The organism is Acinetobacter sp. YH12142, from assembly GCF_013418435.1.
Lineage (GTDB): Bacteria > Pseudomonadota > Gammaproteobacteria > Pseudomonadales > Moraxellaceae > Acinetobacter > Acinetobacter amyesii.
This window is the reverse complement of the sequence record NZ_VPCB01000020.1, coordinates 1-53,140: the sequence shown is the minus strand read 5'-3', so window position 1 is coordinate 53,140 and position 53,140 is coordinate 1. Positions and strand designations below refer to the sequence as shown.

The window sequence follows — 53,140 nt, the reverse complement described above, 5'->3', positions numbered from 1 at the left end:
AAACTCTTCAGTTTAAAATCAATAGTACATATAGTGTACCAATCTTGGCTCATCAATTACTGACAAAAATTTGCTCAAATAAACTTCGAGTAATTTCTACCATCAATCAATGAAAATAATTTCGATCAATCAATCAGTAAAAATCCACACAAGTTGTTCTTCATAATCTCTTAATGATCTTTCTAACATTTCGTCAATGCTAGAAGCTGGACTTCGATAAACTCAACAACTCAACAACTCAACAACTCAACGCTTCGCGTTTCGTTCGTTTCCGTCTATCTCGTCGGTATGGTGCTCATTATAGGGCAATTTCTTACACGTGCAAGTGCTTTTCACTCACAAAGAACATGAGTGTTTCATTTTTATGCACCATTATGGTTCAAAAAACACACTTTATTCACATAAATACATGATATTTATTACAAATATCATGTAAAATATTTTTCCTATTTTGTGTGCTTAGTTTTTTACAGGTGCTGCTTTAATCACCACACTCTGTATAACCACTGGGTTTACAGGGACATTTTGGTGCATTCCATAGTTCGCAGTTGGAACTTTTACGATTTTATCGACGATATCCATCCCTTTAGTGACCTTACCAAAAACAGCATATCCCGCATTCATTGCACTTTTATTGAGAAAGTCATTGTCTGCAACATTAATAAAGAACTGACTACTTGCTGAATCAGGATGATTCATCCGTGCCATTGCCAATGTGCCGCGCTTATTGCTCAAGCCATTACTTGATTCATTCTTAATAGCCGCTTTTGTTGGCTTCTCCTGCATTTTGACATCCATGCCCCCACCCTGAACCATAAATCCAGGAATCACGCGATGAAAGATCGTGCCGTTATAAAATTTTTCTTTTGCATAGCTTTCAAAGTTTTTAGCTGAGATAGGTGCCTTGTCATTGAATAGCTCAATTTCAATATTGCCTTGAGAGGTTTTCATTTCGACAATAGTATTGGCAGCAAAACTGCTTAAGCTCACACAGCCAAGTGCTGCGGTAAATAAAATCTGTTTTAACATTTGCTAACTCTTCTGGTTGATCTCGTACTTGTTATTGACTGTATATTAGTCTTTGATGATTAAAAAGTAATTATTCTGCCATTATTAAAACGAGAACAATGATGACGCAAATAATACCGTCGGACACTGCATTGACACATTTACCGCCTTGGCAACTGCGTGGCGATGCTTTTATTTTAAATTATTGGATCTCTCCGAGTTTTATCCAACAAGCGCAGATGTTCCGTTTAGCGACATCACCTTTGGGTCGTGTGGTTCAGGTGTTATTGGTCCGATATCATGATTCGCCTGTGGGTCCTTATGACGAATTGCTGATTTTAGATCACCCTTTATGGAGTAAGAAAAGGTTAAGTTCGATACCTAAGATTTATGTTTCGACAGATATCTCTGTCATTCATGGCCAAAAACTCTGGGGTATTCCTAAAGAGTTGGCAAAGTTTGAATGGCAACAACATGACAATGAAGTGGTCTGTACTATAGAAGTTGAACAACAAAAGATGCAGATCCGTTTAAAAAAATCACGTTTACAGCGTTCTTTCTATATTAATAGTCATCATATCCCTGCAGCGATGTTGCAAATCAGACAAGCGTGGGAAGGTAAGCGCTATCAATTTTCACCGAAGTTTCGCGGACGGCTATCTAAACTGAAACAGGTAGAATGGCACAACACACAGGACATTTTTCCAAATTTTTCTGAAGCACGATTATTGCAAAGCTTTTATGTCCCCCAATTTAGCCTCGTTTTTCCTGCTGCAAAAATCCAAGATAAATAACCCAATAAATAAAAACCCAGTGTTTCACGTGAAACACTGGGTTTACTTTATATAAAGGAATGATTAGCTACGTTTATCCCAAAATTTACGGAACTTCGTACTGATCTCAATCACGTATTTTTTAGCTCGGTGCGAAACCGGGGTTAAGTTAATAAAGCCATGGGTTTGATCGGTATATTCTTGATAAAACACTTTCACCCCTTGCTGACGGAGTTTATGCGAATAAATTTCACCTTCGTCATGTAAAACGTCATGCCCTGCCGTCACGATATACGCAGGTGCGATACCTGCCAATTTTCCATAGGTCGGTGAAATTAATGGATCATCCAAGGCCACAGCATGTTGTTCTGCATATAAAGCCGTTACGACATCAATATCTTTTTCAGTCAGAACTAGACCATCTTTATACGCATAGAAAGATGGGTGGCGACTTTTGAAATCCACTACTGGGTAAATTAATAGCTGAACTTGCGGGGCAAAAACTTTCTGAGCACTGCGCTGCGCAACCGCAGTAGCAATATTGCCGCCTGCACTATCCCCTGCCACCGCAATTCGATTTTTTAGAATTTTAAACTGACGACTATTTTGATAAGTCCAAGCCAAGGCATCTTCACAGCTTTGCATTAATTGAGCTGGGCTGGCTTCTGGTGTTAAAGGATAATCAATACTTAAAACTTGTGCTTTGGCATGCACGGCCAATAAACGACAAACTTCATCATGCGTGTCTAGACCACCCACCACAAAACCACCACCGTGATAGAACACGATCATCGGTAATTTTTTATTTGGAGCAGGATGATAATGACGCGCAAACAGCGTAGCACTTTGTAAAGGTAGACGTATATCTTGCACTTGTTTCACAAAGGTCGGCTTGGTCTTGATCGACTCCATCTGTAAATCAAATAATTTACGAGACTTCACATAGTCTTCAGTCACAAAGCCTGACTTACCTTGCTTGAGTTGAGCCGCCATCATGCATTTCACCAGCGGATCTAATTCTGGAAAAATAAACGGATAATCGAGACGTTTTGCGAGGCTTTCTTTGGCAAAGTTAGGAAGACGATCAAGTAACCGAGCAGCCGTACCTTGGCCTTTATCTTTCATATTTTTAAGTGATTCATTCAATGCAAACATGCTCTATCCTTCGAATTATGCTCTTCATACTTTCTACATGATCTAGGTCAAATGTGACCATATTCACATATAAGTCTCAACATCAACATACATAGTACAGACCTAGTTAAGCTAATCTTCTTTTATAGAGTTGTCATTGACAATTTACCCAAGTTTTATGGGTTGATTATGCTAACCCATTCTCGATAAAGGATACTCACCATGGCTAAAAAGATCATCCTTCTGTCTTTTGCGACTGCTTTTTTGGCTGTAGGCTGCGTAGCATTCCCTGAAGATGGTTACTACGATGGACGTTATGATCAACGTTATGACCGCCGTTATGATAATAATGATCGACGCTATGACAATCGTTATGATCGCCGTTACGACAGTCGTTATGAACAAGACCGCCGTACATGGGAACGTCAACAACAACAACGTAATCGTTTAGAGCTTGAACGTAGAAAGCAGCAACTTGACCAGCGTAACTGGGAACAGAATCGTAAAAATCAACAAGAGTGGGATCGTCGTAAAAACGAACTCGAACGTCAACGTCTAGAACAACAGCGTAAATACTCTGAAGCTGAACGTCGTAAACGTGCTGAACAAGATCGTCAAAAAGTCAGCAAAGAGCGTCAGCGTTTAGAAGAACAGCGCCGTAAAGCTAGTCAAGATCGTAGAAAACAAACTGAGCAAGAGCGCAAAAAGAATATTCAAGATTTAAGAAAGGCATCAGATCAACAACGTAAAGCGGCTGAAGAACGTCGTCGCGCATGGGAAAATCGCCGTTAATTGATGTTTTTTGCAGATCGGTTAAAAGTAAAAAGCTCATCTACATGATGGGCTTTTTTTTCGTTCATTAAAAATAGAAAAGGTAAAAAAAGCAATAGAAAAAAAATAGACAGAAGAGGCATCCTATCTTCTGTCTATTCTTGACTGCCTGTTGTTACAGGTCAGAGAGCATTAAACAATCTTATTGCTGAACTGTAGGTTGCGGTGCAGGCGCAGATTGAACTTCAGCACCTTGAGCTGATGGATCTGCTTGAACCACAGCACCCGATTGCTCTGTCGTTACAGATGCTTCAGTTGCAGACGTTACTTGTGCGGTTTCTGGAGATTCTACAGTTTCTTGAGAAGTACAACCTACCGCAGCTAAACCAAAACCTAAAACTGCGACAGCGAATAAACCAATTTTTTTCATCTTCATTATTTCCTTCATTGAATCATTAAAAGCAAAGCTCAACTTTGCCCGAGTCATAATGGAAAATAATTCTGTGAAGTTCCCACCTTCTGAGTTGTACTTTGTACGAGGCACGGTACAGCTTATGAAATGTTTTATTAATTAGGCGGTTTTCTTTCATTTTAAGGCTTTACATCATTTTTTTAACTCAAGTGCTTTGTTTTTTATTAAAAAAATAAATATAAATGATTTTGAATAAAGCGTGATCACAGCTTTTGAATACAACAAAGTTCAACAAAACTTGCAACTCAGTTACTTAAGTGGCTGTTTTTATAAATTTCATGCAAAAAAAAGCCTGCTTATGAGAGAAGCAGGCCATGAAAAACACATTTGAAATAAATTAAGAAACTACAGCGATAGAATCTGAAACAAAGAATACTGTGCTGATCATTTTTTGTGAAATATTTAATAAAACTGATACTAAGAGTTTTTATGTATAAATATTAACCACTATTTTTTGAGGCAAAAAAAATGCTGATTCTTGGGAAATCAGCATGGAAAAGTGTTTCTAAAATCTAGAGGTAGTCACCATATCCCTCTCTCCAATGGATATGGTCACTTCCGATAGATAAATTATGCAAATTTTCAGGCACAAAGAGAAACCGTTAAAATTTATGATGAAAATCTATAAATCCGATCAAAATATGATTATACATTCAAATCAATAATTTATATTTTCATAGAATTTAATTTTGCAGTCGATATTTGGCTGAAAAACCATTTATTTGAATAAAAAATTGCATTTAATCGCTGACTTCGCTTGAATTTTTATACCCTGCCCCGATTTCTTTTATTAATCATGAATTCAAAACGCATGGCAGTTACGCATCGATGTCGTTTGAACGCACAGCTATAAGGACTGAACATGTTTAAGAACCCATTTAAACGGAGTAAATCAATGGCGACTGAGCAAAACCAAGACGCTCAAGATCTTCAACAAGAGCAAGCAGAACAGCAAACTCAAGCTGAAAACGAGCAAGCTGAAGTTTCAGTTGAAGATTTACAAGCACAAATCACCAATTTAGAAGAAAGCTTAAAACTTGAAAAAGCACGTACTGCAAATGCCGTATATGAAGCGCAAAAAAGTGTAGAGCGCATTCAACGCGAATCTGAAAAGCATAAAGATACTGTGCTGGAAAAATTTGCAAAACAATTGCTTGAGTCAGTTGATAACCTTGAACGCGCGATTGCTGCGGCAGGTGATGAAAAATCAGGTTTATCTGAAGGTGTAGAACTTACACTGAAATCATTGCTCAGCACTTTAGAAAAATTTGGTGTGGTTGCTGTGGATACTGCAAATGGTTTCAATGCAGATCTTCATCAGGCTGTGGGCATCGATCCAAATGCCAAATCGAATGAAATCGGAACAGTATTGCAAAAAGGCTATAGCTTAAACGGTCGTCTATTACGTCCAGCTATGGTTATGGTTGGTGCATAAACCCAAATTTTCTGAGACGAATTAAAAATTTTAACCAATATTACTTGAAAATTTTTGATTGGCTCTCATATCGGATAACAAGCGAAAACATCGTAAAAGAATTTTAGAGGAAACATCCAAATGGCGAAAATCATTGGTATTGACTTAGGTACTACAAACTCTTGCGTAGCAGTACTTGAAGGCGACAAAGTAAAAGTAATCGACAACGCTGAAGGCGCTCGTACAACCCCATCTATTATTGCATATAAAGATGGCGAGATCCTTGTCGGTCAATCTGCTAAGCGTCAAGCAGTGACTAACCCTAAAAACACATTATTTGCAATCAAACGTTTGATCGGTCGTAAGTACCAAGACCAAGCTGTGCAAAAAGATATCGGCCTTGTACCTTACAAAATCATCAAAGCTGACAATGGCGATGCTTGGGTTGATGTAAACGACAAGAAACTTGCACCACAACAAATCTCTGCTGAAATCTTGAAAAAGATGAAAAAAACAGCTGAAGACTACCTTGGTGAAACAGTAACTGAAGCGGTAATTACTGTTCCTGCGTACTTTAACGATGCTCAACGTCAAGCGACTAAAGATGCAGGTAAAATTGCTGGTTTAGATGTTAAACGTATCATCAACGAACCAACAGCTGCTGCACTTGCGTTCGGTATGGACAAAAAAGAAGGCGACCGTAAAGTTGCGGTTTACGACTTAGGTGGTGGTACTTTCGACGTATCAATCATTGAAATCGCTGACCTTGATGGCGACCAACAAATCGAAGTGTTGTCTACAAACGGTGATACATTCCTTGGTGGTGAAGACTTCGATAATGCGTTAATTGAATACTTGGTTGAAGAGTTCAAGAAAGAACAAAGCGTAAACTTGAAACAAGATCCGCTTGCACTTCAACGTTTAAAAGAAGCTGCTGAAAAAGCAAAAATCGAGCTTTCTTCTTCGAATGCAACAGAAATCAACCTTCCATACATCACAGCAGATGCGACTGGTCCTAAACACTTAGTGATCAACGTGACTCGCTCTAAACTTGAAGGTTTAGTTGCTGAATTGGTTGCTCGTACAATTGAACCATGTAAGATTGCACTTAAAGATGCAGGTCTTTCAACCTCTGACATCTCTGACGTAATCTTGGTGGGTGGTCAGTCTCGTATGCCACTTGTACAACAAAAAGTACAAGAGTTCTTCGGCCGTGAGCCACGTAAAGACGTGAACCCAGATGAAGCTGTAGCGATGGGTGCTGCGATTCAAGGTGCAGTACTTTCAGGTGATAAAACTGACGTACTTCTTCTTGACGTAACTCCGCTTACACTTGGTATTGAAACAATGGGTGGCGTGTTAACAGCGATCATTGAGAAAAACACGACGATTCCTGCGAAGAAATCTCAAGTGTTCTCAACTGCTGCAGACAACCAACCAGCTGTAGACATTTCAGTTTACCAAGGTGAACGTAAAATGGCTCAACAAAACAAATTGTTGGGTAACTTCCAATTGGGCGATATTCCACCTGCTCCACGTGGTGTACCACAAATTGAAGTATCATTTGACATCAACGCTGATGGTATCTTGAAAGTATCTGCAAAAGATAAGAGCACAGGTAAAGAGCAATCAATTCAAATTAAAGCTAACTCTGGTTTGAGCGATGCTGAAATTGAAGCGATGATCAAAGATGCTGAAGCGAATGCTGAAGAAGATCGTAAATTTGAAGAATTAGCGAAAGCACGTAACGAAGCTGATGCACTTGTTTCTTCTGCTCAAAAAGCAGTAAAAGATCTTGGCGAACAGGTAACTGCTGATGAGAAATCTGCAATCGATGCTGCTGTAGCTGAGCTCGAAGCAGCGACTAAAGAAAACGATGTAGATGCAATCAAAGCGAAAACTGAAGCACTTCAAAACATCATTATGCCGATCACTCAACGTGCTTATGAAGCTGCACAAGGTCAAGGCGGTGCTGAAGGTTTTGATCCTAACGCTTTCCAAGGCGCTGAAGGTCAAGCTCAAAAAGCAGATGACGGCGTTGTAGATGCTGAGTTCACTGAAGTAAAAGATGACAAAAAATAATTTGTCGCTTTAACTGAGTTTTTCAAAGCTCAAAAAGACCGCGCGAAAGCGCGGTTTTTTTTGTGGATGATTTTATCTGCATCAGGCAATATTCAAATAACACGCAAACGTTCAAACAGCCACATTCTTCTCGACTCACCATCAATCTAAACTTAGATTTGCATAGCGCTAAATTTCAGTTAAATTAATGCAAAATAATCAAGTTTTGCGACGCTATGCGTTTGATTTTAATTATTGTTGTCATCGTTTTGAGTACTTGGTGGATCTATCAAACCAAGCAGCATCCTCAACTGAAATTTAATTCAATTTCAGATCGACTTTTACACCCTCTCGATACCCGATTGCGTTATCGGGTTGCTGATGTCGATCCGCGTTTTGGATTAAGCCAACAACAAGTCATTCAACTTAGCCAAGAGGCTGCAGAGATATGGCATAAAGGGACGCTCAAACCGTTATTTATCTATGACCCAAATGCACAACTGGCGATCCATCTCATTTATGATGATCGCCAAAAACAATACAACGCCTATAAGCAAGTCCAAAAGACCTTAGCCGCAGATAAAGCTCGTAATGATTTATATGCCGAGAACTTAGCAAATTCGAGAAAAGGTCTGGAGATGAATGAGCAACAGCTCCGATCAAAACAAGCCATGATCCGTGTGGAAATCGCACAGCTGTCGCAAGAACGTATGAGTTGGAGCCGAATCGAGCATGCGCAAGGCCCCAATATGCAACGCGTTGAAAGAGAACTTGCGCAAGTCAAAGCACAAGCGATGCAATTAGACCAAGAAATAGATCGATTTAATCAGCAAAATGATCAATTTAACCAACAAGTCTTAAGCTATAACCAGCAAATCGATCAATATAATGCAGGCGTGATACAAGCCAGTCAGCGCTTTCCTGCTCGAGAGTTTCATAAAGGTGTCTTTATGGGGGATCAGATTCAGATTTATCAATTTGATGCCGAAGATGATTTACGCCTTACCCTTGCCCACGAACTCGGACATGCTCTCGGCTTATCTCACCATAATGACCCTGCTGCATTAATGTACCCAATTTTAGGCGCGCAACAATTAGAAAACTTTAAACTGATGCCAGCAGACCAAAGCTTACTGTATTATCGCTAGTGTACCCTGATCATAAAAAACCATACAATTTATAAGGATATTGCAGGATTCACCAACAAAAATCAGCATTTCATGTTATTGTTGATATGCAATAATTTCCTTATATCAATGACATCTTCCGTGGAGAGCAATGTGAGTTACTACCATATCTTAATTGAAGTGAATGACCACATCAGCACGATTGAACAAACCCGTGATATTGAACTTTTTGATATTACCGAAATTCAACCTTATCTCCATGCAGTACTTTTACCATTTTTTAATGAGCAACTCATCGAACTCGAAGACGAAAATCTTGAGTTTAAAGATGTCTTGCATTTACAAGTCAAACAAACCCTATTGCCGATCCGTGACCTCATCGAAGAAGAACAACGCCTGCTTCCGAGTGATACCGATATCACCATTACGGCTTATGAAATTTTTAATAATTATCAATTGAGTCAAGACGTGACCACAGTGATTTTAGATCTGTTAGAAGCGCTAAAATTTGAAGCCTAATATCGATTTTAAACATTAAAAAAGCCCTCAAAATGAGGGCTTTTTTATGGCTCAATTCATCATCGTGATTAGATCGAGAATGAAGATCCACATCCACACGTGGTTGTCGCATTCGGGTTTTGTACCACAAAACGAGAACCCTCTAAACCTTCAATATAGTCGACTGTTGAACCAACTAAATATTGATAACTAAGTGAATCCACCAACATTTTCACGTCTTCATTGAGAAATTCAGCATCATCTTCGTTTTGGCTTTCTGCAAAATTAAATCCATATGAGAAACCTGAACAACCACCACCAGTCACATATACACGTAACATGAGGTCTTGATTACCTTCACTGTCACGCAATTGGCGTACTTTATTGGCAGCATTGTCAGTCAGCACAAGTGCTTGAGCATTCATGATGGATTCCTCTGAGTCATTGGGGTGTCTTTAAAAAGAAAAGACCATGTTTCAAGTATAACATACTCAATATATGGTCAGTCTTCACAGTTTAAAGTTAAATCAGAGTATTTTTCTCAAGATTCATTTAAAACTTATTTATAGTTTTCGTCCTGTAATGCACATTCGAAGTTTTTCGGGTCTTGTTTACAGCGGAATTGCCATAATAATTTCATCATTCGCTTGTCGTAGATACCACGTTTAGTCAAATCAATACGCGCTTCACGCATCATTTTTTGATAACCAGCTTTGTCTGCAGTGGGAACATCCATCCAATATTTAGCTGGAATTTCTGACTTCATTTTGCCTAAAATCGTGAATGCACGAGGTAATTGTGTTTTGACCCAATCACGTGATTTTTGCCCATATCCCGCTGGGAATTTATCTGGGCGAATAATGATATTTCCCGTGACTTGTAAAATTGGATAATTGACGATTGCGCCTTTGCTGCCTAAACCTTTGTGTAATTCTAATGGTTTGAACACAGCTGCAGGAGCACCAATAATATCCACCTGACCATTGTTAAATTTAGCGCCAAAATTGGTTACATCGGCACTGACCGCTTGAGCCCCGACCTGCTGCACCATAATTTTCTGCGCTTCATCATAATCAAGCACCGCAATTTTTTTACCTGCGGCTTTAGCGACAGTATTGATACTACGATCATTCACCAACAGGTAGGCATCACCAACAGGTATCACACCTGCCACTTCATATTTACTATTGACCATGCTTTTAGCAAACGTTGGACTCGCAAGACCTTGCATAATTTTTACGGCCAATTTCAAATCTGGAATTGCACCAATCGCATCTAAAGAACCGGTAAAATTGTTGAATTGGCGGCCACGCATACCGGTGACGCTGATCCCATCACATTTCCCCGCTTTAAAGTCTTCCGCAATCACTGCTTCATTTTGACCGACGCGGAGCTCAATGTCTGCGCCCCAGTTTTTTGCCGCCAATTGGTAATCTCTCATCAGGGTAAAAACATCACCATTTTTACCAACCAAATCAAATACACACACCACTTGCTTTGCTTGAGCTACGCCATTCACCGCCATTAACGCAGCAGCAATACTCAATGCCTTTGTCCATTGTTTCATACTGACTTTCCTTGTTTTTTACTGTTTTTGTTTTAACCATTTTTTGATTTTTGGGTCATGCGGAGTATGATTAAATATACTCACAGCCCTCGATTTCAATTTAGATTACCTGAATATTTTGCTGACTCAATGGCGAAAATGACCTGTGCATTTGCGAAAAAAAGCCCGGATAAATCCAGGCTTTTTTCTTTAAATATCAGTTTATTCGCCGCTAAGTGAACATTCAAAATTGGCTTTATCGACAGAACAACGTGCCTTTTTCAATACTGACATCATGCCCGCATCATAAATGCCACGTTTCGTCATATCCATACGACCTTCACGCAATAATTTTTGATATTTGGTTTTATCTTCTGCACTTAAGTTAAGTTTATATTTCGCAGGAATACCCGCCTCTAAACGGTTAATCATCGCAATACTCTTCGGTAAATGTTTCACAAACCAATCACGAGATTTTTGACCAAAGCCTGCTGGGAACTGATCAGGACGAATAATAAAGTCCGCGGTCACTTGTAAAACTGGGAAGTTAAACATCGCACCATTGGTACCTAAACCCTTATAAATCTCTAATGGTTTGTAGGCATACGCAGGCGCACCCACCATATCGACCTGACCATTATTAAACTTCGCCACAAAGTTAGATACATCTGAAACCACAGCTTGAGCGCCGACACGTTGCACCATAATTTTTTGTGCTTCGTCATAGCCTAATACTGCAAACTTTTTACCTGCTGCTTTTTCAATTGAGTCAATTTTTTTGTCTTTGACAAAGATGAATGCTGAACCCAGTGGAGCAATACCCGCCACTTCGTATTTCTTACCACCTAGGTTGCTGACCATTTTTGCAGCATTACGTTGGTCTAATGCAAAGGTAATCGCACGTTGCGCAATTGCATTGCTCGGTGCGCCACCAAGCGCATCAATCGAACCTGCAAATTTATTGTATTGACGAGCACGCATTGCCGTCATAAATACGCCATCACATTTACCCGCTTTAAAATCATTGTCGGCTACTGCTTCATCTTGACGCGGAATTAAGTTAATTTCAGCACCCCAGCCTTTTGCTGCAAGCGCCCATTCCTGAGCCATTTGGTATGACTCACCTGACTTACCCAGTAAGTCAAATACACAGATATCTACTTTTGCTGCCTGAGCTGAACCAGCAAAGCCAATTGCAGCAAATGTAGCCAATGATAGGAGCGTTTTTTTCATTCTATTTTCCTTTCAAATCTTTTTATGGTTCAGAGGTGTCCTTACACAACGCCGATATTAAGCAAGTTAATTTAAAAAAAATAGAGCATTTACTCCATTTATTTATGTCATTTTGGCACATTCTGTTTTTTTGTGATTAATATCACTTTTTTATTTAAGGCAAAATTATAAATATAATCATCATGTTGTATGCAAAAAAGGCTTTTTGCATTTACAGCCTTTTTATGAAACTTTACAAAGAAATACAGAAAAAAGCTTATTCACCCGCCACTGAACACTCAAAATTGGTTCGCTCAATCGTACAACGTGCTTTTTTCAGTACCGTCATCATGGTGGAGTCGTAGATTCCTTGTTTGGTTAAATCCATCCGTCCTTCACGCAAAATTTTCTGATATTTCAACTGATCATCTTTGCTGAGATTCATCTTATATTTGGCAGGAATTTCAGCTTCCATGCGTTTTACCATGGCAAAACTTTTCGGTAATTGTTTAACGAACCATTGCCGAGAGGGTTCAGCAAAACCATCTGGGAATTTATTGTTACGAATAATCAGGTCTGCCGTGACATTCACCACAGGAAAATTAACCATCGCCCCAGTAGTGCCTAAGCCTTTTGAAATTTCGAGTGGCTTAAAGGCATAAGCCGGCGCAGCCACAATTTCAACTTCGGCCTGATTAAATTTGCGAATAAAATTGGAAATTTCCGACATGACTGGCACAGCGCCGACACGGTCGACCATCTCTTTTTGCGCATAGTCATAATGCAAAATGGCAAATTTTTTACCTTCAGCTTTTTCTAAATTATTGATATTGCGATCACGGACAAAAATATAGGCTGAACCAATTTGCCCAATCCCTGCCACTTCATAACTATCTTTACCTGAATTGGTAATCAGTCGCTTACTGTTCCGCTTATCTAAGACATAGGTAATGGCTTTTTGTGCGATGGTATTGTTCGGTACACCGCCAATGGCATCAATCGAACCAGCAAATTTGTTATACGCACGTGCCCGCATCGAGGTCATATAAAATGCGTCACATTTCCCTTCTTTAAAATCTTTATCGACTTTGGATTCATCTTGATATGAAATCAGTTGAACTTGTGCTCCCCATGCCTTACTGGCCAGAGACCACTCTTCCATTAGCTTATAAGATTCCCCCGCTTTTCCAAGTAAATCGAACACACAAACCTTCTGATTGGCATAGCTTTGTGCAGACATCACACCTGAAAGAAGCGATAAAATTAAAATTCCTTTTCTCATTTCTTATATTTCCAATATGTTTTATTAATCCATTTAAAACAACAACTTGAAATATTTTTTTAATACTAAAGCCCGTTCAATATACCTAAATACGTGGAATCTGTCACATTTTTTCAGATGGTTGCGATGCTTTGTTTTTTCTTTTGCAAAGCCATCCATTAGAATAGCCCCACATTCTTCTTGTTTAGTTAGTTCCATGATTCAGTTAGACCAACTTTCCATTCGTCGCGGTGGGCGTGTTTTATTTCAAAAAGCATCTATGCAATTGCATCCAGGCTGGAAAATCGGCTTAACTGGTGTAAATGGTGCGGGTAAATCGACTCTTTTTTCTGCGCTTTTAGGTGGAATGGAATCTGATGGTGGTTCATTAACACGTCCTGCAGTATGGACCGTCGCGCATATGGCGCAAGAAATCAAAGCGTTGGATATGAAAGCGATTGATTTCGTTCTATCAGGCGATGAAGAATATTGGGATATACAACATAAACTTGAACATCCAGAACAATTAGACAATGAAGCGCTGGCACACTTATATGGCCGATTTGATGAAATCCATGGCTATACAGCTCCATCAAAAGCCTCACAACTGATGGCCGGCCTGGGTTTCTTTGAACATCAGTCCCAACTCAATGTTTCAAGCTTTTCTGGTGGTTGGCGTATGCGTTTAAACCTTGCGCGTACCCTGATGAGCCGTTCTGACCTATTATTACTCGATGAACCAACCAACCACTTAGACTTAGATGCGATTTTGTGGTTAGAAGATTGGTTAAAAGCTTATGAAGGCACACTGATCTTGATTTCACATGACCGTGATTTCTTAGATGCGGTGACTGATCATATTTTACATATCGAAAATCAAGAGCTGACGCTTTACACCGGCAACTATTCGACCTTTGAACGCACCCGTTCTGAGCGCTTGGCACAACAGCAACAAGCCTATGAAAAACAACTCGAAACCCGTGCGCATCTCCAAAAATTTATTGACCGTTTTAAAGCCAAAGCCACTAAAGCTAAGCAGGCGCAAAGCCGTATTAAGCAATTAGAACGCATGCAAGAACTTTCTGCCGCACATGTCGATACGCCATTTACCTTTAGTTTCCGTGAGCCAACCAAAATGAGCTCACCACTGTTACAAATGGAACATGTCGATATTGGCTATGGTGACAAACTGATTGCCACCAATGTGAATTTACAGATTACCCCAAACAGTCGTATTGGTTTACTGGGAATGAATGGTGCAGGTAAATCAACCTTAATTAAATCCTTGGTTGGAGACCTTCCCTTATTACAAGGGACACGCAAAGCCTCGGAACTGTTGAATATTGGCTATTTTGCGCAGCATCAAATGGATGCTTTAGATGGCAATGCCAGCCCTATGTTGCAATTATCTCGAATTGCTGACAAAAAAATCAGTGAAGCTGCATTACGTTCATTCTTAGGTAGCTTTGGTTTTAGTGGCGAACGCATGGATACGCCAAGTGAAGGCTTTTCAGGCGGTGAACGAGCACGATTGGCTTTGGCTTTGATTGTTTGGCAACGTCCCAATGTTTTAATTCTAGATGAACCGACCAACCATTTAGACCTTGATATGCGTCATGCCCTAACTATGGCATTACAAGATTTTGAAGGCGCTGTGGTTTTGGTTTCGCATGAACGTCAATTGATTGCCAGCGTTTGTGACGAATTATTGTTGGTACATCATGGTAAATGTCGCGAATTTGATGGTGACCTCGTGGCTTATGCCGATTGGCTGCGTCAAGCACGGATTGACATGATGAAAAATAGCCAACAAGCCCCTACTCCCATCAAATCTCAAGTTGAAACTAAACCAACGATTTCCAAAGTCGATAAAGAAGCGCAGCGTAAAGAAGCTGCACGTCAGCGTGAATTGACCCGCCCGATTCGTAAAAACATTGAAAAAAATGAAGCGCAAATCAGCAAAATTCAGCCACGCTTAAACGAAATCGAGGAATTATTGGCAGACAGTGCTTTATATGAAGCCAGTCGTAAAGATGACTTACTCAAACTAATGAATGAGCAAACAGAATTAAAAGCCAAACTTGAATCTGTCGAAGAGCAAATGCTTGAATTAATGATGGAATTAGAAGAAATGGAAAGTAGTTTTGAGGCTTAATTTAAAAAGCAAAACCCTAGATTTGCATTATTAAGAAAACCTAACTTAAGCTCAAAAAATCAATCGCCGTGAAATTTAAATGTTCCACGGCGATTTTTTATTAATACTTCACAATAATAATCACACTATAAATCTAAAAAATATTTAAAAAACCGAATGTTCATATCCAACTGGTTATTGCATCGTTAGGCATTTCTATTCGGAAAGAATCTAAAAATTCAGCGATAGCTTTTACCCCACTCTCACAAATGAATTCAAAAGTCTGCTTCACATCAAACTCATTACCACAGTTATCCAAAAAGCCATTTTTAAATTCAAATCTTAGTTTTAAATTCATTTTTTATTTTTTAAATTCAAAATATCAAACCACCTTTTTTGTGGATAAATATTTTTAAATGATGTTATCCATAATTATAAATGACTTTGATGTTGAACACTATTAAATGTGAAAATTCACAAAACTTATCCACATTTGCAAGATGGATGCATTTTATCTCCATTCACGACATCAATTTAAACTTTTTATTGTTTAAGATAAGGCAGAAGGATGGACTTTTTTTGCCTTTAAAAAACGTAATTCTTGTATTTTCCAGGTCTGATCAAAATGCCAGATTTCCTGTATTTGCTGCTGTGTTTCAGCTAAACCAATTAAAATTTTGCACTCAGTTTGGTCACGATTAAACTCATATTCTTCAAATTCTACGTCTGGTTTTTGTGGTTTCCAAACCCCATTTTTCACTGCATGTGCAATACATTCATAGCGGACATAATTACTTTCGACACGCCCGTCTTGCTCATAAACCACCTTAAAGTGCTCATCTTCGTATTCGGCTAAAACGGTATAATTTCCGGTAAAAAATGCATTTATCCAGATGTCACGAATGTGTTCAAGTTGATTGTCCATCATATATAGACCTCTTATTTTTAGCTGCTAAGTTCAATTTGATTTGAGCTTAGCATCAGAATAAGTCAATTTTATAAAACACAAATTGGCGATTTAATATTCAATTTTATTTAAGATAGCACAAAAAAAAGCACTCCCAAGAGTGCTTTTTTGAATGATTCTGTAATCAGAATTTAGGCATCAATATCCGCATTTAACGCATTTTCTTCAATGAAGGCACGACGTGGTTCCACATCATCACCCATCAAGCAAGAGAACATACGATCAGCTTCAATCGCATCCTGTACCGTTACTTGCAGCATGTTACGGTTCTCAGGATCCATCGTAGTTTCCCAAAGCTGTTCAGCATTCATCTCACCCAAACCTTTATAGCGCTGAATCATCATGCCACGGCGTGAGTCTTGTAGGATGTTTTGCCAAACCTGATGGAAGCTACTCACTGGAATTTTGCGCTCGCCTTTTTGTAGGTAAGCACCTTCTTCCAATAATGTGAACCAACTCTTCGAATTTTTGAGCAAACGCGCATATTCACCTGAACCCAATAGACCTGAATCTAACAAGTATTGGTGCGGTAAGTTATGAACATAGATGGTAATACGCGGGAAATAGGTCGCTGACTTATTGCTTTCGGTATCTTCATGCTCAAACGTTTCTAAGCTTAATTCAGGACGTAAGCTAGGCTGAGTTTTCTCAATATTGGCACGTAGCTGCTCCCCCCAAGTCTGTACATAGTCTTGGTTATTTGCGTGATCTAACTTAAAGCCTTCTACTGCCAATAAACCATCCAACACACTTGCAGGATAACGTACAGTCAGACGATGCAAACTCTTTTGAGAGGTTTGATAATCCGCAATCACACCCGCTAAAGCCTCACCACGAATGGCTGGTGCTTCTGCACTGATGTGTAATTCAAGCTCATCAATTGCATTTGAAATCAGGTAAGTCTCAAGCGCATCATTATCTTTGATGTACTGTTCTTGCTTGCCTTTTTTCAGCTTATACAACGGTGGCTGTGCAATATAAATATATCCACGTTCCACAAGTTCTGGCATTTGACGGAAGAAGAAGGTCAACAGTAGCGTACGAATGTGCGAACCATCGACGTCGGCATCGGTCATGATGATGATTTTGTGATAACGCAGTTTGTCTGGGTTATATTCCTCACGGCCAATACCACAACCCAAAGCAGTAATCAGTGTTCCCACTTCTTGTGAAGAAATCATCTTGTCAAAACGTGCACGTTCCACGTTGAGGATTTTACCTTTCAGCGGCAAAATCGCTTGCATCTTACGGTTACGGCCCTGTTTTGCAGAACCGCCCGCAGAGTCACCTTCGACTAAGTAAAGTTCAGACAATGCAGGATCTTTTTCCTGACAATCGGCCAATTTACCTGGCAGGCCTGCAATATCAAGCGCACTCTTACGACGAGTCATTTCACGTGCTTTACGTGCTGCATCACGCGCACGTGCTGCATCAATAATCTTGCCTGCAATCGATTTAGCGGCTTGTGGGTTCTCTAAAAGATATTCAGCAAATGATTTATTCATCGCTTGCTCAACCGCAGTTTTCACTTCGCTCGACACCAATTTTTCTTTGGTTTGCGAAGAGAATTTTGGATCAGGCACTTTCACCGAAACAATCGCAGTTAAACCTTCACGTGCATCATCACCAGAAACCGCCACTTTCTCTTTTTTGAGTAAGTTTTCGCTTTCCATGTAGCTGTTTAAGCCACGGGTTAATGCAGCACGGAAACCCGCTAAATGCGTACCACCATCTTTTTGTGGAATGTTGTTGGTAAAGCAACGAACATTTTCTTGATAAGAATCATTCCACTGCAATGCAACTTCTACACCAATGCCATTATCGGCTTGAGTAGTGAAGTGGAAGATATCATTCAGATGGGTTTTGCCTTGGTTGATATATTTTACAAACTCAGACAAACCACCTTCATAGTCATAAACGTGCTCTAGATTGATACGTTCATCACGTAGCACAATTCGTACACCTGCATTCAGGAACGATAATTCACGTAAACGACGCGCCAAAATATCGACATTAAAAATCGTTTGACTGAAGGTTTCAGCACTTGGCCAGAAACGCACACGTGTACCTGTACGATCTGTATCACCCACCACTTTTAATGGATACACGGAATCACCGTGTTTATATTCTTGCTGGTGGATTTGACCCGCACGATGAATGGTTAATTCGAGCTTGCTTGAAAGCGCATTCACCACGGATACACCTACACCGTGTAGACCGCCTGAAACTTTATAGCTGTTATCGTCAAATTTACCGCCCGCATGCAGAATCGTCAAAATCACTTCTGCTGCAGAAACACCTTCTTCTGGGTGAATGTCGGTAGGAATACCACGGCCATTATCCGATACGCTTACAGATTCATCTTCATGAATGGTGACTTGAATTTCGTCACAATGACCTGCCAACGCTTCATCAATTGAGTTATCGACAACTTCAAACACCATGTGGTGTAGGCCAGTACCATCGTCAGTATCACCAATATACATGCCCGGACGCTTACGTACAGCGTCTAGACCACGTAATACTTTGATGCTAGAGGAATCATAAGCTTTTTCTATGGTTTGTTCTGTTTGAGAAGCAGCTTGATCTTCTGAACTCATGGTTTCTCCCTAGTGAAAAATAGGTCTATCCAAAGGTGGTATTTCATTGCACAACAGCCTGCACCGTACCATTTTCAACTTTGAATAATTGATAAGAAATAGATAAATCATGTAAGTGTTTTTGCACTGAATCATGGTCTAAAGTGGTAATAAAAACTTGACTACCAAGATGGCTTAAACGCTCAATTAAACGCTGTTGTGCGGTTAAATCTAATTCTGCTGTCAGATCATCTAATAATACCACAGTTTCCTTATTACAAGCATGTAGCATTGCAATCTGTGACAGTTTTAACGCCATGATCAATAACTTTTTTTGCCCACGAGAGAGCACAACATCTGCATCCCCCATAGCGGTTTTTAACCTTAAATCTGCACGGTGCGGACCATACTCAGTATAGCCACGTTCGCAGTCTTTAAAGTGCTGATTGGTCAGATCATTCAGCAATCCTGTTTCAGCATGAAAGCCCGCACTATATTCCAATCTCACTGTTAAATGAGGCAATAAGGCTTCGAGATCTTGTTGAAAATATCGAGTCCACTGTTCCACCACATTACTGCGCAGACTATGTAATATCTCACCATAATCGCTGAGCATTTTGTTCCACGGTTCTAAATCAGACAAACTCAAATGACGTCGTGATTTCAGCAAACTATTCCGCTGTTTTAATGCCCGTGCATAATATTGCCATGCATGGTAAAACTCCGGTTCCACGTGGAACATCAACCAATCTAAAAGTTGACGTCGTGGCTTCGCACCATGATCAATAATATCGGTACTTTGTGGGTCGATGAGTTGTAGTGGTAAAATCTTAGCCAACTGCCCTTGTGTCCCCACAAGGTCGCCATTGACTTTAATCACTTGCTCGCCCGACTGCATTTTTTGCATACCAATGCGGTCTGTTGCAGACTGCGCAAAGACAACAGCGTCAGGGCTATTATTTTGAATATAGTTTTTCGGAATATGGGTTCGAAAAGAACGGCCGGTTGCCAGCAAATGTACTGCTTCTAATACAGAAGTTTTGCCTGAACCATTTTGCCCATAAAAGACATTAAACGGCTGCAACCCAGAGAGTGCAACCGTCTTTAAATTTCGAACACGTTCTACATGTAAACGCGTGATATGCATAATAATTGAGACGTCAGTCCGAATTAAACACGCATTGGCATCACAACATAGGTTTGATCTTGTTGTTGTGGATCTTGTACCAATACAGATTGGTTGGCTTCTGTCATGGTCATTGCAACATCATCACCATCCAACACATTCAGAACTTCCAATAAGTACTGTGCATTGAATGACATTTCCATCGGTGCATCAGCATATTGAATCGCGAGATCTTCGATCGCTTCATCTTGTTCAGGGTTATTGGCACGAAGTTGTAAAGTGTCCGCATCAAACTTCAAGAATACGCCGCGCAATTTTTCATTACTTAAAATCGCCACACGTTGTAGTGATTGTTTAAATACATCATGTGCAATGCGCACATTTTTATCACCACCACGTGGAATCACACGGCGGTAGTCAGGGAATTTACCATCGATCAATTTTGTGGTGAAACGTACGGTAATATCACCCTGCTCTTTATCACGGCTGGCAATGGTAATCGTTACATTTAATAATTCACGACCAATTAACAACGATAATTGCTCGTCTTCAACACTCAATAGACGCTGCAATTCACCTACAGCTTTACGTGGAACAATCGCTTGCATTGCTTGTGTCGCATTCGAGCTTGCCACTGTTTCACACATCGCTAAACGGTGACCATCGGTCGTTACTGCACGCAATTGATTTTCATCAATTTCAAGCAAAGTACCCGTCAAATAAAAACGCACATCTTGAACCGCCATGGCAAAAGACGTTTTTTCAAATAAACGCTTTAACTCACGTTGAGTCACACCGACTTGAGTGCCTTGAGTATTTTCAGTGGTTAATAATGGATAGTCTTCTGCAGGCAAAGTACCCAATACAAAACGACTGTTGCCCGATTTTAAAATACAACGTTGATCTTCAGTAATTTGCAAATCAATCAATGCCGCTGACGGTAATGATTTACAGATATCCATCAATTTACGTGCAGGAACAGTCGTCACTCCTGCTTGTAAACATGCACCTTCAGTAAGTGGTGTGCTTGCAACCAGTTCCACTTCAAGATCTGAACCGGTAATGGTCAAAGCTTGCTCAGTTACCTGTACTTTTACATTGGATAAAATATTTAAGGTATGGCGACGTTCAACCGCTCCTACGACATGTGATAGAACATTCAGTAAGCTTTCTTTCGCGATTTTTAAACGCACGATACATTCCTCTAAAAACTGAAGATAGACAAAATAAATTAATTTTTTAGCAGTGTACTATGCGGCAGAATATACCGCATTGCAAGAACAGAATTTGAACGAAAAGACTTAACTTTGCAGCAGACGTTGCAAGTTTTTATAGTCCTCATTGAAGATTGGATCTTCTTCACGCAGGCTTTGTACTTTTTCACAGGCATGCATCACAGTACTGTGGTCACGATTACCAAAAGCCATACCAATTTCAGGGAAACTATCCCCTGTCAGTTCACGTGCTAGCCCCATAGCCAACTGACGTGGACGTGCATAAATACGTGTACGTTTTGGACCAACCAATTCTTTCAATGGAATACGGAAATATTCACTCACCACACGCTGAATGTTTTCAGTACTGATGGTGCGCGCACGAATTGCCAACACATCTTTTAACGATTCACGCACCACATCTAGATCGATTGGGGTGCCTTTAAAACGAGAAATGGCTACGACTTTATTCAGCGCACCTTCTAGTTCACGGACATTAGCAACCACTTGTTGAGCAATAAACAGCGCACAATTCCGTGGAAGTTCCACCCCATTGCTTTCCGCTTTTTTCAGTAAAATTTCAATACGGGTTTCAATATCAGGCGGTTCAACACCCACCGATAAGCCCCACGAAAAACGTGAAACCAAACGTGGATCTAGCTCAGTCAGTTCTTTTGGATAACGATCTGAGGTTAAAATGATTTGCTTAGATTCATCTAATAACGCGTTGAAGGTATAGAAAAACTCAACCAAGCTGGCCTCTTTACCCGCTAACAAATGAATATCATCCACCAATAACAAATCTAACGAACGACAGTTTTTCTTAAATTCTTCGACCTTACCTTGCTGTAACGAGCTCACAAAGTCTTGTACAAAACTTTCAGCCGTCATGTACATCACACGTGCATTCGGCTTCGCTTGCAATAATGCATTACCTACGGCTTGCATTAAGTGGGTTTTACCTAAACCAGTCGGTCCATATAAAAATAACGGGTTATGTTGCGAAGCACCGGGCTGCGTCAAGACTTTACGACAGGTTTCTGCCGCCATCTGATTGGAACGACCTTCAACAAACAAGGAAAAGGTAAATAATGGGTTAAGCTGACGCTTACGGTTATTTTTTGAAGACGTCTCTTCTTTTTCTTTTTTAGGACGTGTTGGTGCCGACACTTGTGGCGTTGACTCTAATGCTGCGGTGGTTGTTGCAGGTTGTTCAGCTGCAGATAAAATTGCACCAGGCCGTGAATCGACCAAAATCTCGACTTTACGTACCCGACCTTCAGACAACTGTTCCGCTAAAATTGAAATAAGTTCTAAATGGTGCTCTTGAATATAGCGTGTCCAATACGGATTCGGTGCATAGAGTTTTAGACTATCACCTGCATCTTCTGCCACCAGTGGGCGTATCCACATTGTATAGACATTTCCTGAAAGCTCTTGTCGCAAGCGAGTTAAGCAGTCTGTCCAAAGCATGTGAAACCCCTATTTCAGTCCATTGTACGTAAAAAAATAATTCAACCCCGCCTAAGCGGGCAGCCATTCTAACCATCTTATCCACATCTGTCATGAACAAATCAGTCGAAATCGATCAAAAAAACGCAAATTGAGTTTAAATTTAAATTTAAATCACGTGTGGATAAGTTTATCCGCAAGCTGTGGATAAATTGTAGCACAAAGTTATCCACAAACTATCAAAATTATAAAAACATCATTATCCACAATGTAACCATTTGTTTTTTAAATCTAAAAATACGTTTTCCACAGAAAATATCAACACTAATAGTAATAAATTTAAATTTTAAAATTTGAATTTATTTATAAGATCGACCCATTCTGGGGATAACTTGATGGTTAGTTTAAATTCAAATTTAAATTCATAAAAACCAATTCACAAATTCGAGATTGTGGATAAATCTGTGAGTAAACTTGAAGATAACTTAAATAATTAATATATACAATGATTTAGTTTGTGAATATTTTAATTTAAAACTTTCTGACTGATTTCTAATCCTTATATTATCTTGATATATCACAGCCTAGATTTTGAAAGAAAGCGTGTTTTTCATTGACAGCTCAAGCAATGAGCACTAAAATCGCGAACCTTTACTGAAAGATCATTTTTGGAGTTTCGATATGAAACGTACTTTCCAACCTTCTGAGTTGAAACGTAAACGCGTTCATGGTTTCCGTGCTCGCATGGCTACTAAAGCTGGCCGTCAAGTATTAGCGCGTCGTCGTGCAAAAGGTCGTCACAGCTTAACTGTTTAATTTCAGTTAAGACTGTCAAGACTTGGGTGTTATGACAACACTTTACGGCTTTAGCACAGATGTGCGAATACACTGTGCTGCCGATTATAAAAGTGTGTTCGATGGTGCGCTTTTTAAAGTGCATCAACCCCATTTCTTATTTCTAGCAAAAATCTCCGAACAGCCGAATAGCCGTTTGGGTATTGTTGTTGCTAAGAAAAAAGTGCGCCGCGCACATGAAAGAAATCGAGTAAAACGACTTGCACGCGAAAGTTTTCGCCTGCATCAACAGCAGTCTAATGTATTAGATATTGTCGTTATGCCAAAAATGGGCATAGAGGCGGTACCGAATGCAGAGTTGCATCAGCAATTACAATTTGCTTGGCAAAAATTGCAGCGCCTTGCAAATAAGCATAAAAAAATAGCTACCTCCCCACAAGCGTAGAGATGACCAATGGTTCGTTTACTGCATTGGCTCATTCGTTTCTATCAGATTGCGATTAGTCCTTTATTGGGACCACGCTGTCGTTATATTCCAACATGTTCTCAATATTCTTTGGAAGCAGTCCATCAACATGGTGCTGTACGTGGAGTGTGTCTAGCTGTTCAGCGTATTTGCCGTTGTCATCCTTGGGGCGGTTCAGGCTATGATCCTGTTCCATCAAAAGCAATTCGTTTTATTTCATTTCAGCAAATAGATTCTCAAACGCGTCACGTTGCTGTACCCTTTCGTGAACGTTTATTGAACCAAAATCACTCTAACCACTTGGGGTAATACCTATGCAACAATGGGCCAGGATTGCAATTCTAGGGGCCATGTTTGTTGTCGCATATTTGCTCATTTTGGCTTGGCAGAAAGATTATGGACATGCGGAACAAAAACCTCAGCAAAATGCTGCGGTGGTAACGCATGAAGTATCTGCCGATTTGCCAAATGGCCAGACAGCTACGGCTGCTACTGATGTGCCGCAAGCAAATAATGCTGCTACACAACAAACAACAGATGCCACTGCACCTGTTAGTCAACAGTTAATTTCAGTACAAACTGACCTTTACCATCTTTGGATTAATCCAAAGGGTGGCGATATTGTTCGTATTGAATTACTCAATCATGACAAAAATAAAGACAGCGACGAACCATTTGTAATGCTTGAAAGCGATGCAAAACGTACTTATGTTGCTCAGTCTGGCTTAATTGGTCTTAATGGCCCTGACAGCAATCCGAAAGGACGTCCAACCTATGAGATTGAAAAATCTTCATATACGTTGAATGACGCAAAAGCTGTGAAGGGTAAAGATGGCCTAACAGCAAAAGTTTTGTCAGTACCAATGGTTTATAAAACAGCAGATGGTGTAGAGGTTATTAAAACCTTTAACTTCACTGAAGGTGAATACCCTGTTGTCGTGAATCATAAAATCGTGAACCGCAGTGCTCAGAACTGGCAAGGTCAGATGTTTGGTCAGCTTAAACGCGACAACTCTGAAGATCCGGGTAAATCTGATCAAGGTATTTTCACTTTAGGTACATTCCTTGGTGGTGCGTGGGGTTCGCCTGAAGAACATTACAACAAACTTAAATTTGCTAACTTCAATGAAGAAAAATTGAATGTTGAAGCAACTGGCGGTTGGGTTGCAATGGTTCAGCATTACTTCGTGAGCGCGTGGATTCCTGGACAGATCAAATTAACGCAAGCCAATGGTCAACCGTATGCTGCGAAACTTGAGTCACGTAAATCTACTGATGATATGAACATCATTCAGTTCACATCACCTGCAATTAATGTTCCTGCAGGAACTGTGGCAGAAGTAGATGCAACGTTCTATTCAGGTCCAAAAATCCAATCTGAATTAAAAGAATTGGCAGTTGGTTTAAACCAAACAGTAGACTATGGTTGGTTATGGCCAATTGCGAAATTATTGTTCGTCGGTCTTGAGTTTTTCCACGGTTTAGTGGGTAACTGGGGTTGGTCAATTATTCTATTGACCATTCTGGTGAAACTGATCTTGTGGCCTTTGTCATCGAAGAGCTACCGCTCTATGGCGAAAATGCGTGTGATTGCACCTGAAATGCAACGCATGAAAGAAGAGTTCGGTGAAGACCGTATGCGCTTCTCGCAAGAAATGATGGCATTGTATAAACGTGAACAAGTAAACCCACTATCAGGTTGCTTGCCGTTATTGCTCCAAATGCCGATCTTCCTTGCTTTGTACTGGGTGTTAATGGAGTCCGTTGAACTACGTCATGCGCCGTGGTTAGGTTGGATTCAAGATTTATCTGCGATGGATCCGTGGTTTATTTTGCCGCTATTAATGGGCTTAACCATGTTTATTCAGCAAAGTTTGAACCCACAACCGGCTGATCCAATGCAGGCGAAAGTCTTCAAAATCATGCCAGTGATCTTTACGGTATTTATGTTGTTCTTCCCTGCGGGCCTTGTGCTTTACTGGATCTGTAACAACAGTATTACTATTCTTCAACAAGGTTTGATTAACAAATCTGTTGAAAAAGAACGTTTAAAACGTGAAGCAGCTGACTCAGCAAACTAAGCATTGCTGATGGGCTGAATAAATCCGCTTAAGATGGTAATCTTAGGCGGATTTTTCTTTATCTGTCGTTTGAAAATTTTTAGGTAAATTTTATGTTAAACCGAACCACCATCGCAGCAATTGCCACACCGCCGGGTCGTGGTGGTGTCGGCGTGATTCGCCTGTCTGGTCCCAAATCTTATGCCATTGCAGAAGCATTAACGCAGCAATCCTTACCAGAAGCACGTTTTGCTGGTTTCCGTAAGTTTTATGATGCATCGAATGAAATCATGGATGAAGGTTTGGTGATTTGCTTTCCAAATCCGCACTCCTTTACGGGTGAGGATGTTGTTGAACTTCAAGGTCATGGCGGCCCCGTTATTCAAAATGCATTATTGGCACGGTTACTTGAATTGGGTGCTATTGCTGCAAAAGCGGGCGAATTTTCAATGCGCGCCTTTGAAAATGGCAAAATGGACTTGGTGCAAGCCGAGGCGATTGCCGACCTGATTGATGCTACCTCTCAAGCAGCAGCACGTTCTGCGGTACGTTCATTACAAGGTGCCTTTTCGAGCAAGGTCAATACGGTGCTAGAAAAACTTATCCATTTGCGTTTGCATGTGGAAGCAGCGATTGATTTTCCTGAAGAAGAAATCGACTTTTTGGCGGATGGTAAGATTTTGGGTTTATTGGATGAAGTGGCAAGCTCGGTCCATGCTGTACAGCAGTCTGCTCGTCAAGGTCAGTTACTACGTGAAGGTTTACAAGTGGTGATTGCAGGTAAACCCAATGCAGGTAAGTCATCTCTACTCAATGCTTTGGCGGGTGTTGAACGTGCGATTGTGACGGATATTGCCGGTACGACACGTGATGTTTTACATGAAAAAATCAGCCTCAATGGTTTGCCGATTACCTTGACCGATACTGCAGGTTTACGTGAAACCGGTGATATCGTCGAAAAAGAAGGGATTCGTCGCGCAATTAAAGAAATTGAGCAAGCTGACTTGTTACTTTTGGTCTATGACTTAAGTCAGGGCGAAGATCCACTGCAATTGGCTCAAGCGTACTTCGCCGATCATATTGAACCGAAGCGTTTGATGCTGATTGGTAACAAATGCGATTTGACGGGATCTACCGCGGAAATGACCGATTTAAACGGTTTTCGACATATTCGTGTTTCGGCTAAACAAGAAACCGGCGTTCAAGCGCTTATTGATGCGATTACAGCGCATGCAGGCTTTCAACCAGAAGAAGATACCTTTATTGCTCGAACACGCCATTTAGATGCAATGAAGCGCACTCAGCGCTATCTTGCAGAAGCACGTGAGCAGTTGGTAGTTTATCATGCGGGTGAGTTGGTAGCCGAGTCTCTACGGTTGGCGCAAAATGCTTTAGGTGAAATTACGGGTGACTTTAGTGCGGATGATTTACTCGGCAAGATCTTCGGATCGTTTTGTATTGGTAAATAAATGCGCTAAAAATATGAAAAAAATCATGATTTGTTTTGCATGGATGCTTGCCGCTTGTTCTCAGGAGGAAGCGGCTTTAACTTCTGTTGATGATGTTGCAACATCAACACAGATACAAACTCAGCATCAAATGGATATAGATCCTAATCTTGCTAACGCTACTAAAGATACAAATTCTGAATTAAAAGCATATTTTATTCATGTCAAAATTTTATCTTTAGATGGCAACCATGATCCACAAACATCTGATGGTGGTGTGGTTTATTTTCATGAAACAACCGAACAGAACCCCAAAGAATCCTTTTTAAAACAATGGGAAGAAGATCCTGAAATGCAGGTTGACTATAAAAAAATGACCGCAATATCAAAAACTAAAAATTTGATTTTTTACATTCAGGATCAAATAGATGAAATTCCTCCTGAACAGGCATGGATGTATAGAGAAGAAAATTAATCGTATCTAAGGGTTTCATACTGTAAATTTCTTCATCGATAAATTTTGATACAGTAAATATAAACACAGCAAGCCGACACCAATACAAAAGCCCAGTACCCCTGTGATTAAACCAAAATGATCAGATAAATAGCCGGCTGCAATAATTGGAATAATGGTGCCTAGATATCCAATAAATAAATAGGTCGAGATCACCGCAGCACGGTTTTGATTGTTGGTCATTTGATGAACTAAGCCAAATGCGCCTAAAAGCCCCAGGCCATGCCCTACACCGACTAGAATATCGCTAATAAAAAACAATGCACTCCAGTGTTGGGTCATACATAGCGCAAGGAGCGCATAGCTCAGTATTAATACCATTAAGCCGGCATTGACACATTTTGCAGAAGGAATCGATTTCGCCATAAATTGCACGACAGCGGAAACCAGCAAGATACTTGCAATGGCACTACCACTGACCAAAGGGCCATGCCATGGGATTGCATCTTTGACGAAAGAGGGTGCGAGTGATGCAAATAAGCTAAAAGAGCCAAAGGCACAAAAGGCAGTTAGTCCGGCGATATAAAATCGTGAATGATCACGCTTTTCAGGCAATTCCAAATGTGGTGCCACTGAAAAAGGCTGTGGCTCAAAGTTCGGTGTGCGAATAAAAAACAACCCAATTAGACATGCCAAACCCCCAAAGATCACAGGGATATAAGGGGTGACTAAAGGCTGTTCCGAAAATTGGGCAATCACCCCACCAATAAATGGGCCAAGACCAAAACCAATTACGGTAATGATTGAACTCAGCTGCGGTGCATTATTTTTATGCTGTTCAGGAATGGTATAGACCAAGCCAAGCATGGCTGAGGTGCTAATTAAACCCGAGGCAATCCCGATAATAAAGCGCCCGATAGATAACCACAGCGCATTACTGGCAAACACCGACAAGCTTAAACCCAAGATGATGCACGCCATACCGATTTGCAGGGTTCTTAAAAAACCAAAACTGTTACTGGTACGACCTAAAAACAGCAAGGTCGCTAGGCAACCAAACATGTAGGCAACAAAGATATAGGTGATATGACTCGGCAGCAGTCCCCAAAGTTGTTGATAAATGGGATACAGAGGACTAGCTAGCGCTGTACCAATAGTGCCCATACAGAGTGCAAGGCTCACCATGATAAACGGTCGCCAAGAGGGAGATGTGGTCATTTTAAAGTCGCAGAGGTACAGCCAATAGGGTCAATATTGTGCTGTATGAGAAAGAAGAATATATGGACTCAGTTTAATGCCGATTGTTTTCCATGGTCAAATCACAGTTGTAACGTTATCCATAGCGTTTAAGCAGTTTTACAAATTCTTCCAGTTCTGCTTCATTGATTTCAACATCTTGAGGCAATACATGATGGCGTAAATGTGCTTCGATTAATTCATTCATTAATCCATTTACAGCACCTTTGATGGCCGCAACCTGTTGTAAAACCTCGATACACCCTGCTTCGGGTTGCTGTAAAGCCAGTTCAACCGCATTGACCTGACCTTGTAGACGTTTAACCCGATTTAAAATCTTTTTGTCCTGATGTAAATGACTCAACACTTTCTCCAGAAAATAAATATACTATGGGGGAGTATATTTAAGCATAGAACCTAATGAAAACTTCCCCATCCATCCGAATTCATCATCATCAATTTGATGAAGGTAATCCACTCGCACAAAAACGGATCTTAATTGCCACCATTTTAACGGCAGTCATGATGTTGTTAGAAGTCATTGGCGGATGGATTTTTAATTCGATGGCATTATTGGCAGATGGCTGGCATATGAGTTCACATATGTTGGCATTAGGCTTGGCCTATTTTGCCTATCGTGCGGCACGCCACTATGCCCAAGACGCTCGTTTTAGCTTTGGGACTTGGAAAATTGAAATTTTAGCGGGCTATAGCAGCGCGATATTATTGATGGTCGTTGCTGCATTTATGGCTTTTCATTCGGTGGAACGCTTATTCAACCCGGTCCAAATTCATTATAACGAAGCAATCCCTATTGCGATTTTAGGTCTGGTGGTGAACTTGATCTGTGCTTGGTTATTGCATGATGACCATCACCATCACCATCACCATCACCATCACCATCACCATCATGAGCATAGCCATGAGGAGCAGCATGATCATCATCACGACCTCAATCAGAAAGCAGCCTTCATGCATGTGGTTGCTGATGCGGTGACTTCTGTGTTGGCGATTGTGGCTTTATTTGCCGGAAAATGGATGGGCTGGGGTTTTTTAGATGCGCTATTGGGGATTGTCGGTGCAGTGCTTGTCGGTAAGTGGGCCATTGGGTTGATGAAAGAAACTGGACAAACATTACTGGATGCGGAAATGGATCACCCTGTCGTTGAAGAGATCCGAGAGGTTTTAATGCAATTGCCTGTCGACGTCGATGTGACCGATTTACATGTGTGGAAAGTGGGTAAAGGTCAGTTTTCATGTATTGTGGCTTTAGAAACCAGTCAGCCATTGAGCGCAGATGAAGTGCGTCAAGCGCTGTCGATTCATGAAGAAATTGTACATGTGTCTGTTGAAATTAATTCACCTGATGCAGCTTAATATGTTCCACGTGAAACGGCATGTAGCTATTGCGTAATGAACTGAAAAAAGCCCAAGACTTTCACGTGTTAAGGCTTAGAATGCTGAATCAATTAAATGTTGAAGTTCGGTCTATGTTGAAAAAAATATGTGCGTTGGCGTTGAGTACCACCCTTTCGACTTTTGCTTTGGCAGATGCGGCACACGTTCAAAAGCTCTTGGCAGAAAAGCACCCCAGTTTAAAAATTGAGAATATTCAAAGTACCGAAATGCCGGGCATATATAGCGGCTTTGTTGAAGATCAAGTTTTGTATTTGAGTGAAAATGCGGATTATGTGATTGCAGGATCTATGATCCGTTTAAAAGATCAAAAAAATCTGACCAAACAATTGATCCTCAGTCAGCAAAAAACTGAGTGGAATAAACTCCCATTACAAGATGCGATTAAAACAGTCAGGGGGAATGGAAAGGGCCAAATCGCGATCTTTTCTGACCCAAATTGCCCATATTGTAAGAAGCTTGAAGTAGAACTGGCAAAACTCAATGATGTGACCATTTATACTTTTGTCACAGCGATAAAACCACAGTCGTTGGCGCCATCGAAGCAGATTTTTTGTGAGTCAAATCCTACTATGGCCTGGGATAATTTAATCAATAAGGGAGTTCAACCGAAGTCAGCGAAAAGCTGTGCAAACCCGATTGAGCGAAATTTAAAATTAGCTAAAAGCTTAAAACTAAGTGGTACACCGGGAATCGTCTTTGCCAACGGTTCGATCTTAACCGGTGCTTACCCTGCTGCTGAATTAGAATCGATGTTAAAAGAGATCAAATAATTTCAAGCTGTACGGTGAATAAAGTATAAGTAAAAAAATACCCGTCTATAGGCGGGTATTTTAATGGCGTTATAAAAAACTAGACGCGGGTTTTTTTCGTAACAAGATTATAAATAAACAACACGATAATCGCACCAATAACAGATGCGATAAATCCAGCGGCAGAATTTTCTCCATATAGACCTAATAAACGTCCGCCATAGGTCGCAAGTAAGGAACCTGCTATCCCGAGCAGGGTGGTCATAATGAAACCTGCTTTGTCATCTCCAGGATGGATCGCACGTGCAATTAAACCAGCAATAAAACCAACAAAAATCGCAACAATGAGTGACCACATAGTAACTCTCCTTTTGTTATCATGTATTTGTTTTTTACGACATGTTCAATCTTTATCTTTAATCAAAACTGCGCAGAGCTATAGCCTAAACATGCAAAAAACTGTTGTTTTTTTGTTCAAAACAAACCAAAAAATAAAAAAAAGTGGCCTTCGGCCACTCTTAAGTATCTGATCTGGCTTAGAGACCAATTTCGCCAATAAATGGAATATGACGATATTTTTGATCATAGTCCAGACCATAACCCACGATAAATTTATCTTCGACTTCAAAACCTAAAAATTTTACATCGAGGTCAATTTCACGACGTGAAGGCTTGCTGACCAAAGTACAAAGCTCGATTGAGTTTGGATTACGCGTCTGTAAAATTTCTAAGACTTTGCTTAAGGTATTGCCTGAGTCAATAATATCTTCAACCACCAAGACATCTTTATCCTTAATGTCTCCGTCTAAATCTTTTAAGATTTTTACATCACGAGTAGATACGGTCCCACCGCCATAACTTGAAACGGTCATGAAGTCGAGTTCATGCGGTTTTGAAATTGCGCGGCAAAGGTCAGCCATAAAAATAACAGAACCGCGTAAAAGACCGATTAACACCAACTCTTTGTCGCTGTTAGCATAGTGTGCATCAATTTTTGCGCCAAGCTCTTTCACTTTAGCTTGAATTTCTTCAGTGGAAATCAGTACGCTCATTTGAACAGACATGGGTAGATACCTAAAAAAGCAAATCAAAAAATAAAAAAGGTGTTGACTTGCAACACCTCTAAAGATGAACCAATTTTAATACATCTGGCTCGCAGATGCATCTTTTTTGCCGTTGAAAATGTAATCAGTTTTTCTTGGAAGTGCTGTCACGCTTGAGTAAGCACAAACAAGCGACGGCAATCAGTCCAATTTTCAACACTGTTTTTCGTCTCGGTCGAGCCGTTTTATGCTTTGACATAAACACATTGTCCATACACATAGGTGGCATGGATATTACGATCATCACCCATCAGCATGAGGGCAAATAAAGCATCTTCCAGATTTTTGGCACGTTGTTGACGTAAGGCTTGTAAAGCCGTGGCATTTAAATCGAGCACCACAAAATCTGCTTCTTTGCCTAAATCAAAGTTTCCAAGTTTGTCCTCTAGATCTAAGGCTTTTGCCCCCCCTAAAGTGGCATGGTACAGCGCTTCAAATGCGGACAGTTTATCGCCTTGAAGTTGTTGAACTTTGTAGGCTTCATTGATGGTTTGCAGTTGGTTAAATGAGGTGCCTGCGCCAATGTCTGTGCCTAAGCCGACTTTCACCTGTTTTTCCCATGTTTTCTTTAATGGAAATAAACCACTGCCTAAGAACAAGTTCGAGGTTGGACAAAACGCGATTGCTGAGTTGGTCTGATGCATACACTCCCACTCGGCATCTTCCAAATGCACGCAGTGCGCAAACACGGAACGTGATCCGGTCAGACCATAATGATGATAAACGTCTAAATAGCCGTTTTGCTCAGGGAATAATGATTTGACCCACGCTATTTCATTTTTATTTTCACTCAAATGCGTATGCACATAAACATCAGGATACTCGCCTTTTAGCTCCCCTGCCCGTGCCAATTGTTCAGGCGTTGAGGTTGGGGCAAAGCGAGGCGTGATGGCATACAGGTTACGGCCCTTGCCATGCCACTTTTCGATGAGTGCTTTGGAGTCGTTGTAGCCACTCTCAGCTGTGTCACATAATGCTTCAGGGGCATGTCGATCCATCATGACCTTACCGGCAATTAAGCGCATCTGATGCTGTTCTGCAGCTTTAAATAAAGCATCGACCGATTGTGGATGAACGGTACAAAAAACAAGAGCTGTTGTGGTTCCGTTTTTGAGTAACTCGTTTACAAAGAACTGTGCAATTTGCTCTGCATAAGCCGGATCTTCAAATTGGATTTCGGTTGGGAAGGTATAAGTATCAAGCCATTCCAGCAGTTGTTCACCATAAGCCCCCATCATTTCCGTTTGTGGATAATGAATGTGGGTATCGATGAAACCCGGAACAATCAATTGATCTGGATAATGCTGTACGTCAACCTGATCTGGGAGATGGTGTTGGCCCTCAGACCATGGACCGAACCATTGAATTTTTCCGGCTTGCGTAATCAGCAAACCATCTTCGAAATAGCGCACTTGGTCGTGAATTTCACGTGCTTGGGCAACTGTATTCTGAATATCTAGAAAGCGACCACGGATCGCTGTAGATGCGATAACAGAAGACATGACATACCTGCAGTTTAGAATTTTTTCGGTTGATTGTAGCCCAATTTGGTTCAAAATACCGTTAGAGTAATTGTGAAAATGTGTTCTAAAAAATAGAACAGCTGTTTATGAGTGATTCTGTTTTTTTGTTCATTGTATTTGATTTGAATAATACAAAAGCATTGAGCTGTATACATTGCATCGATGAATGAATAAAGACCATGAGTCGCAACGCTTGCTATATTGATCTCAAGAGCGCCCTTTAAAAAACGATAATGAATCCTTTAGTGAACATGAGCTATTCAGACCAATTAAAGCATAACCTGCTTCAGCATCAAGGCATCATGCAGATTTTACATGCCCTGTATGCCATAGATACACAGGCTTATTTGGCTGCAGGCGTGGTTCGTAATTTGATTTGGTCACAGCGACATCAACAACACTATGCACTGGAAGGCACAGAAGTGGATGTGATTTATTATGCGGAACATGATGATGGAACACAGGGTCAAAGAATTCAACAGCAGATGCAGTTGGATTTTCCTCACATTCATTGGGATGTCACCAACCAAGCGACAGTACACCAGTGGTATCGCTTGGAAAATGGTGAGCCGATACAGGCGCTCAAGTCGATTGAGCATGCCCTATCGTTGTGGCCAGAAACTGCTACTGCCATCGCTGTTAAATTGGATGATCAACAGCAAATACAGCTGATTGCTCCTTTGGGCTTAGATGATTTATTTGAGTTAAATGTCCGCTGGAACCCACGCTTAGTCAGTCAGGCGACTTTTTTGCAGCGTGTGCAGCAAAAACAATTTTTACAGCGCTGGCCGAAACTCAAACTCTTGATGACGCCTGAAGCTTAGTCCAAGTTTTCGTTGCAGAATAAAAAAGCCTTCTCGAAAGAAGGCTTTTAATCATCTAAGTGTTTTAAAGCGTGGTTTCATGGTACTTCTTGCTGTGTCGGATCGATAACCACGCAGTGATGGTTAAGGTCACCACAATAAAGCCGAGTGAAATCCAAATTGGCATGTGGAACACATCGAGCAACAGCATCTTAGCGCCAATAAACACCAGGATAATGCCCAGACCATACGGCAAGTAATGCATTTTCGATGCAGCACCAGACAAGAGGAAGAACATGGCACGTAGACCCAAAATCGCCATCAAGTTTGCCGTCAGTACGATGAATGGGTCAGAGGTAACCGCAAAGATTGCTGGGATTGAGTCAACCGCAAAAATCACGTCCGATGCTTCAACCAAGATCAACACTAAAAAGAGCGGCGTTGCCCACAAGACACCATTTTGACGAACGAAGAATTTATCTTCATGCATTTGAGGGGTAATACGCATGTGTTTACGTAGCCACTTCAAAATCGCCATATCTTTGATATCTTTGTCGTCTTCGTCTGAACCCTTAAGGAATTTAAAGCCGGTATACACCAAGAACGCACCGAAGAAGTACAGCACCCAAGAGAATTCTTGAACGAACCATGCCCCAATAAAAATAAAGATGGTGCGCAGTACAATTGCGCCGAGGACACCGTAGAGCAACAGTTTACGCTGCAAAGCAGGTGGAATGGCAAAGGCAGCAAAGATCATGAGCCAGACAAAAACGTTATCAATTGCGAGTGATTTTTCGAGCAGATAACCAGCGAAATATTCCATGACTTTGGTGTTTGCAACAGCAACACCAGCGGTTTGCTGTAAGTAGAGCCACAGTGCACCACCGAATAAGGTAGCCACAGAGACCCATGCAATACTCCAATAGGCAGCGGTTTTGACTTTGATTTCTTGGCCTTTGTTATTTTTAAAGCCTAAAAAGTCGATGAGTAGCATGATGGTGACTAAACCGAAAAATGCCAGATATAGCCATAATGAGCCAATCGTTTCCATGTGTATTCTCCACATCTAACAACCAGCCATAAAAAAACCTCGACCAGTTGCCAGACGAAATAAAACGCCTGAGACAACATGATCAAGGTCTTGCCTACATCGTACTGTAATGATTTTCAGCAGCGATGCTCAGATACCGACTTTTTGCAAAGTGTAATGACGATATTCTGACACGTAAAACAAGGTTTACGTTTGGAGGAGGCTACTCCCCTTGTTCAAATTTTGTTTTGGACACTGTCCAAATATGCGGCAAAGCATGACAGTTTTTAGTTCAAAGTGCAATCAGCAATTTTCGAATTCATTTAATGTGCCATGGGAGGGTTAAAATCACCACGTTGTACCAACGCTAAGCTAAAAGTGTGCCGATCACCGCGATGATTCCTCCGATCACGCCAATATAACTCAAACCGAAATGTACGCTGACCATGCCGCCCAAGAGTGCGCCACCGCCAATCCCGACATTATAAAGTCCTGAATAGATAGCCATGGCGACATCGGTGGCATCGGATGCGAGAAGCAGCGTTTTTGACTGTAATGCGAGACTAAATCCAATGATACTCATGCCCCACAATAAGCACACTGCACTTACACCTGCAAAACTCAAAGAAACAGGAAGCAACAGCAGCATGGATAAAGCCAGTGTGGCTGTACTCAAAGGAATCGCAACTTTGGGATATTTCCCACCAAATTTTCCAAAGAGATAAGAACCTAGAAAGCCTGCTGCACCAAAGATTAATAACAACGTGGTGGTTTGCATGGAGCTGAATGCAGCAATGTTGAGCGAGAACGGTTCGATATAGCTATATGCGGTAAATTGCGCGCTAATTACGATAATGGTTAATGCAAAGACCATCATTAAGCTTGGACGGCGAATAAACTGTTTTAGGCTGCTCAGCGAACCTGAGTTCAAACTCGGCAGTATTGGCAGCGTTTTGGCTAAAATCAGGCAAACGATACTGGCGCCAATGCCAATCAGAGCAAAGGTATTTCGCCAACCATAGGCTTCTCCGACCATACGCCCAAACGGAATACCGAGAACCATCGCCAAAGCTGTGCCTGTGGCCAAAAGCCCCAAGGCTTGAAATTCTTTGCCTTTCGGTGCAACACGAACTGCCAGCGACGCAGTAATTGACCAAAAAAGTGCATGCGAGAAAGCAATGCCAATTCGACTGAGCAATAAAGTATTAAAGCTCCATGCGAAATACGACAGAACATGGCTGATAATAAACACCATAAATAAGCAAATCAGGAGTGATCGACGTTCAATATTTTTGGTCAGTAACATGATCGGTAAGGAAATCGGTGCAACCACCCATGCATAGAGCGTAATCATGATGCCGACATCGGTTGCGGCTAGGCTAAAGGTTTTGCCAATATCGCTGAGTAAAGCGACTGGTACAAATTCAGTGGTATTAAAAATAAATGCTGCGAAAGCCAAAGCAATCACAGCAGTCCATGAGCCAGAAGAAGCCGTTTCGGAGGGAGAGCCAGACATGAGTGTCTTCAAATAAATAAAGTGGCTTATTTTACTATGCTCTATACACAAGCAGGAACCGATTTAAGCCCTGTGCATGCGGTTTAAATTAATACAAAAACAACAGAGTTGACCTGCATTACATGCCAATTTATAAAAAAATGGAGGAAATTTAAAATGTTTGTACAACAAGATGATGATCAAAAAAAAGGGGCTTTTTTTGTTGAGCAAGATGGGGAGCGTTTGGCAGAGATGACTTACTCATGGGCAGGCGATGATAAATTTATTATTGATCATACCGATGTCAGTGACAGCTTGCGAGGACAAGGTGTTGGACGACATCTCCTCGATGCAGCAGTGAATTTTGCTCGGGAAAAGAACGTGAAAATTATTCCACTCTGCCCTTTTGCAAAATCTGTATTTGATAAAGATGAATCGATTCGTGATGTTCTACGCTAAATTGTATAGCGTGATGTAGATTAATCATTTGGATAAATAAAAATAGCCTGATCGTATTGCAATCAGGCTGTTCTTTTATTTGAAATCTAGCTATGAAATTGAATTAAGATCGTGATTTATACAGCGATACAACCAAGCATGCTGCAGCAATCAGTAATACAAAGATAGCGACAAGATAAAGGTCCATAATAAAAATATCCGGCAAGTGTGATTTAATTGTTTTTTAATTAATGTGAAAGGTGTACGGATTTATTATCACCTACAGTTGAATATAGGTCGTTTAAGTTCTGTACCGATCACTTTCTCGTTTGTTACACGGTGTATTTTTTCATAAAAAGGAAGAAAAAACAGTGACTATGCAACATCAAGATAACGGTCAAAAAGGTGAATTTTTTCAGTTAAATGCTGAGGGTATACGCCTCGCAGAAATGAGTTACTTATGGCGTGATGAACACACTATTGTGGCAAATCACACGTGGGTAGATGATTCCTTACGTGGGCAAGGGGTTGCTCGTGTGTTATTGGATCATTTGGTGGAGTTCGCTCGTGAGAAACACTTAAAAATTATTCCAACCTGTTCTTATGTAGACGTGATGTTTCGTCGAGAAAAAAGTTTTATGGATGTTGCTGCATAAACAAAAGAAGCCCGCTTCGCGGGCTTCTTTCATTTTATCCAGTTGATTTAGGCTTTTAATGCACTGATCAACTTCTGATGTAAACCACCAAAACCGCCATTCGACATAATCACTACAGCATCGCCCTCGCCTGCCTCGCTTACGATGGTTTGAATGATGTCATCCAGTGAACGCGCCACGACAGCTTTATTCGCAGCAGCTTCAATCACAGGCTGTAGATCCCAATCCAAACCTTCAGGTTGATACCAAATCACTTCATCCGCTAAGCGTGCAGAATGTGCAAGGCCATCTTTATGGCTACCCATGCGCATGGTATTAGAACGTGGCTCAATCACCGCCCAAAGTTTACGTTGACCCAGACGCTTACGCGCACCTTCTAACGTGGTATCAATCGCCGTTGGGTGATGTGCAAAGTCGTCATACACTTCAACGCCACGGACTGTGCCCAAAAGCTCCATACGACGTTTTACACCGCCAAAGTTTGAAAGTGCTTCACACGCCGTTTCAATCGAAACACCGACATGTTCAGCCGCAGCAATGGTTGCCAAAGCATTGGCTACACTGTGTTGCCCAGTCATATTCCATTTGACTTCGCCTTTCACGACACCATGCTGTAGCACTTTGAAATGTGAACCGTCAGCAGACAATTGCTCTGCATACAGTTCAGATTGGTCATTGGCATCTAAAGATGTTCGCACCACAGGTGTCCAGCAACCCATTTCCAAGACTTCATCAATATTTGTCTCTGTGATGGGCGCAATGATACGGCCTTCACTTGGAATAGTACGCACTAGATGATGGAATTGCTTTTGAATCGCAGCCAAATCATCGAAGATATCGGCATGGTCAAATTCAAGGTTATTTAAAATCGCTGTTTTAGGATGGTAATGTACAAACTTAGAGCGTTTGTCGAAAAATGCCGAATCATATTCATCGGCTTCTACACAGAAATATTCACCACCGCCTAAACGTGCGCTTTCACTAAAGCCTAAAGGTACTCCGCCAATCAAGAAACCTGGGTTTAAACCCGCTTGATCGAGCACCCATGCCAACATGGTTGTGGTTGTGGTTTTACCATGCGTGCCTGCAACGCCTAAGACATGTTTGCCTTGTAGGACGTGGTCTGCAAGGAACTGTGGGCCAGAAATATAAGGTAGGCCTTCGTTCAGCATGTATTCCACTGCATCAATGCCACGTTTCATGGCATTGCCGACAATCACGAGATCTGGGTGTGGTTGAAGGTGGCTACGGTCATAGCCTTGCATTAAGGTAATGCCTGCATTTTCCAATTGGGTAGACATTGGTGGGTAAACGTTTTGGTCTGAACCCGTCACCTTATGTCCTAAATCACGCGCCAAGAGCGCCAATGAACCCATAAAGGTGCCACAAATACCCAAGATATGCAGATGCATTCGTTCTAACTCCACTGCTTTTATCGACACATCACTTTGTTATTGTGGTGTTGTCATTATAGATTTGGTTGAAAAGGTTAATTTCATTTGAGAGCAACCATAGCAAGGGTCTTAGCGAAAAGATAGATTTTTTTGTATGAGATCGTGCAAAAAGATTGAGCACGTAACTGATCAAATGTACGCAATTTTCTTGAGGATAAAAACACGGAAAATAGGCGCGAAATTGTGATGAAAAACGTACAATAAGCGCAATTTTTTGCGATCTTGATTGCTTATGTCACTTGCCCTATTTTTATTGATTATCTCCAACTGTTTTATGACTTTGGCCTGGTATGGACATCTGAAATTTCTACATGATGCGCCGCTCTGGCAAGCGATTTTATTTGGATGGGCTATAGCATTACTCGAATATAGTTTTATGATCCCAGCAACGCGACTGTTGGCCAAACATGGGTGGTCTTTGGGTCAAATGAAAATCACACAAGAAGTCGTGACGCTATTGGTCTTCGTTCCATTTATGATTTTCCTTTTTAAACAACCCTTTAAGTTGGACTATTTGTGGGCAGGTTTATGCCTTTTTGGATGTGTCTATTTCGTGTTTCGCAGTGCTTAACTGATCCAATGCTGCATGGCTCTGATCATTTAAGTGAGGCGTGTTTGCAGGCATTTTTGAGGACTTTACTAAACTCACGGTCTCGTGGAGTGGGATCTTCATAGTCAAAGGTATAATCACTCTCATTGGTTAGTACAGTCTTTGACCGTCTGCTTCAAAGTCCATGAGTGCAAAACCAAAGCTTTGGTCATCACAATACACACGATATTCTGAAATTGAATACATGTTATCACGGCCATCATCTGCTTTGTAATAGCCTGTCATTTTGAACGACTCACGTTCATCAATGATCGATTTTCCGGTGACTAAAAATTTTTCGTGGATGTAGCCATTACTCTTAATTTGGCCGTTATAGTCTTTTTGTTGCTGTAAAAGGTTAAATTCTTTCACAAATTGGTTCGTATTGAGTTGAACGAGTTGGGCAAAACTTTGAGAGCTTAGGGCTAGAGTGAGCAGGATAAACATCTGTTTCATATTTAAAGTGTTGTTATAAATATTGATTTAATAAAAGTTTTTATAAAATTGAAAAAAATAAAAATATTTTCATCAAAATATTATGGAGTTTTCTCTTTAAAGACAACCGTTAAATTTTATTGAGATGAATTTTCAGTCTATAATACGGGGCTCTTATTAAAGCTTGGCTCTAGTCGAGATTTACTCTCTCTTACTTTAATCTCTGGAAACATTGCAATGAATGCGGCCGCTTCACAAGACACTCCTCTCGTTGGAATTATCATGGGTTCTCAATCGGATTGGGCAACGCTAGAAAACACTGCCAATATGCTCAAACAGCTTGGCGTCCCATTTGAAGCGGAAGTAGTATCTGCACACCGAACTCCAGATCGATTATTCGAATATGCCGAAACCGCACGTGATCGTGGTATTCAAGTGATTATTGCCGGTGCTGGCGGTGCTGCACATTTGCCAGGCATGTGCGCAGCGAAGACTGACCTGCCTGTACTTGGTGTACCGGTAAAATCATCGATTTTAAACGGCGTGGATTCATTGCTGTCTATCGTGCAAATGCCAGCAGGTATTGCAGTTGGTACTTTGGCGATTGGCCCAGCGGGTGCAACCAATGCAGCGATCATGGCGGCACAAATTTTAGGTTTAACGCGTCCTGATATCGCAAAAAATGTTGCAGATTTCCGCGCTGCGCAAACCGATAAAGTGGCGAGTAAAAATATTCCGGGTCAAGCTTAATTAAGGGGCATTTCTCATGGATAAAACCATTGGTATTTTTGGTGGTGGCCAGCTTGGTCGTATGATGGCGCAAGCGGCATTACCTTTAAACATTCAATGCACCTTCTTTGAAGCGAGTACCGACTGCCCTTCTGCAGCCCTAGGTCCAGTGATTTCGACCCAAGCTGAAAATGGCTTGCAAGATTTCATTCAGAGTGCAGATGTTTTCAGCTTAGAGTTTGAAAATACCCCGTTAGCAGATGTTGATGTGTTGACCAAGAACAAAGCACTGCACCCGCCGCGTCAAGCTTTAGCGATTGCACAGCATCGTTTGTCTGAAAAAGCCTTGTTTGATGAATTAGCTATTCCAGTTGCACCCTATAAGGCTGTGACGTCTTTAGAGAGTTTGGAAGCCGCTGTTGCTGAGCTGGGTTTACCCATCGTACTGAAAACATCGCGTGGCGGTTATGATGGTAAAGGCCAATTCGTGCTACGTAGCGCTGAGCAAATGGATCAAGCATGGGCTGAACTGGGCCCTGCTGGTGAATTGATTGCGGAAAGCTTTGTAACCTTCTCACGTGAAGTCTCAATTATTGCGGTGCGTGGTCAAGACGGTGATGTGAAAACATGGCCATTGGCGGAAAACCACCACCACAACGGCATTTTGTCGCATTCGATTGTGCCTGCGCCAAACAGCGCAGACTTACAACCAGTTGCGCAAGACTACATTACTCGCCTGCTCAATCATTTGAATTATGTCGGTGTTTTGACGCTAGAGCTGTTTGTGACAGATAAAGGCTTATATGCCAATGAGATGGCGCCACGTGTGCATAACTCTGGGCATTGGTCGATTGAAGGCGCAGTGTGTTCACAGTTTGAAAACCACATTCGTGCTGTAGCAGGTCTACCTTTGGGTTCGACTGAAGTTGTTCGTCCAACGGTCATGGTAAACATCATTGGTCAACATCCGAAATCTGAAGATGTATTGGCACTGAATGGCGCGCATTTGCATCTGTATAACAAAACAGAGCGTGAAGGTCGCAAAATTGGTCACATCACTTTAATGCCGAACGATACCGCTGAATTAACAGCTTTATGTCGTGCTTTGGCGAAAATTTTGCCGAATCCATTGGCACTTAGCGAAGATATGACCATTTAAACCTGAGTTTGAATGATAAAAAAGCGGTCATGCACATGGCCGCTTTTTTTATCGCTGTAGTTCGGGCATCATTGCGCCTCTTTGCAAAATCACACCGCTTATCGGTGAAACGACAAGAAACTATTGATCATAAAGTGTTCGTTCGTTTATAAATATTCTGCGCTAATCTTCGTATGGTTTTTTCTGTATCAATGGCCTGCGATGTGTGTGAATCAAAATCAAAAATAACCAATGTGTTTTGAATTCAAATTGTGTTTTTAAATTTAAACCATGAATTTGAATTCAAAAAATCCGATACCGAAAACAATGAATTCAAAGTTTATGAATTTAAATTTGAAAAAATGAATTCATTTCGTTGTGTTTAAATTTAAAAAATTTGAATTTAAAAGTTGATCAGACTTATTGGATCTATAAAGAGAGTCTTTTAAGAACTATAATGTTTTGATTATCAACAATAAAAAAATGAATTGTCACGCCATTTTGAATTTGTGGATAACTTTTTCTACATGCAGTTTATTTTTAAATTTAAAAGTTTTGAATTTAAATTTAAACCGCTGTTTGGTTTGTAATGAATTTAAAACTGGGTTGTGGATAACTGCTTTTGAATTCAAATTTAAAAAATGAATTTAAATAAGTAGAAATTATGAATTTAAATTTACGTTTTGAACCTTTAACTTTTGCTTTGAGCTGCTATTGTTAAAGCAACAATTTAAATTCAAAAAAAGATCAAGGGTATGAAGCATCACTTAGGATTTGTTTTCGGGACTGCTTTTTTGGCAATAACTCAGGCAAATGCCGAGTTGATTATTAATGGTCAGTCTGTCAATGCGTCGAGCATGCCTGCAACAAGCAGCATTTCACCACAAAATAACTTTCAAGGCTGTTTAGCCAATTTGCGCTCGCAAGCAATGAATGCTGGTGTGAATGCGTCAACTTATGATCGCTATACACAAAATTTAACACCTGATTATTCTGTGATTGAAAAGCTCAACTATCAGCCTGAGTTTTCAACACCGATTTGGGACTATTTGTCAGGACTGGTGGATGAAGAGCGTGTACAACTGGGTCGGCAGAAATTGGCGCAGCATCGTGATGTATTAAACCGTGTCGCAGCGGCTTATGGTGTGCCTGCTGAAACCGTGGTCGCGGTTTGGGGGGTGGAGAGTAATTTTGGTGATATTGCGGGTAGCTATCCTTTATTACAGTCATTGGGCACTTTAAGTTGTGAAGGGCGCCGCCAAAGCTATTTCCGTGGCGAGTTTTTTGCAGCCATGCGGATTTTGCAGCGTGGTGATTTAAATGAATCACAATTGAAAGGTTCGTGGGCAGGTGCATTTGGTCATACCCAATTTATGCCGAGTACCTATGAAGAACTGGCCGTGGATTTTGATGGTGATGGCCGCCGTGATTTGGTGTCGAGTACCACGGATGCGTTGGCATCTACAGCCAACTTCCTGAAAAAGCGTGGTTGGCAAACTGGTCAGCCGTGGGGCTTTGAAGTCAAAATTCCGGATGGCATGTCGATCAGTGGAGAAAGTCGCCGTAATAAAAAGTCATTAGACAGCTGGATGAATCGTGGTTTGCAGCGTGCCGATGGTACGCCGTTAATTCAAGGTAACCTTTCTGGATCGAGCCAAGCAGGTTTAATGGCACCGGCTGGGGCAAGTGGGCCTGTGTTCTTGGTGTTTAAAAATTTCGATGCAATCTACAGCTATAATGCGGCAGAGAGTTATGCATTAGCGATTGCGCATTTATCCGATCGCTTGCAAGGCAAGGGTGGCTTTAGTACGACATGGCCAACCGATGATCCTGGGACTTCACGTGCGGAACGACGAGAGATTCAACAATTTTTACTTAACCGTGGCTATGACATTGGTAAAGTGGATGGATTAATTGGAGATAAAACCCGTCAAGCTATTCGACAAGAGCAAAATCGACTGGGTTTAAGTCCAACAGGACGTGCAGGGCAACAGATTTTACGCGCATTTCGCAATGAAAATGCGAAAAATATGATGCGTTAATTCATCAATAATAAAAAGGTCTGCAATTGCAGACCTTTTTTATATGTTTTTGACTCTTAAACCGCAGTGATTGTACCTAAGATACGATAGCCAGCAGCACCAGTCACACTTGGTAAATTTGCACTAAGCTGATTGACAAAGCGCATCGCCAACCAAGCAAAGGCTGTGGCTTCCACCCATGTTGGGCTTAAGCCTAAATCTGCGGTACTTTGTACCGTCCATTCATGTTTACGTAAACGCCAGCGCAGTTGCTCTAATAGGTGCGAATTGTATGCACCACCACCGCATACATAGACTTCACCAGTATCCATATCAGAACGGTAAATGGCTTTTTTAATGGCACGTGTGGTGAGTTTCATTAAGGTTGCTTGAATGTTTTCTGGTGTATCTTCGAGTTCGTCATATTCGAGATCTCCACGCCAATCGAGAATCTGTTCATCTAACCATTCAAGATTGAAATCTTCACGGCCTGTGCTTTTAGGTGGTTCTTTAGAGAAAAACTCATGTGCTTGTAAGCGGTCGAGCAGGCTGCGAATGGGCTGACCATAAGCCGCCCAGTTGCCATTTTCATCATACGGCTGACCAGTATAACGTTCGCACCAAGCATCCATTAAAATGTTGGCAGGGCCTGTATCAAAGCCATAGACATCTTCAGGTTTGCCTGCAGGTAACATGCTGACATTGGCAATTCCGCCCAAGTTTAAAATCACACGGTGAATAGTGTCATGTTGGAAAAGCGCTTGATGAAATGCAGGTACCAACGGTGCCCCTTGACCACCTGCAGCCATATCACGGCGGCGGAAGTCTGAAATCACAGGGATTTTAGTGAGTTCGGTAATAATATTGGGGTCGCCAATTTGCAGGGTAAAACCATGTTCAGGGCGGTGGCGAATGGTTTGTCCATGTGAGCCAATCGCCTTGATTTGACTACGATCTAGCTGATTCTTCTCGATCAACTCATTGATGCCATGACCGATCATTTGAGCTAAAGCAACGTCTGCCTTACCCATACGATCAATTTCGTTGTCATCAGGCAAGGTGAGAGCCATTAGTTCATCACGAAGGTCTGGGTCAAAGGGAAGTGTGAGCGTCGCATGAATCTCTAAAGGATCAAAAGAAGCAGCAACAATATCGACACCATCCATGCTTGTGCCGGTCATTACCCCAATGTAGATCGCTGTCATGATGATTCTTAAGCCTGCAATGTGCTGAAAAAGTGTTAGTATATCGCACAAATTGTATAACTGATCTATTTGGATTTTGTGATGTCAAATTTCCTGCCGGCTGAAGAACAACTTGCCCTCATTCAACGAGGCACACATGAGATTATTTCTGAAGAAGATCTTCTTAAGAAATTAAAGCAGAATCGCCCATTAAAAATTAAAGCGGGTTTTGACCCGACTGCACCTGATTTACATTTAGGTCATACGGTTCTGATTAATAAATTAAAAGTTTTCCAAGATTTAGGTCATGAAGTTTACTTCCTGATTGGTGACTATACAGCCATGATCGGTGACCCAACGGGTAAGAGCGCTACGCGTCCGCCGTTGTCTCGTGAAAAAGTTTTAGAAAATGCTAAAACTTATCAAGAACAAGTATTTAAGATTCTTGACCCTGCGAAAACTAAAGTTGTGTTCAACTCAGAGTGGTTTGGTCAAAAAACTGCTGCTGACTTGATTCAGTTGGCTTCACAGCAAACTGTGGCACGAATGTTGGAACGTGATGACTTCACTAAACGTTATAACAACCATCAACCGATTGCGATTCACGAGTTTTTATATCCATTGGTGCAAGGTTATGATTCAGTTGCGCTAGAAGCGGATGTAGAGTTGGGGGGTACCGACCAAACCTTTAACTTGCTGATGGGTCGTACATTACAAAGCCGTTATGACCAAGAATCTCAAGTGTGCATTACTGTGCCAATTCTTGAAGGTTTAGACGGCGTAAATAAAATGTCTAAATCTTTGGGTAACTATATTGCAGTCTTTGATGCACCGGGTGCGATGTACCAAAAAGTGCTTTCAATGCCAGATGATTTGATCGAACGTTACTTTGACTTGTTGAGCTTTAAATCGATTGAAGAAATTCAACAGTTGCTCAAAGAAGTGGCTGAAGGCCGTAATCCACAAGAAGTGAAGAAAATTCTTGCACTTGAATTGGTTGAACGTTTCCATGGCGCAGAAGCTGCGGCAAATGCGCACAAAGGTGCAGGTAATTTGATTACTGAAGGTGAACTTCCAGAAGGTACACCAGAAGTGACTATTTCTCGTGGCGCATTTGGTGGTGAGATTTTCATTACTTCTATTTTGCGTGAAGCGGGTTTGACTAAAAATGCTGCTCAAGCAAAAGATGCAATTGGTCGTGGTGCAGTGAAAGTGGATTGGGAAGTGGTTGATGCAGGTTATGCTGTGTCAGAAAACAAAACTTTGATCATCCAAGCGAGCAAAAAAGCGATCGCAAAAGTAACTTTTACCGACTAATAAATTCTTGAATTTTTAGTTAAGTTATTGAATTAAAAGCAGGCTTCGGCCTGCTTTTTTTTACCAATTAATATATTAATAATATAAATAAGCAAATTCAAAAAAAACCTTATAAAAACAACACTTAAATTTTGCCAAATGTGTTGCATTTCTTGAATTTTATGTATAAGATTTATTCATCTAGAGAGATATATATACCATCTAGAGGGTACATAACGATAACTCCACTTTTTATAAGTCTCTTCCCCAAGGGACTCTTTTTTTAGTGAGTTAACAAATAACTATAATAACTACACGATGGATCGACTAAAGATTCAATTCTAAGGGAAAGATTTTGGGAGAGATCTTTCCCTTTTTTATTTGTAAAATTGAGCTATTCCTTTCAAAAATCACATTCATTTCTGTATTAAAGATTTTAATCGCGCCAGAAAAAAAGCCCGATTCAATCGAGCTTTAAAATGTCTTTACTCAGATAGATGTTCATGGAGTTTTATTTTAGGGCTTAGAGCCAAATTGAATGAAGCTTAATTTAGGTAAGATCCGCTTAACTAATGTTCCCACTAAAAGTGCGGTAATAATGGTGCCTTCACGGACTCCGATGACTTGATGTAAGACCAGCCAACTGCTGATAACCGCAATACTGACCAAGACAATGTCGCCATAGGTTTTACAGTTGCCAAAATCAAGGCGATAACGAATAGCAATGGCTTGATAGAGACCTTCTGCGGCTAAGAGGACTAGACTGGCTTTGACCACTAAGCTCACACCTAAAGCGGTAATCAGGCAACTTGCCAAGCAAGCCAGGAGTTGAAGTGGGTAACTTTCTATGCTCCAGCCTTGGGTCAGCCACATTAAACCGTCAATAAATGCACCAAACAAAATTCCCACGGGTAATTGCAGCCACTGTATCCACTGAAAGCGTGATTTTAAGATCAGCATTTGCAGCAGAATCATGACGATATGCATTAATACTGTTAATGTGCCGACGGTGAGTGGAAAGATATAGCTAAAGCTGTAGGGCACCGAAGAAATAGGGGATGTCCCTAAATTTGAATGTATAGAGAGTACGACACCAAAAGCTAATAATCCTAATCCGCTTAATAGTAAGAATAAGCGTGGAAAAAACTGTGTTGGCATCCTGCACCTAAAAAATAAAAAGAGTGTACGTGAAATGCAGCCTGCGCTCTATGCGTCTAAAGCCCAAAAATAGTGGCTTTTTATGACTGTGATCGTTAATAGTGATTATTCAAATAAATAGGCTGTATTTTTATCAGCAAAAATGACTAAGCATGTAATTAAAATGATTTTTGCAAAAACAGGCCTTATGGAACAATGGTCAAAAATCAAAAAAGAGCAACAACATGGCGTATTACAATACCGATAATCATGATGAACAGATCGATCGAATCTTGAGATATTTATTTGACTACCAAACCACACAGCATAAGCGAGCATTATTTTGTGAGGCGCAGCAACAATTACATGATTTGGATATCGCAGCACAGTACCAACTATTTGCATTGGTACGAGAACAACTCCCTCGACGTGCAAAGCTGCTATTTTCTGCTGAAGATTTCCGTGGAAAGCAACAAGTCATCTTGGAAGTCATGCAACATTTAGCATATGAACGTTAAAAGAATGCTGGGAAATATAAAAATGCACGCAAAAAAAGTCTATAAAGCTTGAATCGGTGTGATGACAGAAAAAAATGATGTGCTTTGAGGCAGAAAAGTAGACTAATGATTAATAAGCAATCAAAGTCACTTTTATTAGACTTAAAAGCGCTGAAAAAGATTTGCTAGATATAAGAAATTTACTTAATTAAATATCGACTATTTGCTAAAAATTTATAAAAAATGCCTCTGTACACGACAAATTTCATAGGATCCTTGTCCTATCAGGCTTTTTCTTTCTTAAAATTGCTAGCACTTTCTTAAATTCTTCTTTTTTTCCAAAACCAATCAAACGTAGAATAGCCATTTGAACATAGTCCAAACCGTAGCGAAATAAACTTACTGAAAGTCGTCCATGCTTCTTTATTTTTATCGCTTTTTTCCGATCATGTTGCCATTCACCTGTTAAATAGCACCAACAGAAACCGATAGCTAGCACTGCTATCAATTTCTTGACTCGTCTAGGGTCTGTTAAACGAGTATTTTCAAGATTGAATCCACGTCCTTTGAGACAACTAAATAACGTTTCGATTTCCCAGCGCAATGCATAATCACGAATAGCAGAAGCATTAAACATAGGAGAAACAACAAGTAAAAGTTCTCCATCTTCTAATCGTAGCGCACTAATATACAGTTTCACTCGACCAACCCAAATACGTCGTTTACGACATTCAGTTTGACCAACTTGAAGATGACGAAATAAATCACTAATTTTATGATTCTTGGCTAAGTGATTGGTCACAATAAAGTTTTTTTAACACGTATACAGAAGTTAATGTCATTTTCAATTAACCATTTCTCACCGATAAATTCTCTGTCTGCAAACACATTCACAATACGATCTTTACCAAAAATGGAGATAAAGCGTTGAATCAAAGCAATACGCTCTTTTGTATCTGAATTTCCACGTTTATTGAGCAATGTCCAAACAATAGGTATCGCTATTCCACGATAGACGATGGCTAACATCAAGATATTAATATCTCGTTTTCCCCATTTCCAATTAGTTCTATCCAAAGTTAATTGGACTTTATCGAATGAAAATATATTGAAAATTAACTGAGAAATTTGACGATAATCGAAATACTGATCTGCAAAGAAGCGTTGTATACGTCGATAAAATGATTGTGGTAAGCACTTGATGGGTAAGGCTTTAGATGAAGAAGAAAGATTACATGTCTGTTTTTACAATTAATGCAAGCATAATCAGTGTAAAACATTTTGCATGTGACTTGTTCCACTTTAGATATTTGTTTAAGATGAGATGTAACTCATTGAAATGTGTCATCATATTCGTCGTCAGAAAACAAGTACTATGCCATTATTTCAATGAGTTATCTTTTTTTGTCGTGTACAAAGAAAAAATGCTTAAAAAATAGGTAAAAGTGCAATTTTTTTAGCAAAAACGCTTATAAAAAATACATACGTGAAAAATATAGTGAATTGGGGGTTGCAATGATTCTGAAATCCTCTAGAATGCACCCATACCGACGAGATAGACGGAAACGAACGAAACACGAAGCGTTGGGTTGTTAAGTTTATCGAAGTCCAGCTTCTGGCATTGACGAGATGTTAGAAAGATCATTAAGAGATTATGAAGAACAACTTGTGTGGATTTTTACTGGTTGATTGATCGAAATTATTTTCATTGATTGATTGGTTTAAATTACTCGAAGTTTATTTGAGCGAAATTTAAGTCAGAAAATTGATGAGCCAAGTTTAAGAACTTTACTTATAAAGTTCGAAATGATTTTAACTGAAGAGTTTGATCATGGCTCAGATTGAACGCTGGCGGCAGGCTTAACACATGCAAGTCGAGCGGGGATAGGGTGCTTGCACCTGATTCCTAGCGGCGGACGGGTGAGTAATGCTTAGGAATCTGCCTATTAGTGGGGGACAACGTTCCGAAAGGGATGCTAATACCGCATACGTCCTACGGGAGAAAGCAGGGGATCTTCGGACCTTGCGCTAATAGATGAGCCTAAGTCGGATTAGCTAGTTGGTGGGGTAAAGGCCTACCAAGGCGACGATCTGTAGCGGGTCTGAGAGGATGATCCGCCACACTGGGACTGAGACACGGCCCAGACTCCTACGGGAGGCAGCAGTGGGGAATATTGGACAATGGGGGGAACCCTGATCCAGCCATGCCGCGTGTGTGAAGAAGGCCTTTTGGTTGTAAAGCACTTTAAGCGAGGAGGAGGCTTACCTGGTTAATACCCGGGATAAGTGGACGTTACTCGCAGAATAAGCACCGGCTAACTCTGTGCCAGCAGCCGCGGTAATACAGAGGGTGCAAGCGTTAATCGGATTTACTGGGCGTAAAGCGCGCGTAGGTGGCTAATTAAGTCAAATGTGAAATCCCCGAGCTTAACTTGGGAATTGCATTCGATACTGGTTAGCTAGAGTATGGGAGAGGATGGTAGAATTCCAGGTGTAGCGGTGAAATGCGTAGAGATCTGGAGGAATACCGATGGCGAAGGCAGCCATCTGGCCTAATACTGACACTGAGGTGCGAAAGCATGGGGAGCAAACAGGATTAGATACCCTGGTAGTCCATGCCGTAAACGATGTCTACTAGCCGTTGGGGCCCTTGAGGCTTTAGTGGCGCAGCTAACGCGATAAGTAGACCGCCTGGGGAGTACGGTCGCAAGACTAAAACTCAAATGAATTGACGGGGGCCCGCACAAGCGGTGGAGCATGTGGTTTAATTCGATGCAACGCGAAGAACCTTACCTGGCCTTGACATACAGAGAACTTTCCAGAGATGGATTGGTGCCTTCGGGAACTCTGATACAGGTGCTGCATGGCTGTCGTCAGCTCGTGTCGTGAGATGTTGGGTTAAGTCCCGCAACGAGCGCAACCCTTTTCCTTATTTGCCAGCACTTCGGGTGGGAACTTTAAGGATACTGCCAGTGACAAACTGGAGGAAGGCGGGGACGACGTCAAGTCATCATGGCCCTTACGGCCAGGGCTACACACGTGCTACAATGGTCGGTACAAAGGGTTGCTACTGCGCGAGCAGATGCTAATCTCAAAAAGCCGATCGTAGTCCGGATCGCAGTCTGCAACTCGACTGCGTGAAGTCGGAATCGCTAGTAATCGCGGATCAGAATGCCGCGGTGAATACGTTCCCGGGCCTTGTACACACCGCCCGTCACACCATGGGAGTTTGTTGCACCAGAAGTAGGTAGTCTAACCGTAAGGAGGACGCTTACCACGGTGTGGCCGATGACTGGGGTGAAGTCGTAACAAGGTAGCCGTAGGGGAACCTGCGGCTGGATCACCTCCTTAACGAAAGATTGACGATTGGTAAGAATCCACAACAAGTTGTTCTTCATGACGATGTATCTGAGGGTCTGTAGCTCAGTTGGTTAGAGCACACGCTTGATAAGCGTGGGGTCACAAGTTCAAGTCTTGTCAGACCCACCACTACTTGAGTGAGGGTCAGCAAAACATGTTTTGCCCGAACGCAAGGCTAACGAACGAAAGTGAGTGCGCAGGCAGTAATACGATACATTGACTTAATTGATAAGCTGGGGACTTAGCTTAGTTGGTAGAGCGCCTGCTTTGCACGCAGGAGGTCAGGAGTTCGACTCTCCTAGTCTCCACCAAATTTCAAGATAAGAAAAACAACGTTTTTCCTTGAAATTTAAGCAAGAAGCTACGCTTCGCGCAGTATGTGATCATGCAGTGTTGAAGTTGTTTAGTCCTTAAGCGATCAAGTGCTTAGGTTATAGAGCTTAGCAACAAAGTGGCGTATGATTCGCTTCATTGTTATTAAGCTCTGTGATTTATCACAGTTTCCTGACCTGACGAAGGCTGGAAAAATCATTAACAGAATATATTTGAGTTGAAATAATTTGTTCATACTCGTTTGATTTAACCTAACAAGCAATTGTGAAAGTTGAATGAAATGAGTTACTAGCGAAATTAACTGAATCAAGCGTTTTGGTATATGAATCTAATTGAAGCTGTACAGTGATTAAGTTCACGAGACTCTAACTGTGGCAATTAAGTTTGCGACGCGAAATACAACTTGTATGTATTAGCGACTGTTTGGGGTTGTATAGTCAAGTAATTAAGTGCATGTGGTGGATGCCTTGGCAGTCAGAGGCGATGAAAGACGTAATAGCCTGCGATAAGCTCCGGGGAGGCGGCAAATATCCTGTGATCCGG

General features: G+C 41.0%; 46 protein-coding genes, 2 tRNA genes, 2 rRNA genes and 2 pseudogenes. 28 read left to right on the top strand and 24 right to left on the bottom strand.

Annotated elements, in window-relative coordinates; translation table 11 throughout:
* Positions 1–459 precede the first annotated feature (459 nt).
* Entirely contained in the window at positions 460–1,029 is a 570-nt protein-coding gene (locus tag FTU77_RS13930; RefSeq protein WP_180005529.1) for a peptidylprolyl isomerase, read from the bottom strand.
* Between the two features lie 101 nt (positions 1,030–1,130).
* On the opposite strand from FTU77_RS13930, the gene FTU77_RS13925 reads away from it, so the two are divergent.
* The gene (locus tag FTU77_RS13925; RefSeq protein WP_180056046.1) at positions 1,131–1,802 is read left to right on the top strand and encodes an acetoacetate decarboxylase family protein; all 672 of its coding nucleotides are present in this window, start codon (positions 1,131–1,133) and stop codon (positions 1,800–1,802) included.
* Positions 1,803–1,865: 63 nt separating this feature from the next.
* On the opposite strand, the gene FTU77_RS13920 is transcribed toward FTU77_RS13925, so the two are convergent.
* Positions 1,866–2,936 (bottom strand): alpha/beta hydrolase, encoded by a 1,071-nt coding sequence (locus FTU77_RS13920; protein ID WP_180036046.1) that lies wholly within the window; start codon positions 2,934–2,936, stop codon positions 1,866–1,868.
* 201 nt (positions 2,937–3,137) lie between these two features.
* Here FTU77_RS13920 and FTU77_RS13915 point away from each other — a divergent pair, with 201 nt between their 5' ends.
* Complete coding sequence (locus FTU77_RS13915; RefSeq protein WP_180056042.1) at positions 3,138–3,707, top strand: hypothetical protein; 570 nt, start codon at positions 3,138–3,140, stop codon at positions 3,705–3,707.
* A gap of 181 nt (positions 3,708–3,888) precedes the next feature.
* Here FTU77_RS13915 and FTU77_RS13910 read toward each other — a convergent pair whose 3' ends face one another.
* Positions 3,889–4,116 carry a hypothetical protein gene (locus FTU77_RS13910; RefSeq protein ID WP_228144800.1) on the bottom strand — a complete coding sequence of 76 codons (228 nt, stop codon included), beginning with the start codon at positions 4,114–4,116 and terminating at the stop codon, positions 3,889–3,891.
* 937 nt (positions 4,117–5,053) lie between these two features.
* On the opposite strand from FTU77_RS13910, the gene grpE reads away from it, so the two are divergent.
* From grpE to FTU77_RS13890, 4 genes are all read left to right on the top strand, one after another.
* Positions 5,054–5,593: a nucleotide exchange factor GrpE gene (gene grpE, locus FTU77_RS13905; RefSeq protein WP_111885723.1), complete on the top strand. Its 540-nt coding sequence runs from the start codon at positions 5,054–5,056 to the stop codon at positions 5,591–5,593.
* A 120-nt stretch (positions 5,594–5,713) separates the two neighbouring features.
* Positions 5,714–7,654, top strand: a complete 1,941-nt coding sequence (dnaK, locus tag FTU77_RS13900; protein WP_078194438.1) for a molecular chaperone DnaK — start codon at positions 5,714–5,716, stop codon at positions 7,652–7,654.
* A 215-nt stretch (positions 7,655–7,869) separates the two neighbouring features.
* The gene (locus FTU77_RS13895) at positions 7,870–8,781 is read left to right on the top strand and encodes a matrixin family metalloprotease (RefSeq protein WP_180056041.1); all 912 of its coding nucleotides are present in this window, start codon (positions 7,870–7,872) and stop codon (positions 8,779–8,781) included.
* 120 nt (positions 8,782–8,901) lie between these two features.
* Positions 8,902–9,279 carry a hypothetical protein gene (locus FTU77_RS13890; RefSeq protein ID WP_180005534.1) on the top strand — a complete coding sequence of 126 codons (378 nt, stop codon included), beginning with the start codon at positions 8,902–8,904 and terminating at the stop codon, positions 9,277–9,279.
* Between the two features lie 68 nt (positions 9,280–9,347).
* Here the strand turns inward: FTU77_RS13890 and erpA are convergent, their stop codons facing one another.
* The 4 genes from erpA to FTU77_RS13870 form a co-directional block, all read right to left on the bottom strand.
* Positions 9,348–9,683, bottom strand: coding sequence for an iron-sulfur cluster insertion protein ErpA (erpA, locus tag FTU77_RS13885; protein ID WP_180056040.1), 336 nt, complete (start codon positions 9,681–9,683; stop codon positions 9,348–9,350).
* 134 nt (positions 9,684–9,817) lie between these two features.
* On the bottom strand, positions 9,818–10,825 hold the full coding sequence (locus FTU77_RS13880; protein ID WP_180056039.1) for a putative solute-binding protein: 1,008 nt from the start codon (positions 10,823–10,825) through the stop codon (positions 9,818–9,820).
* 201 nt (positions 10,826–11,026) lie between these two features.
* Positions 11,027–12,037: a putative solute-binding protein gene (locus FTU77_RS13875; RefSeq protein ID WP_180005536.1), complete on the bottom strand. Its 1,011-nt coding sequence runs from the start codon at positions 12,035–12,037 to the stop codon at positions 11,027–11,029.
* 256 nt (positions 12,038–12,293) lie between these two features.
* Positions 12,294–13,298, bottom strand: coding sequence for a putative solute-binding protein (locus FTU77_RS13870; RefSeq protein ID WP_180022815.1), 1,005 nt, complete (start codon positions 13,296–13,298; stop codon positions 12,294–12,296).
* Between the two features lie 196 nt (positions 13,299–13,494).
* On the opposite strand from FTU77_RS13870, the gene FTU77_RS13865 reads away from it, so the two are divergent.
* Positions 13,495–15,432 (top strand): ATP-binding cassette domain-containing protein, encoded by a 1,938-nt coding sequence (locus FTU77_RS13865; RefSeq protein WP_180056038.1) that lies wholly within the window; start codon positions 13,495–13,497, stop codon positions 15,430–15,432.
* Positions 15,433–15,961: 529 nt separating this feature from the next.
* Here FTU77_RS13865 and FTU77_RS13860 read toward each other — a convergent pair.
* The 5 genes from FTU77_RS13860 to dnaA all read right to left on the bottom strand — a co-directional run bounded on the left by FTU77_RS13860 (position 15,962) and on the right by dnaA (position 22,770).
* Positions 15,962–16,339 (bottom strand): hypothetical protein, encoded by a 378-nt coding sequence (locus tag FTU77_RS13860; protein ID WP_180056037.1) that lies wholly within the window; start codon positions 16,337–16,339, stop codon positions 15,962–15,964.
* A 170-nt stretch (positions 16,340–16,509) separates the two neighbouring features.
* Positions 16,510–18,978 (bottom strand): DNA topoisomerase (ATP-hydrolyzing) subunit B, encoded by a 2,469-nt coding sequence (gyrB, locus tag FTU77_RS13855; RefSeq protein ID WP_180056036.1) that lies wholly within the window; start codon positions 18,976–18,978, stop codon positions 16,510–16,512.
* Between the two features lie 43 nt (positions 18,979–19,021).
* Entirely contained in the window at positions 19,022–20,104 is a 1,083-nt protein-coding gene (recF, locus tag FTU77_RS13850; protein ID WP_180056035.1) for a DNA replication/repair protein RecF, read from the bottom strand.
* Between the two features lie 23 nt (positions 20,105–20,127).
* Positions 20,128–21,276, bottom strand: a complete 1,149-nt coding sequence (dnaN, locus tag FTU77_RS13845; RefSeq protein WP_180005503.1) for a DNA polymerase III subunit beta — start codon at positions 21,274–21,276, stop codon at positions 20,128–20,130.
* 108 nt (positions 21,277–21,384) lie between these two features.
* A complete protein-coding gene (gene dnaA, locus FTU77_RS13840; RefSeq protein WP_180005504.1) occupies positions 21,385–22,770 on the bottom strand; it encodes a chromosomal replication initiator protein DnaA in 1,386 nt (461 codons plus the stop codon).
* Between the two features lie 660 nt (positions 22,771–23,430).
* On the opposite strand from dnaA, the gene rpmH reads away from it, so the two are divergent.
* The 6 genes from rpmH (at position 23,431) to FTU77_RS13810 (ending at position 27,993) form a co-directional block, all read left to right on the top strand.
* Positions 23,431–23,565, top strand: coding sequence for a 50S ribosomal protein L34 (gene rpmH, locus FTU77_RS13835; protein ID WP_000831329.1), 135 nt, complete (start codon positions 23,431–23,433; stop codon positions 23,563–23,565).
* Positions 23,566–23,596: 31 nt separating this feature from the next.
* Positions 23,597–23,989, top strand: coding sequence for a ribonuclease P protein component (rnpA, locus tag FTU77_RS13830; protein ID WP_078189509.1), 393 nt, complete (start codon positions 23,597–23,599; stop codon positions 23,987–23,989).
* 9 nt (positions 23,990–23,998) lie between these two features.
* Positions 23,999–24,319, top strand: a complete 321-nt coding sequence (gene yidD, locus FTU77_RS13825; RefSeq protein ID WP_111885710.1) for a membrane protein insertion efficiency factor YidD — start codon at positions 23,999–24,001, stop codon at positions 24,317–24,319.
* A 5-nt stretch (positions 24,320–24,324) separates the two neighbouring features.
* Entirely contained in the window at positions 24,325–26,091 is a 1,767-nt protein-coding gene (gene yidC / locus FTU77_RS13820; RefSeq protein WP_180056034.1) for a membrane protein insertase YidC, read from the top strand.
* Positions 26,092–26,183: 92 nt separating this feature from the next.
* Complete coding sequence (gene mnmE, locus FTU77_RS13815) at positions 26,184–27,539, top strand: tRNA uridine-5-carboxymethylaminomethyl(34) synthesis GTPase MnmE (RefSeq protein ID WP_111885709.1); 1,356 nt, start codon at positions 26,184–26,186, stop codon at positions 27,537–27,539.
* Between the two features lie 13 nt (positions 27,540–27,552).
* On the top strand, positions 27,553–27,993 hold the full coding sequence (locus tag FTU77_RS13810; protein WP_180036054.1) for a hypothetical protein: 441 nt from the start codon (positions 27,553–27,555) through the stop codon (positions 27,991–27,993).
* Between the two features lie 15 nt (positions 27,994–28,008).
* Here FTU77_RS13810 and FTU77_RS13805 read toward each other — a convergent pair whose 3' ends face one another.
* Entirely contained in the window at positions 28,009–29,190 is a 1,182-nt protein-coding gene (locus FTU77_RS13805; RefSeq protein ID WP_257223641.1) for an MFS transporter, read from the bottom strand.
* Positions 29,191–29,305: 115 nt separating this feature from the next.
* On the bottom strand, positions 29,306–29,572 hold the full coding sequence (locus FTU77_RS13800; protein ID WP_180009138.1) for a metal/formaldehyde-sensitive transcriptional repressor: 267 nt from the start codon (positions 29,570–29,572) through the stop codon (positions 29,306–29,308).
* 56 nt (positions 29,573–29,628) lie between these two features.
* Between FTU77_RS13800 and dmeF the strand changes: the two genes are divergently transcribed.
* Both dmeF and FTU77_RS13790 read left to right on the top strand, forming a co-directional pair.
* Positions 29,629–30,585, top strand: a complete 957-nt coding sequence (dmeF, locus tag FTU77_RS13795; RefSeq protein ID WP_180056033.1) for a CDF family Co(II)/Ni(II) efflux transporter DmeF — start codon at positions 29,629–29,631, stop codon at positions 30,583–30,585.
* A gap of 113 nt (positions 30,586–30,698) precedes the next feature.
* Entirely contained in the window at positions 30,699–31,397 is a 699-nt protein-coding gene (locus FTU77_RS13790; protein WP_180056044.1) for a DsbC family protein, read from the top strand.
* 79 nt (positions 31,398–31,476) lie between these two features.
* Here FTU77_RS13790 and FTU77_RS13785 read toward each other — a convergent pair whose 3' ends face one another.
* The 3 genes from FTU77_RS13785 to guaD form a co-directional block, all read right to left on the bottom strand.
* Complete coding sequence (locus FTU77_RS13785) at positions 31,477–31,734, bottom strand: GlsB/YeaQ/YmgE family stress response membrane protein (RefSeq protein WP_180056032.1); 258 nt, start codon at positions 31,732–31,734, stop codon at positions 31,477–31,479.
* A gap of 178 nt (positions 31,735–31,912) precedes the next feature.
* The gene (hpt, locus tag FTU77_RS13780; protein ID WP_078189517.1) at positions 31,913–32,440 is read right to left on the bottom strand and encodes a hypoxanthine phosphoribosyltransferase; all 528 of its coding nucleotides are present in this window, start codon (positions 32,438–32,440) and stop codon (positions 31,913–31,915) included.
* A gap of 224 nt (positions 32,441–32,664) precedes the next feature.
* Positions 32,665–33,981, bottom strand: a complete 1,317-nt coding sequence (guaD, locus tag FTU77_RS13775) for a guanine deaminase (RefSeq protein WP_180056031.1) — start codon at positions 33,979–33,981, stop codon at positions 32,665–32,667.
* 272 nt (positions 33,982–34,253) lie between these two features.
* Between guaD and FTU77_RS13770 the strand changes: the two genes are divergently transcribed.
* Positions 34,254–34,826 (top strand): nucleotidyltransferase family protein, encoded by a 573-nt coding sequence (locus FTU77_RS13770; protein ID WP_257223640.1) that lies wholly within the window; start codon positions 34,254–34,256, stop codon positions 34,824–34,826.
* Between the two features lie 64 nt (positions 34,827–34,890).
* Here the strand turns inward: FTU77_RS13770 and FTU77_RS13765 are convergent, their stop codons facing one another.
* Both FTU77_RS13765 and FTU77_RS13760 read right to left on the bottom strand, forming a co-directional pair.
* Complete coding sequence (locus FTU77_RS13765; RefSeq protein WP_180056029.1) at positions 34,891–35,856, bottom strand: TerC family protein; 966 nt, start codon at positions 35,854–35,856, stop codon at positions 34,891–34,893.
* Between the two features lie 302 nt (positions 35,857–36,158).
* Positions 36,159–37,351, bottom strand: a pseudogene (locus FTU77_RS13760) (sugar transporter).
* A gap of 132 nt (positions 37,352–37,483) precedes the next feature.
* Between FTU77_RS13760 and FTU77_RS13755 the strand changes: the two are divergent.
* Positions 37,484–37,789 carry a GNAT family N-acetyltransferase gene (locus tag FTU77_RS13755; RefSeq protein WP_347269446.1) on the top strand — a complete coding sequence of 102 codons (306 nt, stop codon included), beginning with the start codon at positions 37,484–37,486 and terminating at the stop codon, positions 37,787–37,789.
* A gap of 350 nt (positions 37,790–38,139) precedes the next feature.
* Positions 38,140–38,424, top strand: coding sequence for a GNAT family N-acetyltransferase (locus FTU77_RS13750; RefSeq protein WP_180056027.1), 285 nt, complete (start codon positions 38,140–38,142; stop codon positions 38,422–38,424).
* A 47-nt stretch (positions 38,425–38,471) separates the two neighbouring features.
* On the opposite strand, the gene mpl is transcribed toward FTU77_RS13750, so the two are convergent.
* Positions 38,472–39,836, bottom strand: a complete 1,365-nt coding sequence (mpl, locus tag FTU77_RS13745; protein WP_180056026.1) for a UDP-N-acetylmuramate:L-alanyl-gamma-D-glutamyl-meso-diaminopimelate ligase — start codon at positions 39,834–39,836, stop codon at positions 38,472–38,474.
* Positions 39,837–40,110: 274 nt separating this feature from the next.
* Between mpl and FTU77_RS13740 the strand changes: the two genes are divergently transcribed.
* Positions 40,111–40,449, top strand: coding sequence for a DMT family protein (locus FTU77_RS13740; protein ID WP_078189529.1), 339 nt, complete (start codon positions 40,111–40,113; stop codon positions 40,447–40,449).
* Positions 40,450–40,578: 129 nt separating this feature from the next.
* On the opposite strand, the gene FTU77_RS13735 is transcribed toward FTU77_RS13740, so the two are convergent.
* Positions 40,579–40,923: a hypothetical protein gene (locus tag FTU77_RS13735; RefSeq protein WP_257222261.1), complete on the bottom strand. Its 345-nt coding sequence runs from the start codon at positions 40,921–40,923 to the stop codon at positions 40,579–40,581.
* A 216-nt stretch (positions 40,924–41,139) separates the two neighbouring features.
* Here FTU77_RS13735 and purE point away from each other — a divergent pair, with 216 nt between their 5' ends.
* From purE to FTU77_RS13720, 3 genes are all read left to right on the top strand, one after another.
* On the top strand, positions 41,140–41,652 hold the full coding sequence (purE, locus tag FTU77_RS13730) for a 5-(carboxyamino)imidazole ribonucleotide mutase (protein WP_180027345.1): 513 nt from the start codon (positions 41,140–41,142) through the stop codon (positions 41,650–41,652).
* Between the two features lie 16 nt (positions 41,653–41,668).
* On the top strand, positions 41,669–42,790 hold the full coding sequence (locus FTU77_RS13725; protein WP_168379845.1) for a 5-(carboxyamino)imidazole ribonucleotide synthase: 1,122 nt from the start codon (positions 41,669–41,671) through the stop codon (positions 42,788–42,790).
* 734 nt (positions 42,791–43,524) lie between these two features.
* A complete protein-coding gene (locus FTU77_RS13720) occupies positions 43,525–44,811 on the top strand; it encodes a lytic murein transglycosylase (protein ID WP_180056025.1) in 1,287 nt (428 codons plus the stop codon).
* 56 nt (positions 44,812–44,867) lie between these two features.
* On the opposite strand, the gene FTU77_RS13715 is transcribed toward FTU77_RS13720, so the two are convergent.
* Complete coding sequence (locus tag FTU77_RS13715; protein WP_078189534.1) at positions 44,868–45,995, bottom strand: anhydro-N-acetylmuramic acid kinase; 1,128 nt, start codon at positions 45,993–45,995, stop codon at positions 44,868–44,870.
* Positions 45,996–46,058: 63 nt separating this feature from the next.
* Here FTU77_RS13715 and tyrS point away from each other — a divergent pair, with 63 nt between their 5' ends.
* Entirely contained in the window at positions 46,059–47,291 is a 1,233-nt protein-coding gene (gene tyrS, locus FTU77_RS13710; protein ID WP_180056043.1) for a tyrosine--tRNA ligase, read from the top strand.
* Between the two features lie 495 nt (positions 47,292–47,786).
* Here tyrS and FTU77_RS13705 read toward each other — a convergent pair whose 3' ends face one another.
* Positions 47,787–48,428 carry a YitT family protein gene (locus FTU77_RS13705; RefSeq protein WP_180022985.1) on the bottom strand — a complete coding sequence of 214 codons (642 nt, stop codon included), beginning with the start codon at positions 48,426–48,428 and terminating at the stop codon, positions 47,787–47,789.
* A 224-nt stretch (positions 48,429–48,652) separates the two neighbouring features.
* Here FTU77_RS13705 and FTU77_RS13700 point away from each other — a divergent pair, with 224 nt between their 5' ends.
* Positions 48,653–48,925: a hypothetical protein gene (locus tag FTU77_RS13700; protein ID WP_078194471.1), complete on the top strand. Its 273-nt coding sequence runs from the start codon at positions 48,653–48,655 to the stop codon at positions 48,923–48,925.
* Positions 48,926–49,169: 244 nt separating this feature from the next.
* On the opposite strand, the pseudogene FTU77_RS13695 reads toward FTU77_RS13700, so the two are convergent.
* Positions 49,170–50,252, bottom strand: a pseudogene (locus tag FTU77_RS13695) (IS4 family transposase).
* A 465-nt stretch (positions 50,253–50,717) separates the two neighbouring features.
* Between FTU77_RS13695 and FTU77_RS13690 the strand changes: the two are divergent.
* The 4 genes from FTU77_RS13690 to FTU77_RS13675 form a co-directional block, all read left to right on the top strand.
* A 16S ribosomal RNA gene (locus FTU77_RS13690) occupies positions 50,718–52,255 on the top strand.
* Between the two features lie 61 nt (positions 52,256–52,316).
* A tRNA-Ile gene (locus FTU77_RS13685) sits at positions 52,317–52,393 on the top strand.
* 106 nt (positions 52,394–52,499) lie between these two features.
* A tRNA-Ala gene (locus FTU77_RS13680) sits at positions 52,500–52,575 on the top strand.
* Positions 52,576–53,032: 457 nt separating this feature from the next.
* A 23S ribosomal RNA gene (locus FTU77_RS13675) occupies positions 53,033–53,140 on the top strand; the annotation flags it as partial.

What these genes read in the sequence shown, in the direction of transcription:
- gyrB (WP_180056036.1), bottom strand. Translation starts at nt 18,978, where the DNA reads ATGAGTTCAGAAGATCAAGCTGCTTCTCAAACAGAACAAACCATAGAA.
- FTU77_RS13740 (WP_078189529.1), top strand. Translation starts at nt 40,111, where the DNA reads ATGTCACTTGCCCTATTTTTATTGATTATCTCCAACTGTTTTATGACT.
- FTU77_RS13915 (WP_180056042.1), top strand. Translation starts at nt 3,138, where the DNA reads ATGGCTAAAAAGATCATCCTTCTGTCTTTTGCGACTGCTTTTTTGGCT.
- recF (WP_180056035.1), bottom strand. Translation starts at nt 20,104, where the DNA reads ATGCATATCACGCGTTTACATGTAGAACGTGTTCGAAATTTAAAGACG.
- rpmH (WP_000831329.1), top strand. Translation starts at nt 23,431, where the DNA reads ATGAAACGTACTTTCCAACCTTCTGAGTTGAAACGTAAACGCGTTCAT.
- FTU77_RS13770 (WP_257223640.1), top strand. Translation starts at nt 34,254, where the DNA reads ATGAGCTATTCAGACCAATTAAAGCATAACCTGCTTCAGCATCAAGGC.
- FTU77_RS13870 (WP_180022815.1), bottom strand. Translation starts at nt 13,298, where the DNA reads ATGAGAAAAGGAATTTTAATTTTATCGCTTCTTTCAGGTGTGATGTCT.
- guaD (WP_180056031.1), bottom strand. Translation starts at nt 33,981, where the DNA reads ATGTCTTCTGTTATCGCATCTACAGCGATCCGTGGTCGCTTTCTAGAT.
- FTU77_RS13735 (WP_257222261.1), bottom strand. Translation starts at nt 40,923, where the DNA reads ATGAAACAGATGTTTATCCTGCTCACTCTAGCCCTAAGCTCTCAAAGT.
- FTU77_RS13810 (WP_180036054.1), top strand. Translation starts at nt 27,553, where the DNA reads ATGAAAAAAATCATGATTTGTTTTGCATGGATGCTTGCCGCTTGTTCT.
- FTU77_RS13700 (WP_078194471.1), top strand. Translation starts at nt 48,653, where the DNA reads ATGGCGTATTACAATACCGATAATCATGATGAACAGATCGATCGAATC.
- FTU77_RS13910 (WP_228144800.1), bottom strand. Translation starts at nt 4,116, where the DNA reads ATGAAAAAAATTGGTTTATTCGCTGTCGCAGTTTTAGGTTTTGGTTTA.
- purE (WP_180027345.1), top strand. Translation starts at nt 41,140, where the DNA reads ATGAATGCGGCCGCTTCACAAGACACTCCTCTCGTTGGAATTATCATG.
- FTU77_RS13925 (WP_180056046.1), top strand. Translation starts at nt 1,131, where the DNA reads ATGACGCAAATAATACCGTCGGACACTGCATTGACACATTTACCGCCT.
- FTU77_RS13790 (WP_180056044.1), top strand. Translation starts at nt 30,699, where the DNA reads ATGTTGAAAAAAATATGTGCGTTGGCGTTGAGTACCACCCTTTCGACT.
- FTU77_RS13920 (WP_180036046.1), bottom strand. Translation starts at nt 2,936, where the DNA reads ATGTTTGCATTGAATGAATCACTTAAAAATATGAAAGATAAAGGCCAA.
- FTU77_RS13785 (WP_180056032.1), bottom strand. Translation starts at nt 31,734, where the DNA reads ATGTGGTCACTCATTGTTGCGATTTTTGTTGGTTTTATTGCTGGTTTA.
- FTU77_RS13860 (WP_180056037.1), bottom strand. Translation starts at nt 16,339, where the DNA reads ATGATGGACAATCAACTTGAACACATTCGTGACATCTGGATAAATGCA.
- FTU77_RS13930 (WP_180005529.1), bottom strand. Translation starts at nt 1,029, where the DNA reads ATGTTAAAACAGATTTTATTTACCGCAGCACTTGGCTGTGTGAGCTTA.
- FTU77_RS13875 (WP_180005536.1), bottom strand. Translation starts at nt 12,037, where the DNA reads ATGAAAAAAACGCTCCTATCATTGGCTACATTTGCTGCAATTGGCTTT.
- FTU77_RS13895 (WP_180056041.1), top strand. Translation starts at nt 7,870, where the DNA reads ATGCGTTTGATTTTAATTATTGTTGTCATCGTTTTGAGTACTTGGTGG.
- FTU77_RS13725 (WP_168379845.1), top strand. Translation starts at nt 41,669, where the DNA reads ATGGATAAAACCATTGGTATTTTTGGTGGTGGCCAGCTTGGTCGTATG.
- mnmE (WP_111885709.1), top strand. Translation starts at nt 26,184, where the DNA reads ATGTTAAACCGAACCACCATCGCAGCAATTGCCACACCGCCGGGTCGT.
- FTU77_RS13880 (WP_180056039.1), bottom strand. Translation starts at nt 10,825, where the DNA reads ATGAAACAATGGACAAAGGCATTGAGTATTGCTGCTGCGTTAATGGCG.
- FTU77_RS13705 (WP_180022985.1), bottom strand. Translation starts at nt 48,428, where the DNA reads ATGCCAACACAGTTTTTTCCACGCTTATTCTTACTATTAAGCGGATTA.
- dmeF (WP_180056033.1), top strand. Translation starts at nt 29,629, where the DNA reads ATGAAAACTTCCCCATCCATCCGAATTCATCATCATCAATTTGATGAA.
- yidC (WP_180056034.1), top strand. Translation starts at nt 24,325, where the DNA reads ATGCAACAATGGGCCAGGATTGCAATTCTAGGGGCCATGTTTGTTGTC.
- erpA (WP_180056040.1), bottom strand. Translation starts at nt 9,683, where the DNA reads ATGAATGCTCAAGCACTTGTGCTGACTGACAATGCTGCCAATAAAGTA.
- FTU77_RS13715 (WP_078189534.1), bottom strand. Translation starts at nt 45,995, where the DNA reads ATGACAGCGATCTACATTGGGGTAATGACCGGCACAAGCATGGATGGT.
- FTU77_RS13720 (WP_180056025.1), top strand. Translation starts at nt 43,525, where the DNA reads ATGAAGCATCACTTAGGATTTGTTTTCGGGACTGCTTTTTTGGCAATA.
- mpl (WP_180056026.1), bottom strand. Translation starts at nt 39,836, where the DNA reads ATGCATCTGCATATCTTGGGTATTTGTGGCACCTTTATGGGTTCATTG.
- rnpA (WP_078189509.1), top strand. Translation starts at nt 23,597, where the DNA reads ATGACAACACTTTACGGCTTTAGCACAGATGTGCGAATACACTGTGCT.
- dnaK (WP_078194438.1), top strand. Translation starts at nt 5,714, where the DNA reads ATGGCGAAAATCATTGGTATTGACTTAGGTACTACAAACTCTTGCGTA.
- grpE (WP_111885723.1), top strand. Translation starts at nt 5,054, where the DNA reads ATGGCGACTGAGCAAAACCAAGACGCTCAAGATCTTCAACAAGAGCAA.
- hpt (WP_078189517.1), bottom strand. Translation starts at nt 32,440, where the DNA reads ATGTCTGTTCAAATGAGCGTACTGATTTCCACTGAAGAAATTCAAGCT.
- FTU77_RS13765 (WP_180056029.1), bottom strand. Translation starts at nt 35,856, where the DNA reads ATGGAAACGATTGGCTCATTATGGCTATATCTGGCATTTTTCGGTTTA.
- dnaA (WP_180005504.1), bottom strand. Translation starts at nt 22,770, where the DNA reads ATGCTTTGGACAGACTGCTTAACTCGCTTGCGACAAGAGCTTTCAGGA.
- yidD (WP_111885710.1), top strand. Translation starts at nt 23,999, where the DNA reads ATGGTTCGTTTACTGCATTGGCTCATTCGTTTCTATCAGATTGCGATT.
- FTU77_RS13805 (WP_257223641.1), bottom strand. Translation starts at nt 29,190, where the DNA reads ATGACCACATCTCCCTCTTGGCGACCGTTTATCATGGTGAGCCTTGCA.
- FTU77_RS13865 (WP_180056038.1), top strand. Translation starts at nt 13,495, where the DNA reads ATGATTCAGTTAGACCAACTTTCCATTCGTCGCGGTGGGCGTGTTTTA.